General features: G+C 42.2%; 43 protein-coding genes, 2 pseudogenes and 1 riboswitch. Of the genes and pseudogenes, 11 read left to right on the top strand and 34 right to left on the bottom strand.

Annotation, left to right across the window (positions count from 1 at the left end; all coding sequences use genetic code 11):
• Window positions 1-210 precede the first annotated feature (210 nt).
• The 5 genes from AM228_RS20560 to AM228_RS20540 all read right to left on the bottom strand — a co-directional run bounded on the left by AM228_RS20560 (window position 211) and on the right by AM228_RS20540 (window position 7,110).
• Window positions 211-897, bottom strand: coding sequence for a bifunctional 2-polyprenyl-6-hydroxyphenol methylase/3-demethylubiquinol 3-O-methyltransferase UbiG (locus AM228_RS20560; RefSeq protein WP_054468746.1), 687 nt, complete (start codon window positions 895-897; stop codon window positions 211-213).
• A gap of 101 nt (window positions 898-998) precedes the next feature.
• On the bottom strand, window positions 999-2,564 hold the full coding sequence (purH, locus tag AM228_RS20555; RefSeq protein WP_054468744.1) for a bifunctional phosphoribosylaminoimidazolecarboxamide formyltransferase/IMP cyclohydrolase: 1,566 nt from the start codon (window positions 2,562-2,564) through the stop codon (window positions 999-1,001).
• A 232-nt stretch (window positions 2,565-2,796) separates the two neighbouring features.
• Entirely contained in the window at window positions 2,797-3,741 is a 945-nt protein-coding gene (gene era / locus AM228_RS20550; RefSeq protein ID WP_054468742.1) for a GTPase Era, read from the bottom strand.
• Between the two features lie 633 nt (window positions 3,742-4,374).
• Window positions 4,375-5,709, bottom strand: coding sequence for a J domain-containing protein (locus AM228_RS20545; protein ID WP_054468740.1), 1,335 nt, complete (start codon window positions 5,707-5,709; stop codon window positions 4,375-4,377).
• Window positions 5,710-5,952: 243 nt separating this feature from the next.
• Entirely contained in the window at window positions 5,953-7,110 is a 1,158-nt protein-coding gene (locus AM228_RS20540) for an alkaline phosphatase (protein WP_231636885.1), read from the bottom strand.
• A 118-nt stretch (window positions 7,111-7,228) separates the two neighbouring features.
• Between AM228_RS20540 and AM228_RS20535 the strand changes: the two genes are divergently transcribed.
• Window positions 7,229-7,633: a PPC domain-containing DNA-binding protein gene (locus tag AM228_RS20535; protein ID WP_054468738.1), complete on the top strand. Its 405-nt coding sequence runs from the start codon at window positions 7,229-7,231 to the stop codon at window positions 7,631-7,633.
• 295 nt (window positions 7,634-7,928) lie between these two features.
• On the opposite strand, the gene AM228_RS20530 is transcribed toward AM228_RS20535, so the two are convergent.
• From AM228_RS20530 to AM228_RS34395, 5 genes are all read right to left on the bottom strand, one after another.
• Window positions 7,929-8,351 (bottom strand): hypothetical protein, encoded by a 423-nt coding sequence (locus tag AM228_RS20530; RefSeq protein WP_054468755.1) that lies wholly within the window; start codon window positions 8,349-8,351, stop codon window positions 7,929-7,931.
• Between the two features lie 208 nt (window positions 8,352-8,559).
• Entirely contained in the window at window positions 8,560-9,600 is a 1,041-nt protein-coding gene (gene secF / locus AM228_RS20525) for a protein translocase subunit SecF (RefSeq protein WP_072160870.1), read from the bottom strand.
• Complete coding sequence (gene secD, locus AM228_RS20520) at window positions 9,600-11,030, bottom strand: protein translocase subunit SecD (RefSeq protein WP_054468736.1); 1,431 nt, start codon at window positions 11,028-11,030, stop codon at window positions 9,600-9,602. Before secD ends, secF begins: the two co-directional genes overlap by 1 nt.
• Before the next feature lie 27 nt (window positions 11,031-11,057).
• Complete coding sequence (locus AM228_RS20515; protein ID WP_054468734.1) at window positions 11,058-12,041, bottom strand: alpha-ketoacid dehydrogenase subunit beta; 984 nt, start codon at window positions 12,039-12,041, stop codon at window positions 11,058-11,060.
• 455 nt (window positions 12,042-12,496) lie between these two features.
• The gene (locus AM228_RS34395) at window positions 12,497-12,652 is read right to left on the bottom strand and encodes a hypothetical protein (protein WP_190879277.1); all 156 of its coding nucleotides are present in this window, start codon (window positions 12,650-12,652) and stop codon (window positions 12,497-12,499) included.
• A 149-nt stretch (window positions 12,653-12,801) separates the two neighbouring features.
• On the opposite strand from AM228_RS34395, the gene AM228_RS20510 reads away from it, so the two are divergent.
• On the top strand, window positions 12,802-13,596 hold the full coding sequence (locus tag AM228_RS20510; RefSeq protein WP_054468732.1) for an S-adenosyl-l-methionine hydroxide adenosyltransferase family protein: 795 nt from the start codon (window positions 12,802-12,804) through the stop codon (window positions 13,594-13,596).
• A gap of 130 nt (window positions 13,597-13,726) precedes the next feature.
• Here the strand turns inward: AM228_RS20510 and AM228_RS20505 are convergent, their stop codons facing one another.
• Window positions 13,727-14,377: a hypothetical protein gene (locus AM228_RS20505; RefSeq protein WP_054468730.1), complete on the bottom strand. Its 651-nt coding sequence runs from the start codon at window positions 14,375-14,377 to the stop codon at window positions 13,727-13,729.
• Window positions 14,378-14,463: 86 nt separating this feature from the next.
• On the opposite strand from AM228_RS20505, the gene AM228_RS20500 reads away from it, so the two are divergent.
• Window positions 14,464-15,129, top strand: coding sequence for a DUF2301 domain-containing membrane protein (locus tag AM228_RS20500; RefSeq protein ID WP_054468728.1), 666 nt, complete (start codon window positions 14,464-14,466; stop codon window positions 15,127-15,129).
• Between the two features lie 438 nt (window positions 15,130-15,567).
• Complete coding sequence (locus AM228_RS20495; RefSeq protein ID WP_054468726.1) at window positions 15,568-16,371, top strand: glycosyltransferase family 2 protein; 804 nt, start codon at window positions 15,568-15,570, stop codon at window positions 16,369-16,371.
• A gap of 142 nt (window positions 16,372-16,513) precedes the next feature.
• Here AM228_RS20495 and AM228_RS20490 read toward each other — a convergent pair whose 3' ends face one another.
• A complete protein-coding gene (locus tag AM228_RS20490) occupies window positions 16,514-17,023 on the bottom strand; it encodes a PEP-CTERM sorting domain-containing protein (RefSeq protein WP_054468724.1) in 510 nt (169 codons plus the stop codon).
• A gap of 437 nt (window positions 17,024-17,460) precedes the next feature.
• Here AM228_RS20490 and AM228_RS36910 point away from each other — a divergent pair, with 437 nt between their 5' ends.
• Entirely contained in the window at window positions 17,461-17,811 is a 351-nt protein-coding gene (locus AM228_RS36910) for a hypothetical protein (protein ID WP_156331941.1), read from the top strand.
• Window positions 17,812-17,848: 37 nt separating this feature from the next.
• Here the strand turns inward: AM228_RS36910 and AM228_RS33175 are convergent, their stop codons facing one another.
• Window positions 17,849-18,673: a PEP-CTERM sorting domain-containing protein gene (locus AM228_RS33175; protein WP_156331940.1), complete on the bottom strand. Its 825-nt coding sequence runs from the start codon at window positions 18,671-18,673 to the stop codon at window positions 17,849-17,851.
• 936 nt (window positions 18,674-19,609) lie between these two features.
• Between AM228_RS33175 and AM228_RS20465 the strand changes: the two genes are divergently transcribed.
• Together AM228_RS20465 and AM228_RS20460 are read left to right on the top strand one after the other, a co-directional pair.
• Window positions 19,610-21,238, top strand: coding sequence for an alpha/beta hydrolase (locus tag AM228_RS20465; RefSeq protein ID WP_072160873.1), 1,629 nt, complete (start codon window positions 19,610-19,612; stop codon window positions 21,236-21,238).
• Window positions 21,239-21,263: 25 nt separating this feature from the next.
• Complete coding sequence (locus tag AM228_RS20460; RefSeq protein WP_054468713.1) at window positions 21,264-22,295, top strand: DNA-processing protein DprA; 1,032 nt, start codon at window positions 21,264-21,266, stop codon at window positions 22,293-22,295.
• Between the two features lie 406 nt (window positions 22,296-22,701).
• On the opposite strand, the gene AM228_RS20455 is transcribed toward AM228_RS20460, so the two are convergent.
• Entirely contained in the window at window positions 22,702-23,280 is a 579-nt protein-coding gene (locus AM228_RS20455; RefSeq protein ID WP_054468753.1) for a Uma2 family endonuclease, read from the bottom strand.
• A gap of 491 nt (window positions 23,281-23,771) precedes the next feature.
• Between AM228_RS20455 and AM228_RS20450 the strand changes: the two genes are divergently transcribed.
• Window positions 23,772-24,020, top strand: a complete 249-nt coding sequence (locus AM228_RS20450) for a helix-turn-helix domain-containing protein (RefSeq protein WP_054468711.1) — start codon at window positions 23,772-23,774, stop codon at window positions 24,018-24,020.
• Entirely contained in the window at window positions 24,017-24,790 is a 774-nt protein-coding gene (locus AM228_RS20445) for a restriction endonuclease (RefSeq protein ID WP_054468709.1), read from the top strand. Before AM228_RS20450 ends, AM228_RS20445 begins: the two co-directional genes overlap by 4 nt.
• On the opposite strand, the gene AM228_RS20440 is transcribed toward AM228_RS20445, so the two are convergent.
• Window positions 24,738-25,976 carry a DNA cytosine methyltransferase gene (locus tag AM228_RS20440; protein WP_082348973.1) on the bottom strand — a complete coding sequence of 413 codons (1,239 nt, stop codon included), beginning with the start codon at window positions 25,974-25,976 and terminating at the stop codon, window positions 24,738-24,740. The two genes, AM228_RS20445 and AM228_RS20440, sit on opposite strands and share 53 nt — an antisense overlap.
• A gap of 25 nt (window positions 25,977-26,001) precedes the next feature.
• On the opposite strand from AM228_RS20440, the gene AM228_RS33170 reads away from it, so the two are divergent.
• Window positions 26,002-26,217, top strand: a complete 216-nt coding sequence (locus tag AM228_RS33170) for a hypothetical protein (RefSeq protein WP_156331939.1) — start codon at window positions 26,002-26,004, stop codon at window positions 26,215-26,217.
• On the opposite strand, the gene AM228_RS20435 is transcribed toward AM228_RS33170, so the two are convergent.
• The 5 genes and pseudogenes from AM228_RS20435 to AM228_RS20420 all read right to left on the bottom strand — a co-directional run bounded on the left by AM228_RS20435 (window position 26,180) and on the right by AM228_RS20420 (window position 34,562).
• A complete protein-coding gene (locus AM228_RS20435; protein WP_054468708.1) occupies window positions 26,180-26,599 on the bottom strand; it encodes a putative toxin-antitoxin system toxin component, PIN family in 420 nt (139 codons plus the stop codon). The genes AM228_RS33170 and AM228_RS20435 overlap by 38 nt on opposite strands.
• A gap of 2 nt (window positions 26,600-26,601) precedes the next feature.
• A complete protein-coding gene (locus AM228_RS20430) occupies window positions 26,602-26,910 on the bottom strand; it encodes a hypothetical protein (protein WP_054468705.1) in 309 nt (102 codons plus the stop codon).
• A gap of 156 nt (window positions 26,911-27,066) precedes the next feature.
• The gene (mfd, locus tag AM228_RS20425) at window positions 27,067-30,606 is read right to left on the bottom strand and encodes a transcription-repair coupling factor (protein WP_054468703.1); all 3,540 of its coding nucleotides are present in this window, start codon (window positions 30,604-30,606) and stop codon (window positions 27,067-27,069) included.
• Between the two features lie 652 nt (window positions 30,607-31,258).
• A pseudogene (locus AM228_RS34390) lies at window positions 31,259-32,279 on the bottom strand (IS4 family transposase).
• Between the two features lie 501 nt (window positions 32,280-32,780).
• Entirely contained in the window at window positions 32,781-34,562 is a 1,782-nt protein-coding gene (locus tag AM228_RS20420) for an ABC transporter ATP-binding protein (protein WP_054468701.1), read from the bottom strand.
• A 181-nt stretch (window positions 34,563-34,743) separates the two neighbouring features.
• Here AM228_RS20420 and AM228_RS36300 point away from each other — a divergent pair.
• A pseudogene (locus tag AM228_RS36300) lies at window positions 34,744-34,890 on the top strand (IS66 family transposase); the annotation flags it as partial.
• A gap of 229 nt (window positions 34,891-35,119) precedes the next feature.
• On the opposite strand, the gene AM228_RS20415 reads toward AM228_RS36300, so the two are convergent.
• From AM228_RS20415 to thiC, 14 genes are all read right to left on the bottom strand, one after another.
• Complete coding sequence (locus AM228_RS20415; RefSeq protein WP_054468699.1) at window positions 35,120-36,427, bottom strand: glycosyltransferase; 1,308 nt, start codon at window positions 36,425-36,427, stop codon at window positions 35,120-35,122.
• 23 nt (window positions 36,428-36,450) lie between these two features.
• Window positions 36,451-37,302: a hypothetical protein gene (locus tag AM228_RS20410; protein WP_054468696.1), complete on the bottom strand. Its 852-nt coding sequence runs from the start codon at window positions 37,300-37,302 to the stop codon at window positions 36,451-36,453.
• Window positions 37,303-37,356: 54 nt separating this feature from the next.
• Entirely contained in the window at window positions 37,357-38,847 is a 1,491-nt protein-coding gene (locus tag AM228_RS20405; protein WP_054468694.1) for a glycosyltransferase, read from the bottom strand.
• Between the two features lie 63 nt (window positions 38,848-38,910).
• Complete coding sequence (locus AM228_RS20400; protein WP_156331938.1) at window positions 38,911-39,819, bottom strand: sulfotransferase domain-containing protein; 909 nt, start codon at window positions 39,817-39,819, stop codon at window positions 38,911-38,913.
• 146 nt (window positions 39,820-39,965) lie between these two features.
• The gene (locus AM228_RS20395; RefSeq protein ID WP_054468690.1) at window positions 39,966-40,349 is read right to left on the bottom strand and encodes an ectoine synthase; all 384 of its coding nucleotides are present in this window, start codon (window positions 40,347-40,349) and stop codon (window positions 39,966-39,968) included.
• A gap of 69 nt (window positions 40,350-40,418) precedes the next feature.
• Entirely contained in the window at window positions 40,419-41,486 is a 1,068-nt protein-coding gene (locus tag AM228_RS20390; RefSeq protein ID WP_054468688.1) for an aromatic ring-hydroxylating dioxygenase subunit alpha, read from the bottom strand.
• A 33-nt stretch (window positions 41,487-41,519) separates the two neighbouring features.
• Window positions 41,520-42,548 carry a DMT family transporter gene (locus AM228_RS20385; protein ID WP_054468687.1) on the bottom strand — a complete coding sequence of 343 codons (1,029 nt, stop codon included), beginning with the start codon at window positions 42,546-42,548 and terminating at the stop codon, window positions 41,520-41,522.
• Window positions 42,549-42,576: 28 nt separating this feature from the next.
• A complete protein-coding gene (locus AM228_RS20380) occupies window positions 42,577-43,668 on the bottom strand; it encodes a radical SAM protein (protein WP_054468685.1) in 1,092 nt (363 codons plus the stop codon).
• A gap of 37 nt (window positions 43,669-43,705) precedes the next feature.
• Window positions 43,706-44,647, bottom strand: coding sequence for a phytanoyl-CoA dioxygenase family protein (locus AM228_RS20375; protein ID WP_054468681.1), 942 nt, complete (start codon window positions 44,645-44,647; stop codon window positions 43,706-43,708).
• 79 nt (window positions 44,648-44,726) lie between these two features.
• Window positions 44,727-52,022, bottom strand: a complete 7,296-nt coding sequence (locus tag AM228_RS20370; protein WP_072160869.1) for a type I polyketide synthase — start codon at window positions 52,020-52,022, stop codon at window positions 44,727-44,729.
• Window positions 52,023-52,073: 51 nt separating this feature from the next.
• The gene (locus AM228_RS20365) at window positions 52,074-52,778 is read right to left on the bottom strand and encodes a sterol desaturase family protein (RefSeq protein ID WP_190879300.1); all 705 of its coding nucleotides are present in this window, start codon (window positions 52,776-52,778) and stop codon (window positions 52,074-52,076) included.
• Between the two features lie 274 nt (window positions 52,779-53,052).
• On the bottom strand, window positions 53,053-55,086 hold the full coding sequence (locus tag AM228_RS20360; protein WP_082348970.1) for an amino acid adenylation domain-containing protein: 2,034 nt from the start codon (window positions 55,084-55,086) through the stop codon (window positions 53,053-53,055).
• A 395-nt stretch (window positions 55,087-55,481) separates the two neighbouring features.
• Complete coding sequence (locus AM228_RS20355) at window positions 55,482-55,943, bottom strand: formylglycine-generating enzyme family protein (RefSeq protein WP_054468676.1); 462 nt, start codon at window positions 55,941-55,943, stop codon at window positions 55,482-55,484.
• A gap of 119 nt (window positions 55,944-56,062) precedes the next feature.
• Window positions 56,063-57,436 carry a phosphomethylpyrimidine synthase gene (gene thiC, locus AM228_RS20350; protein ID WP_054468674.1) on the bottom strand — a complete coding sequence of 458 codons (1,374 nt, stop codon included), beginning with the start codon at window positions 57,434-57,436 and terminating at the stop codon, window positions 56,063-56,065.
• Window positions 57,437-57,443: 7 nt separating this feature from the next.
• Window positions 57,444-57,539, bottom strand: a riboswitch (TPP riboswitch).
• Between the last annotated feature and the right edge of the window lie 132 nt (window positions 57,540-57,671).

The raw sequence follows: 57,671 nt of genomic DNA, 5'->3' as shown, positions 1-57,671 counted from the left end.
CAATCAAAACAACTGATGATTAACTGTAAACCAGGAAAAGTAAAAAACAAGCGATACCCTAAATCAGAAATATGATAAATTTCTAAGCTTCCAGAGAACCGATCGCTTTTTGTACATCAAATATGAAAACCCTAGATATTGATATATTGAACCCAGGCAAAAAAAAGGACAAGGCAATGACTTGTCCTGCTTGAATGAGAAAATAAAAATTTAACTTTCAACATTTAACTTATATTCAATTCTGACCTGTTCCACCTGATGATGTTCGCTTTCAATGAATGTATGACGGCTAATTTCTGATAAGCCAAATTTCTGAAACTGGGCTAATTCTGTTTCTGATAATGGCCAAGGCGGGCCATCGGGTTGGGCATCAAAGTCACGAATTCTAGTAATCACTAATAAAGTGCCACCAGGAGCGACTAAAGGCGTGATCGCATTAATAACTTTTTCGCGAATATTCAAGGGCAATGCTTGGATATTGCGACATTCAAATACGAAATCAAATTTCCCCTGCCAATCGGGATTTAAAGCCAATAAATCCGCTACCACATAGTTAACTGGGGAATTAGGAAATCGTTCCTTTGCCCAGGCGATCGCTGTGGGGGAAATATCAAAAGCCGTCACCTGAAACCCCAGGTCTGCCAAAGTTTCTGCATCATCTCCTAAGCCACAACCAATCACTAATGCCGACTTTCCTTGACCCTGAATAATTTGGTCATTCAGCCAATCTTGTAAATAAGGATGAGCGGTTAACTTAGCCCAAGGAACTTGACTGGCATCCTTATTTGCTTGGGAATATAACACATCAAACCAAGCGGAATGCTCGGATTTCTGTAACGCTTCAGTGGCGAGTAACTTAACTTTTTGTTGCAGGGTTTTTGGTTGTTCTTCAAACATATTTTTACTCAAAAAATATCTGTGTCTTCTGTGTCTGAAGTGGGGAAAATGAACCACCTCAGACACAAATAGCACAGAAGACTAACAGGAGGATAGCTGATTTAATGTAAGAAGTGACGCATTCCGGTAAAGACCATGACGATGCCCAATTCATCAGCAGCATCAATAGAGTCTTGGTCGCGGAGACTGCCACCGGGTTGGACGATCGCCTCAATTCCCGCAGCCACTGCGGTCCGTACCGAATCATCAAAGGGGAAAAAGGCATCACTAGAGAGCACCGCACCTTTGGCTTTTTCTCCCGCTTGTTCCAGGGCAATTTTCGCCGCCCCGACCCGGTTCATTTGACCGGCGCCCACTCCCAAGGTAGTGCGATCGCGAGTCACGACAATAGCATTAGATTTAACGTGCTTCACCACCTTCCAAGCAAACAGCAACTCTTGCAACTGATCCTCGGTAGGTTGCTTTTTCGTCACCACTTTCCATTCACTGGGATTTTCCACCGCATCATCGGTATTTTGCACCAGAAAACCACCCGCGATCGCCTTAATCACTTGCTTTGGACCACTGATTAAATCCGGCAAAGTCAGCACTCGTAACTTAGATTTCTTCTGGAGCAATTCTTCCGCTTCCGGCTCACAACTTGGGGCAACAATACATTCTAAAAATAGCTTTTTCATCTCCGTTGCCGTCGCTGCATCCAGAGGCCGGTTCACCGCCACAATGCCACCAAAAGCGGAAATCGGATCCGCAGCTAAAGCTTTTTCGTAAGCTTCAACCAAGGTATTACCAAACGCCACGCCGCAGGGATTAGTATGCTTCAAAATGGCCGCAGCCGGAGGATATTCCGGATCGATAAACTCACAAATAATCCGTCGGGCGGCTTCCAAATCCACCAAATTGTTATAACTAAGTTCTTTCCCTTGCAGTTGTTTTGCTGCTGCCCATCCCGTAGGCGTTAATCCGACTTGATACCATGCCGCCGTTTGATGGGGGTTTTCCCCATAACGCAATGCCTGTTTTTGTTGACCGGCCATGCCAAACCGAGGGGGCAGAGGGTTATCTTCCAAAGAAGCAACCAATGGTTGATTAACCAGGTAAGTTGCGATCGCCTGGTCATAAGTTGCCGTATGCCAGAACGCTTTTTGGGCACAGACTTGGCGGAAAGCTAGAGAGACTTCTCCCTGATTTTTCCGCATTTCCTGTAAATACCCCTCATATTGGTCTGGTTCGCAAAGTACCGTCAAATGAGCGTGATTTTTGGCCGCAGCCCGCAACAGGGTTGGCCCCCCAATATCAATATTTTCAATGGCATCGGCATAAGATACATCCGGTTTGGCGATCGTTTGCTCAAACGGATAAAGATTTACCACCACCAAATCAATCGGGCGAATATCGCTATTCTGTAAATCGGCGATATCTTCTGGCAAATCGCGTCTCGCCAAAATTCCCCCGTGAATCCGGGGATGCAACGTTTTCACCCGACCCCCCAAAATTTCTGGAGACCCGGTATAGTCTGCCACTTTGGTCACGGGTAAACCGGCATCTTTTAAGGCTTTTGCGGTTCCGCCACTGCTGATCAAGTCAAATTCAAAGTCTTGAACTAATTGACGGGCAAACTCGATTAAGCCAGTTTTATCTGATGTACTCAGCAGTGCTAGACGCGCCATGACTTATCCTCGTAAAAATCTATCGGCTAGTTTACGTTACTTAGAATAAAACGAACTCTGATATTGTCTCGGAAATGTAAGATTTGCTTTGGTTTTTATGCTTTGGTTTTTATCTTTACTGTTATTGGTTATTGGTTACTCGTTATGGGATTGCCATCCTTCAAATAACTAATAACCAATAACTAACAACCAACACCCAACAACTAATAACCAATAACCAATAACATTTTAACTAATCCCGCTCAATTCGATAACCAAAATCTGTCAAAAAATGCCGAGATTGTCGCCACTTTGGTTGGACTTTGACAAACATCTCCAGATAAACTTTGCCATTAATTAATTTTTGCATTTGTTCCCGGGCAGCGATGCCCACTTCTTTGAGCATAGCTCCTTTTCTGCCAATCAGAATTCCTTTTTGGGAATCTCGCTCTACATAAATGGTGGCTAAAACACGAGTAATTTCGGGAGATTCTTCCACTTGGTCAATTCCCACCGCCACCGAATGAGGAATCTCTTCACGAGTGAGATGCAAAATTTGCTCGCGAATTAATTCACCCATAATAAATCGTTCCGGCTGATCTGTCACCAAATCAGGGGGGTAATAATAGGGACCATTGGGCAGCTTTTCTTTAAGCAAGGATAATAAATCATCAAGACCATTACCAGTCACCGCCGAAAACTTCACCATTGCCCATTTATTCAACTTAGCCATTTCTTGATAAGTCCGATCTAACAGGGCAATTTTCTGAGGGTCTTCTGGTTGCTGGTCTTGTTTATTTAATCCGAGGATGACTGGAGTTTTGGTTTGACTGAGAAACTCCGCAATAAAGCGATCGCCTCCTCCACATTCCACGGAAGAATCCACCACAAACAGCACAATATCCACCGACTTAATGGCATTTTGGGCATTTTTTACCAAAACTTTCCCCAACTCATGATGCGGCTTATGAATTCCCGGCGTATCCACAAAAATTATTTGGAATTCTGGGGTGGTTAAAATCCCCCGCAAACGGTTGCGGGTCGTCTGGGCGATCGGAGAAGTAATCGCAATTTTTTGCCCCACAAGATAGTTCATAATCGTTGACTTGCCCACATTAGGTCTGCCAATGATCGCGATAAAACCAGACTTAAAATCAACGGGAGCCGTAGGGATTAGGTTCATCTCATCAGAATACATATCACATATCTTTCCATTTTATTTTTATTTTAAGATAATATACTTATTTATCAAAAAAAATTTCCCACGGACAATCGCCACCCTACAGTAATTCTTGATTTCTGCAAGACTATCGAGGCTATATCGTTTTTCACTGTTTTCTATGATATCAGAAATTTATGAGATTTTATTCAAAAAAAACTTCCGTATTTTTACGTAAGTTTTAGCCCTAAAAATGGTTAATTATTCCTAAATATTCGGTATAATTACTTATTTTTCATTATACGAAACCAGGTTACTTGATGCAATTTTAAGTACGCCTAGCGGAGAACAGCGGGGTTCTAAATCCTGTTCGGTATCTGGAGTCCCTCTCCCCTATCAGCTTGAACATCAAGTCCGCTAATTCCCTGCCGATCCACAAATCGATTAGCTCCCAAATCCGGTTAACGAATCCCGGATAACGGGCTGGATAAATTTGTGATTTGTGTTCCTGTCATCTATTTCTGAACCGCCCATTACTACGGCCCATCGCTACCGCCCATCACTAATATTTAATCACCAATACTCAATAAACAATAACTGATACGTAATAATTAACGAGCCATAGGTTGATTTTTCTGTCAATAATCCAGGAAAATCATCGGCAAAATCCGCTTAGGCAATCAACATCAATGGCAGCAAACCGAGAAATAATAGAATCGGTGTAGTAAAAACGGATTTGCTGCTAGACATAAGAGAAATTTCATGGCAGCCAGTATAAAGGGTGAGGATTGTATAGTTGGTGGCAAAGATTCCCAGAATGGCGATCGCCATCCCATTTTGGATTAACCCCCCCCATAACACCCATAAACCCAAGGGCAATAAACTGGCAGTGGAGATAAATAAATCCCCAGAAAAACTGCCATTCCCTTGAAAAATTATCCGCATTAAACCACTAGCCCCGGTTAAACTCAAAACCGGGAAGAAGCCGATAATGATTAAAGTCGATATCGGTAAATTGGTGAACGGGAAAATCTTCTGCCAAACCGTAGCCATGCCCAATACCATGCCCAATACAAAGCATAGATTAAAGATGAGAGCAAAGCCAATCCCCACGGCGATCGCTTGTCGATTTCCCAACTTAATAAACGCCGGAAATAACCCCTCAATGGGATTGAAAGCAAAAGCCCGCCAAGTTTTGAGGATTTGCAAAAGTAACCTGAATGGGGGTGGGGTTTTGTCAATGATGGTTAAAGTTTTTTGCAGATTTTCTAAGGCATTTAAGGTCTGCCGATAGTGAAAGCGATCGCCTTGGGTCAAAAATTCTTTAGCCGCTTGCTTCAAGTTTACTTTTGCCGCTTTCTTTTCGGCAATTTCCTGGTAAACTAAGCCCCGATGATAATAAGCTGCTGCATAATGAGGATTCATCGCGATCGCTTGGTTTAAATCTTCCAACGCTCCGGTAATATTCGCCAATTTAAACCGAGTTAATCCGCGATAATAATAAATTTCGGGTATTTGATCATTGCGGTGTAACGCTTCCGTATAATCAGCGAATGCCTCACGGTGATTGCTCAGTTGGGATTGGGCAAACCCGCGTTGATAATAAGCCTCGACTAATTCTGGATTTAATTTTAAGGCTTCCGTATAATCCGCGATCGCCTCTTGATAATTTAATTTCTGGCTTTTTTTTAAGCCTTGTTGATAAAAATTTACAGCTTGCTTATCTTTTAAATTAACTTCAACGTCTGGTTCAGAGACTTTGCTGGTAAACTCTACTTCGTTTAAGGATGCTTGGGCTAACTCTTGGTCATACTTTTCCCGCTCCAAGGGATTCCTCAAAATATCATAAATTCGGGTAATTTCCTTAAAAAAATCTCCGGTTTCGTCAGAGGGATTTACATCAGGATGATATTGGACAGCCAGCCGCCGATAAGCTTTTTTAATTTCTTCGAGAGTGGCAGTCTTGCTAACTCCCAAAATTTGATAATAATTTTGTTTTTTAAACATATCATATGAGGTTCCGTGATTTCGAGCAACAATGAAAAATAGAGATTAAGTGATCCGTTTTTAAGTAATTAAAAACAGGATTTTAACCCTAATTTTTTTAAAAAAACTTGCTTTTTTTGGGTAAAAAAACCGGTTTTTCAACTCTACTATTGTGGGCGAATATTGTGGGCGACTATTGCGGGCGAATATTGCGGGCGAATATTGTGGGCGACTATTGCGGGCGACTATTGCGGGCGATCGCTTCTAATCCCCAGTAACATATTGCTGACCCAGCAATAGATAAAAGACATCTGTATTCTCCATAGTGCCAGAAACTTGATCGCTATTAGGACCCCAACCATAAATCCCCACATTCGCTCCTGTGTGATCGTGACTAGACCAAGAAACCTGGGGAAATTGACCTTGACCATTATTTTTTAACACTTTTAACCCGCCAGTTTCGTGGTCAGCGGTGACAATAATCAGCGTATCCGGGTTATTTTCTGCCCATTTGAACACTTCCGCCACCGTCTCGGCGAACTGCAAAGTTTCCATCACATTTCGTTGCAGGTGATTCTCATGCCCCGCATGATCGATCCGTCCCCCTTCGATCATCAGAAATAAACCATCCGGGTCATTATCCAAAATATTCAAGGCGGTTTTGGCCATCTCTCGCAAATGGGGTAAATCACCAACTCCGTCAGACTCATAAGGCAAATGACCTTGGCCAAATTGTCCAGAAACCCGCGTCACCGTTTCCGTGTCTAAAGCCTGCATCTGTTGCCGGTTTATCACCACCGTATAACCCGCAGACTTGGCGGCTTTCGGGGACATCCCCGCACCCCCGCCGCCAAAGAGTACCTCTGGACGGGTGGTATTGAGATATTGTTGGGCGATTTCCGCTTGTTGACTGCGACCTTGTTGATGAGCAGCAAAAGCCGCTGGAGTGGCATGAGTCATTTCCGTAGTCGTGACTAACCCAGCGCTTTTCCCCGCTGCTTGGTATTTTTCTAGCACTGTTTTCAGGGGTTGACCATCCCCAGGAATGGCCATGCTAATCACCCCATTGTTCACTTTTACCCCAGTAGCGATCGCTGTACCGCCCGCTGCCGAATCGGTAATTGAGTTATTTGCCGAGTAAGTCGTCACTTCTCCTTGATGGGGAAATTGCTCAAACGAAAGCTTCCCTGGGGTGCCATGAGCGTACATTCCCGCTGCTTTCACTTGTTCTGGCCCCATGCCATCACCGATCAACAGAATCACGTTTTTTGGTGCCTGCTTGCCTTCATGGGTTGTCCATACTCTGCTCTGTGCTATGGTTGAGCCAGTGGAAGAGGCTGCAACACAAGATGCACAAGCTACGCAGAAGGACGTAAAAAGGGCAACCCGATAACGTCGATCTCTTTGTAAGGATTTCATCATTATTTATTATGATAGGTTATATATGTTCTAGCAAATTTTGGAGACTAAAATCATCTTCTATCATAAACTTTTGTAGAATAGCGTTTAATATTTTCTTAGGGTTGTTGGATTACGTCGTATGAAAGTGTTTGCTTTGCGGTTAAAACCGAATGAAGATTTAAAAAAAAGTTTAACCGATTTTGTGAACAAAACTCATCTGAAATCCGGTTTTATTTTGACAGCAGTGGGAAGTTTTCAGCAGGTGACAATTCGGTTTGCCGGTCATCCTTATGGTCAAGCTTTTAAAAGTCTATTTGAGATTATATCTTTGGTGGGAACTTTGTCACCCAATGGGCTGCATCTTCATCTAGCTGTTGCTGATGCCAGTGGGAAAATTATTGGCGGTCATCTGATGAATGGTTGCATTATTTACACCACTGCTGAAATTATCATTGGCAGCAGTGAAGACTTGAAATTTATCAGAAGTTTCGATCAAGAAACAGGCTACAATGAATTAGAAGTAATTGATAGAAATGGCTTGTAATCTCAATTTTTATACTGTTGACACCGTTTCTCATTAAAACTGCCTAGGGGCGCAAGCATTGCGCCCCTAATAAATATAGCGGGTTTTATTGGATGAAATACTTTTTCTGGATTCCCGCCTGCGCGGGAATGATAGTTTTTTTTACTTCATAACTCTGAAAATTGCTATAATTGTATTAACTTTAATTGGAATAAATATAATTTTACCAATAATTTTAAAAATTGGTATAACGTAAAAAGGAGTTCAATATTTCAAGATTTAATTATTTTATGACTTCAGAAACAATCCCAAATAACTATTTACAAATCCATTTCCACAGGGGATGAGATTCCCCTTGTTGCCGAATGCGTAAAACCTGTTTTTCCAGACGATTTCTTTCAGCGGGAGGCATACCAAACAGGATATTGCGACTTTGCCAAACTAATACCGATGTGGTCATGCCAATGCACAAAAATAATCCCATCGTCGGTAAAGGAGAATAGTACAAACTGAGGGTATAGCGTAAACTTGCCCAGGTAAATTTTGCCAACATTAGCCCAATATCCGATCGCAAAGCCCATAAACTAGGCAGCCCCACAAACAACCAAATCACGCTCACTAAAGCCCAACGTCCATAAACTGTCAGACGATGCAACTTTTCTACCTGGGTGGCAAAGGTTGAGTCTTGGGCGGCTTGTAGATTGGTTGTTTCTAATTCATTTGGATCGGCGGGTGGCATGAGCTTTTTTTGAGAACAAAAGAAGTAGGGGCGGTGGGTTACGGCCTGAGAATACGATTCACTCGCAGTAGCGCGGCGCGATCCGCTTGCGGAGGGTGAGGGAATCGCCACCTTGAGCATCTCTAGGCACCTGGGTTCTGGATTCCCCTTTCTCTCGCTAGGAAGAAAGGGGAGTCAATTCCTCCGAAAATATCGAGTTTTTTTAGACTTAAAAATCAGACTCATTGGAGTCAAGGGACGAGTCGGAGGTTGATAAGCCTTCGGCAGATGCGGTCATGGGTTGATGCGAACGCGCATCCGCGCCGCTTCGCGAACGCGCATCCGCGCCGCTTCGCGAACGCGTCTCGCGCCACCAAGCCAGCATGGTACTGGCAACAAAAATACTAGAATAAGCACCAGCAATAAACCCAATAATCAGTGCCAGGGCAAAATATTTCAGGGTTTCACCCCCAAACCAGAAAATCGCCAACAATGGCAAAGTTGTGGTTAAGCTAGTGTTAATCGATCGCGTCAAAGTTTGATTCACCGCATCGTTGACACTTTTATTGATATCTTGCTGCGGTTTTTCTTTTAAAATTTCCCGGATGCGATCGTAAATCACCACCGTATCATTCACCGAAAAACCGATAATCGTCAACAGCGCCACAATAAATAGACTATCGACTTCGACACCAGCGACTAAGCCCAAAAGCGAGAACCCCCCGACCGTGACCAAAACATCATGGATCAGAGCAACGATCGCAAAAAAGGCATAATCGAACTGAAAGCGAATACTTAGATAGACAATAATCCCAAACAAGGACAATAGGAGGGCCAAAATTCCAGAGGCAAACAGTTGTTTTCCAATGGTCGGGCCAACGGTATCAATCTGAGTTTTCTGGGGATCAAATTTTCCCAAAGCTTGGCTTAAGGCCGCTTCTAACTCGGTGCGTTGATCCACATTCAAATCAGATGTTCTAATCGATATGGCGCGTTTTTGTTCGCCGAGAATTTGAATGCTGCTATTGGCTAATCCTTGAGCATCCATGACTTGTCGCACTGTGCCGAGTTCAATGGGGCGATCGCAAGAACCCGGTTGACGACAGTCGAGTTCTAGCTGCAACCGCGTCCCACCGACAAAATCCAAACTAGGGCGCAAAGGGGCCCCAATTTGTTGCCACGAAATCAGCATTGAAAGCAAACCAATAATGATGGCGGTTCCGGAAATGAACCACCACAAGGTTCGCCGTTTAATCACATTTAATTTCATCACTGCATCTCGGCTTCATATTTTGTTACAGAGGACAAGTTCGGGCAGAACAATTCTGGTTTGCGTAATTCATTAAAGGTAATGGCCGTAAACATCAGGGTACGACTGCAAGTAATGGCCGTAAACATACTCACCGCCACCCCGATCGCGAGAGTCAACGCAAAACCTTTCACCAAACCTGCCCCTAACCAAAATAGTGCCCCGCAGGCAATCAGGGTGGTCACATTGCTATCCAAAATACTAGAAAAAGCGCGGTAGAATCCAGACTCTACCGAACGATACAAGCTTTTACCGGCTCGCAATTCTTCTCTAGTCCGCTCAAAAATCAGCACATTCGCATCCACCGCCATGCCAATACTGAGGATAAATCCCGCAATTCCCGGTAAGGTCAGGGTGACTTCGAGTAAAGCAAAACTGGCCAAAGTCAGCAGGGCATAAATCATCAAAGCGATATCGGCAATTAACCCAGGCAGGCGATAATAAACCACCATAAAAACCAAGACCAACAACAAGCCAACCACACCAGCATAAATACTGCTTTGGATACTATCTCGACCCAGGGTTGCGCCCACGGTCCGGTTTTCGACAATTTCCACCGGCACGGGTAAAGCCCCACCGCGCAACTGCACCGCTAGGTCATTGGCCGTTTCCACGGTAAAATTACCGCTAATTTCCGCTGCCCCCCCGGAAATCCCGGTTTCTGCGTATTGGGCATCAACCACGGGGGCACTCAGGAGGCGATCGTCTAGGAAAATGCCCAGGCGCCTACCTGTTCCCGCGATATTTTTGGTCAGTTCCGCAAACAGCTTGCCACCTTCCGCATCAAACCGAATGCCAACACCCCAACTACCCGACTGATTCGTTGGTTGTGGATCGGCATTTTTCAGGTTTTTCCCGGTTAGACCTGTGCGTTGAAACAGTTGATCGATTAACTCATCAACCTGTGCTTGCTTTTCTTTAACTTTTGCTTCTAAGAGTTGCTTTTCCTCCTCCGAAGCACTCTGACTCGCTACAACCTGGTCTAGCAATAATTGCTGTAACTCTTGCTGTCTGACCTCAAGTTGAGCGTTGACTTCAGGATTGCGAGTTTCCTCACGAAAGTCTAGCTGGGCAGTACCACCGAGTACCCGTTCCGCTTGGGCGGGATCGCTGACTCCAGGCAACTGCACCAAGATTTGATCCGTGCCGATAGTTTGCACGAGGGGTTCGGAAACACCCAAAGCATCTACCCGGTTTCTCACGACACTGAGAACCGCTTCGGTTTCTCTGACGGTAATTTCGGGGATATCTTCGGAAGGTCGCAACTGGATAGTTAGCTGGGCACCCCCTTGGAGATCCAATCCCAACCGGATGGGATCTTGTACCAGCACCGTCACAGCAGCGATGACCAGAACCAAAATTAACAGTAATAAAGAACGCTGCTTTTGCATAGTTTTACCTGCATTGTTTTACCTGGATTAAACCTGCAAACCAACCATTTTTCTAACAGCTTCAACAATTTGCGGGGGTTGCACGATGGTCAGTCTTTCCAGAGTGCCATTATAAGGAGTCGGGACGTCCACAGAGGACAACCGCACCACTGGGGCATCTAACTCATCAAAAAAGTGATCGTTAATGGATGCAATTAATTCGGCGGCAATGCCTCCAGTTTTCATGCACTCTTCCACAATAATCACCCGATGGGTTTTGCGGATCGAGTTGCCAATGGTTTCCATGTCCAAAGGCTTCAAAGAAATTAGATCGATAACTTCTGGTTGTATTCCTTCTTTAATCAGCGTTGGCACCGCTTGCATGACATGATGACGCATCCGAGAGTAGGTCAAAATTGTCACATCAGCCCCTTTATGAACCATTTCTGCTTTATCCAGAGGTAGCAGATATTCTTCCGTTGGCAGCTTTTCTTTTAGGTTGTAAAGCAGCACGTGCTCAAAGAATAGGACGGGGTTATCATCACGGATGGCACTTTTCAGTAACCCTTTGCCATTGTAAGGGGTCGAACAAGCCACAATTTTTAGACCGGGCACCGCTTGGAAATACGCCTCAAGACGCTGGGAATGTTCTGCCCCCAACTGTCTGCCGACTCCACCTGGGCCACGAATCACCATCGGAATTTTATAGTTTCCACCGGAAGTGTAGCGTAACATCCCCGCGTTGTTGGCAATTTGGTTAAATGCCAGCAGTAAAAAGCCCATGTTCATGCCTTCTACTATGGGACGCAACCCTGTGAGGGCGGATCCTACTGCCATCCCTGTAAAACTATTTTCCGCGATCGGCGTGTCCAGCACTCGCAGATCGCCATATTTTTTGTAGAGGTCTTTCGTCACTTTGTAGGAGCCACCGTAGTGACCCACATCTTCACCGAGAACATACACTGAGGGGTCACGAGCCATTTCTTCATCAATAGCTTCCCGAAGTGCGTTAAAAAAGAGCGTTTCTGCCATTGTCAAAGCTTATATGGGTCAAACAACAATATTACCCTGAGATAATTCAGATTTGGGAAGGAAGTAGAAATTATTTTTGTTTTATTTGTTATTTGTTATTTGTTGTTTGTTATTTGTTGGGTAGGGATTCTTTGGTTGTTGGTTGTTGGGTAGGGATTCTTTGGTTGTTGATTGTTGGTTGTTGGTTGTTTGTTGTTCTCCTCTGCTCCTCTGCTCCCCCGCTCCCCGGTCGGTGAGCGAAGCCTGTCCTGATCGCAGCCGAAGGGCCGAACCGCCGCTCCCTACACCCCACACCCTACACTCCAAATAACTAGGGGATTGACTTGACGCCAATCCCCTTGTAAAGCGATTATGTGAAAATTCTGATTAGTCAAATTTCACTTATGTGAAAGGAACTTCAACTATTTTTAATAAGATACTAAATAGCTGTTATCTTTTAGCTGTTAGATTACAGCTTAGTTGAAGTAGCTGGCCTCGGCTTCCAGTAGACGAATTAATTGTTGATCGCCTTTGCTCCGGGCAATTTCTAGCCGGTGCTGTAAGTTTTTTTGGATGTTCTCACGATGCACGGCGGCGGTTTGTTTGACAATTTTGTGACGTTCTTTGTTCATGGTGGACTTTTTTTTTACTAAATTTCAAGTATGGCTTACATTTCTCTAACATAGCATGATTCTGCGGAAAGTGTAGCAAAATTTACTAAAATTTAAATAAATCTGAAAATGGGCAATGCCAAATCTCTTTTGAGCAACCAATTGCTAATATGCAATATTTATCTTTAATCACCCTTTTAACGGATTTTGGTCAGAGTGATGTTTATGTTGGGGTGATGAAGGGGGCGATCGCCAACATTAATCCCCACATTCAGGTGATTGACCTAACTCACGATATCCCTCCGCAAGATGTGGCAGCGGGTCGGTTTTGTCTGATGAGTGCTTATCCTTATTTTCCCAAAGGGACTGTCCATGTGGCGGTGGTGGATCCAGGGGTGGGCAGTCGGCGACGAGCGATCGCCCTTCAATTAGATCGCGGCTTTCTGGTTGGGCCAGATAACGGGTTATTCAGTGGGCTGAGTATTTCGACGGTTTTAGCGGCGGTGGAATTGACTAACCCAGAATATTGGCGCACCCCTGAACCGAGTGCAACGTTTCACGGTCGAGATATTTTTGCCCCAGTGGGCGCTCATTTAGCCTCTGGGGTGCCGATCGCCCACCTGGGAAAAACTATCGATCCAGCCACTCTCGTGCAATTAGCGATCGCCCCTTATACTCACACCCCCGAAGAAATTATCGGCTGTATTCAATATTGCGATCGCTTTGGCAACCTAGTCACAAATATTCCCGGTGAGTTAATCCCAGGAAAAAATTGGACTGTTTCTATCAATGATGTCACCATGAAATCCGGTAATACCTATAGTGATGTTCCCCCTGGAAGTGCGATCGCCTTAGTGGGCAGTCATGGCTGGGTGGAAATTGCCGTAAATGGTGGCAGTGCGGCCATCAAACTTAACTTAAAAGTCGGCGCAACCGTGAAAATAATTTATAGTTATTTAAATTAAGATTAATACAATAGACAAGAATGCTTTCCCAAGCTAAAAAGCCGATGGCGGATCCACCGCCATCGGTTGGTGGGATCGATCCTTATGAAAGCCAGAATTGTCTAATAATCAAATAATCAAAAACAAATAACTAATCCTGGTAATTTTCAAACCAAGTCACATAAGTATCAATTAACTCATAATTAGCGGTGATAGGTTCAGCCTCTTCTAGCTGGCATAAAGGCAGAGTAAAAACTTTTTTATCGCTTAATCGTTCCACTTCTGCCATAATTCCTTGAGATTCAGAAACTTCTTTAACTAGATCGATGAGTTGAAAACGATCCATATAGGAAGCATTAATTTTGCGCTGTTTTTCATGTTGTTTGGGGGTTCCAGGGCCAAAAATATAATATTCTTCCCACTCAAATTCTTGATTTCCGGTCAGAATACAAGGGGTTTGAATTGATTTATTTAAATAAGCTAAATATTTTTGTAGATTTAACCAATTTACTTTAATTTTTTGAGAAGATAAAATAGAAATTATCTTCGGTTCTAATTCGGCAAAATCTACATCTTCATATTCATAGTCGTCGTAGTCTTCTCCATCCCAAGTTTCGTCTTCCTCTATAACCATTCTAAAATCTTCAAGTTTCTGGAGAAAATTCTGTAGTTGATGTTCGATCATCTCAGGCGAAATTCTCTCGGAAATTCGACTGCCAAAGAGTCCCTCATCAAGTTTAATTAAACAAGGAAGGTCTGGTTGAGAGAGACTTTTTTTATCCGGTTGATTAGATTTGGACATCGATCATTCCTCGGTGCTGACTGTGATAAGACATAAGTGGGATCTGCTTTTCAGGATCCTCGTAGTTCTAGAGATGAGATAAAACGATGACGAACCATAACAAGTTCCTGGCTGAACCTGAAATTTACCAAGGACAGTTTGGTGAATTTACGATTACACCAGGCGATCGCCTGGGGGTGAAAATCTACCGCAGTGGCTTGATGGTGGCAGCAGTTTGTTTTGCCATTAGTACCACATTGGTGGTATGGCCTTACACCACAGAGGGCTTTACGAATCTACTGACCCCTCTTTATGCTTGCTTTTGCCTAGGTTTAGGGGTGAGTTTGGTGATGATCCATATCTACCTTGCCATCCTACACCGTCTGTTGCAAGTATTTTGGTTGATCGGTGCCGGGACAGCGGTGTGGATCTGTTTAACCAGTAGTGACCCCTTGGCGATCGCAGTTTACAACGATCCGATCGCATTATTCGGCATTGGACCGACCTTTGCCGCGTTGACCGGGATCTATTTTAAAGAAGCCTTTTGTTTTAATCGCCTAGAAACCAAAATACTAACCCCTTTAGTCCCAGTGTTAATCTTAGGACATTTGCTTGGTTGGCTATCACCCTACTCAGAAAAACTCATGGTGGTAATTTGGGCGATCCTCTTTCTGGTTTTTGCCATCCGCAAATTGTTTCAAAACATTCCTGATGATATTGGGGATAAAAGTGTGTTTGCTTATTTGAAAAATAAGCCTTCGGTGCAAGCTTAAGGGTTGCCAGAGTCCCATCAAAAATCGAAATCGTTTCCACATCACCCGGACGGGACGGACTCATAACCTGTACATCCACTAGGGGCAACGGATGAATTGCCCCTAGATTTATGGTTAAATTTGACTCGGAAGAGAAACCCGGTTTCTGAGGCCATGAAGATCACCAAAGAAACCGGGTTTTTGCCCTTGCGATCGCGCTAATGAGAGGCTATTTTATTTTCGGATAACTGGAGAAACCGGGTTTCTGGTGAGTATCCCACCGTTAACCTTGATATTAGACAATTCTGGCAAAATTATAAAAAGCTGATGGCGGTGGATCCTCATATATCCGCAACGCGTTGCGCGAAGGGTTGGGGAGATCGACTTCGGCATGAAAGCCAGAATTGTCTAATAAACAAATATAAAATAAAAATTGTTATTGACTAAATCGAGAATTTCATGTCACTTTTGCCGCAAAAAATATCCTTGCTATGTCCCACCAGGCAAAGACCCAGCCAAGCCCTACGCTTAATTTTAACGGTATTAGAAACAGCCCAAATTCCCCAAAGAGTCGAAGTTTTGTTTTACCTAGATGCGGATGACCCCACCAGAGAAGACTATGTAAAACAATTTCAGAATCAAGCTTTGGCTTTAAAAACATTAAGCCGTTGTTTATTTGTAGTTGGCGATCCGATTGGGATTTCTAAGGGTTGGAATGAATTAGCCCAACAGTCTCAAGGAGATTTATTAATTATGGCGGCGGACGATCAAATTTATAATACCCCTGGCTGGGATACTCGCTTGGACCAAGAAGTACAAAAATATCGCGATCGCATTTTTTGTATGTGGTTTAACGAGGGACATTGGGGGGTCAAACTTTGTACATTTCCCATTGTCAGCCGTCAATGGTATTCAACCCTCGGCTACTTTACCACGGGAATGTTTGAATGTTTATATGATGACTTATGGATTACAGATTTAGCCAAACGAGTCAATCGCCTGCATTACATCCCCGATATTTTAACGGAACATTTCCACTGGAGTTATGGCAAATCCGCAATAGATCCCACCTATCAACGCAAACAAGTAGACCCCCAAGGACAATTAAAACCGGCGGTTAAACGGGACATGGACTTATTTTTAAGAACCGGACATTATCGGGAAGCGGATGCCCGAAAATTAGCCGCCGTCATGGAAGGGAAAGTGGAACTTAATGATGGTTTAGCGTTAATACAAAAACCCAGTATTTTGCCGGGGATTTAGTCACTGGATCAACCGGAATAAACCAACACAAAAAGAAACGACACCTGAAAAATCAGATGTCGTTTCTGTTAATTCTGTTGATTTATTGTAGGGGCGTAATGTTTACGCCCTAGCCTTATCTTAAAGGATTCATCCATTAGAATTACTGGGCAGATTTCTTGGCGTTACGCTTCTTCTGGAAGTAACCACCAAATCCCAGGGCTAAACCAGAACCCAACAAGGTCAGAGGTTCAGGAACTTCTTTTTGGTACACACTCAGGTGAGACAGTCCGGGTTGCTGTCCGCCTTTGTTCAGCAGACCCAGGGTAGACCAATTAATTGTGGAAATGTCATCGGTTTCAAACAGGAGATAACCATCGGCAGCCTTGACAGAGAAAGCACCTGCACCACTCAACCCAGTTAACCATGTACCAGTTAGGCTACCCTCACCACCTGAAGAGAAGGTGCCAAGCCCTTCATCGGATTTGCCCGCGAGAGTCCAAGCGGGACCAAGGATAGAATCCAGGTTCGTGATACCTGTACCTTGAGCACCTGTATCGTTGCCGTCGTAAGTACCAATCAAAGTAGCAGCAGAAGCACCGAGAGCGGACATGGACAGGATACCAGCGGTTAATACAGAGGTGCCGATCGCCGTTGCAAATAAGTTTTTCATAGTTCTTGCTCTCCAATTTAACTTGTTTTTCTTTGCGTTTCTGAGGAAACGTTTCTACTAATCCGTTCCCCGGTGAAATAAGTCCTGGTTTTTATACTTAGAAGCTCAATATCTATCTCAGGCTTCTACAGAATTTGAAGAGAGAATGGAACTATGATGTGTAGTCAATTGCATTCGGCTCATCAAGGAATAGATTCTCTCTTCCTATCGCTCCTCTATAATACCGTAGTTTTGCGGATATAGTATAAAGTTTTGATGAAGAATTCCTAGAATTTACTTAAAGATTCTGTAAAGCTACTCCCTAACCAGGGGGAGCGGGGATGCGGAGGAAGAGAGGGTGTAGGGTGTAGGGTGTAGGGTGTAGGGGCAAGAGAGGGTGTAGGGTTTAGGGTGTAGGGTTTAGGGTGTAGGGAATAGTGAGTAGTGAATAGTGAATAGTGAATAGTGGTATTTCATTTGTACGGGCGTCCTTGCGAAGCATAATCCGTCAGGCCTTATGGCCATTCGCCCGTACGACTTTTACTTGTACGGGCGAATGGCCATTCGCCCGTACGACTTTCCCCAACCAACAACAACCAACCAACAATCAACAACCAACAATCAACAATCAACAACCAACCAACAACAACCAACCAACCAACAATCAACAATCAACAATCAACAACCAACAACAAACAACAAACAACAACCAACCAACAATCAACAACCAACAATCAACAATCAACAATCAACAACCAAATAAAAAGCCACACCTGAATCATCAGATGTGGCTTTATGAATTTGTTTAAGAACGTAGTGTTATCTTAAAGGATTCATCCATGAGAATTACTTAGCAGATTTCTTGGCGTTACGCTTTTTCTGGAACATTCCACCGAATCCGAGGGCTAAACCAGAACCCAACAAAGTCAGAGGTTCGGGAACTTCTTGCTGAGGACCACCACCAGGACCACCAGTGTAAACACTCACGTGAGACATCCCAGGGGTGTTTCCATTACCGACGATCAGACCTAATGTAGACCAATTAATTGTAGAAATGTCATTGGTTTGGAACAAGAGATAGCCACCTTGATCTCCACCACCAGCTTTGACAGCGAAAGCACCGGCACCTGTCAATCCAGTATTCCATGTACCAGTTTGGTTGCCAGAACCGAGCTCAGTTCGATCTGCTTGTGTCCAGGTTCCACCCAGGATTGTTTCAAGATTGCTGACACCTGTATGTTGGTCATTACCATCAAATGCACCCAAACACAAGGGGGTTCCACCCACAGATGGACAAGCAGAGGGATTTGTTGTGCTTTCTTCTTGAGCGGGTTTGCCACCACCGGCGTTTTCAGTGCTACCGCCGCCGCCGTTACCGCCGCCGTTACCGCCACCGGCGTTTTCAGTGCTACCGCCGCCGCCGCCGTTACCGCCACCGGCGTTTGCCGAGCTACCGCCGCCGTTACCGCCACCGGCGTTTGCCGAGCTACCGCCGCCGCCGCCGTTACCGCCACCGGCGTTTGCCGAGCTACCGCCGCCGTTACCGCCACCGGCGTTTGCCGAGCTACCGCCGCCGTTACCGCCACGTTGAGCAAAGGCTGGTGTAGCGACTGCGCTAAGAACGATACCAGTGGAAACGAGAGTAGCGGTGAGTAAAGTGCTAAATTTCATAGTTTTAGATGTCTCCTTTGTGAGTGAGTTTCGTTTTATTGTTGAGTTCCCTGACGGATAAATCCAGATGGTAAGAATTCTGGTTTTTTCTAGTAATTTGTTAAGAAGTTGAGAGTTAACTCAGACTTCTTAGAAGAGAGGTGAAATAATTATCTTCGTCAGTTGCTTTCGGCTCACTCAGGAACCTGTCCTCTCTTCATGTTTTTAATATAACCTGTTTTTTTGGGATTGTCTGTAAAGTTACCATAAAGATTTTTGGTGGGTTTTTTGGTGTTTTTTAAAGAACGGCTAAAATTTTTTTGATAGTGAATAAAAAATGTTGACAATCTGCAAAACTTTTGATATAAATAGAAGTTTTTGATAATTTTTTCCGTATTTATACCCACATTCCGCACATCTTCATATATCGTTACATATCTTAACTCTATTCAGGATGTTTTTACGAAAAACTGCCATTACAGGAATACTTAATAATAAAACTTCTTAATAGCTAATTTTTATGAGAAAATTTATTACAATTATTCATATTATGGGCAATGAATCCTGATAACTAGAATGCTTACAGGATAAAGATTACAAGCGATATATTAGTAAAAATAATTCATTAAATGTTAAGAAGTGCGGAATGTGGATTTATACGGATATGCTGGCCGATGGATCCCGTTTTTGGTGCTCCCGCGATCGCCTTAAAAATGTAGGTAGGGGTAGGTAGGGGTAGGGTGGGCAAGATTTGCCCACCCTACATGAATAACTAAGGAACTAAGATGACGGGGATAGCTTCGATCACTGTAGGCGCTGAAGGGATAGCCGAATATGAAATTTAGCATAAAATCTGATGGGACTGGGATGAAGAGATGGCAGTCCCGACTATTTATGAAATCTATTTTATTTAAATCTGTATTGTGGGCGGGGGTTATACTCTCCTCTCATTTGAGTATGGCCCCAGTTTGGGCAGCAGAACGTTTGACCGTGCGGATCGGGCCAATTGAACGGTCGATCCAGGTGTCACATTTGGAAAAATTTGTGGAAACCGGCAAACTTTCCGACGATCTAGAACTGTTTGAACCCTTGCTGGGTGAGACTTTGCGAGAAGCTTTGGGGAGTCGCTTGGACATTGACCCGAATATTGCGGATACGATTTTTGATGACCTGTTGGCTACTCCCGCAGGCGATCGCCTGTTGAAAGCTTTGATGTTAGCTTTGCCGGAAAATACCGTTGAGGAAATTAAAGCAGCGTTGAAACTAGCAATTGAAAGTGTCAATGGCTTAAGTCTGATCGGCATTTTCAAAGCATTTCCCGCTGAAAATCTCACGGTAGATTTAACTGGGGCGATCGCTGTAGCCACTCGCTTAAATACTCCTTATTGGGAAACCCAAATTTTGAGTTCTTTGCTGAAAAAAGAACTCACCGTAGAAACCTCGGATATTTTGCCTAATTTCGATCCAGCGGCGGTGGGTAGCTTTAGCCCACAACAGCAAACTCTGAGTTTTGTCGATCGCGATCGCCAACGTGCGATCGCCGTGGATATTTACTGGGGAACCCAAACCTTATTATTAGAGAGAAACCGCCCACCAGCCAACGACTACCCCTTAGTAGTCATGTCTCACGGCTTTGGCAGCGATCGCACCTTCTTAACTTACTTAGCCCGTCACTTAGCCAGTCATGGCATCACCGTAGTCAGCTTAGAACACCCAGGCAGTAACCGGGAATGGTTAACGAATTTACCGACCACCATTAACCCCAGTCAACTTTTGCCTGCCAATGAACTAATCGATCGCCCCTTAGACGTAACTTTTCTCTTAAACGAATTAGAAAAATTAAACCAAAATCAACGGGGAGCAAATTCTGCCCAACCGTTGCCAGCTTTTAATACTAATAAAGTAGTCGCGATCGGACATTCTTTGGGCGGCTATACCGTATTAGCCCTAGCTGGGGCAGAAATCAACTTTGAAGACTTACAGAAATATTGCCAACGTCGGCAGGTGGTCGGTAGAGCCCCAGCGGACTGGCTACAATGTGCGCCCGTGGCCGAGAAGTTGCCCAAAGGCCCGAAAAAAAGAAACTTAGGCGATCGGCGGGTTGTCGGTGCGATCGGGCTTAACCCGGTAATTGGGCAGATTTTTGGGGAAAAAGGACTGAAAGAAGTCAACACCCCCACCTTACTCTTAGCAGGCACCAACGATCCTTGGACACCGGCAGTCACCCATCAATTGCGACCCTTTTTAGACTTGCCCCAACCCAAATATCTGGTGACGGCGATCGATGGAACCCACTACAGCGCCACGGATCCAGACAGCCCCAACCCGATCAAAAACGACAGTATCTTTGAAAACGAAATCAGCGAAACTGAAAGCGCATCCGAACGGCAGCTAGTCCGGGGAATTACCCTTGCCTTTATCCAGCAGCAGACCTCCGAAGCCAAAACCTACAAACCCTTTCTCAGCGCCACTTATGCCCAATCACTCTCTACCGACGGCTTGCCCTTGCGCTTAAACACGGAAATACCCTCTCGGTTAGCACTTTGGCTGAAAAATCGGGAAGAAGTGATTGGGAATATTCCTTAGTACACAGAAACCGGGTAATTCAAGGTTGAAACAACATTTAAAGCATTCAGCCCCACCGATTTTATACGGAGTCGGCAATCAAGCATTGTTGAACAGCGGCGGGTTAGCGATCGTTAGTTCTCGTGAGGTGGATCCAACTGGGCTGGATTACACCCAGAAAGTAGCGCAAATTTCCGCTCATCAAGGCATTCAGTTGGTTTCCGGGGGAGCCAAAGGGGTCGATCGCGCGGCGATGTTGGCAGCGGTGGAAACTGGGGGCACGACGGTGGGAATGTTGGCTCATCCCTTGAGCAAAGAAGCGGTCTCTTCGGCTTATCGTTCAGCAATTCAAGACGGACGATTGACTCTGGTTTCTGCTTACGACCCAAATGCGGGCTTCAATGTTGGCAATGCTATGGGACGGAATAAGTATATTTATGCTTTAGCCGATTATGCTTTAGTAGTGAGTTCCGCGTTGGGTTCAGGGGGGACTTGGGCGGGGGCGATCGAAGCGTTGCAAAAGATTCAGACGGTTCCTCTGTTTGTGCGGATGCAAGAAAATGTGCCGGAAGGAAATCACGAGTTGCTAAAAAAAGGGGCTATACCATTTCCAGATTTAACCGGCAATGAATCGTTATGGCAATTCTTAGAAAAGTCTGCTTTAGAAGCTAAAACACAGTCGGTTTCTGAGGTGACAAAGGTTGCGCCCGAACAACTTCCGTTATTTTCTCAGGAAACTCAGGTGCCGGAGTTGAAAGTGGATGAAGCGGCGATCGCGAAGCGAGTTGCGAAGCACATCGCATCAGAACCCAAACAAGCCACCATCAAAACCATCTCAGACTCGCCAATATTTGATCCAAAAAATATTTATGAGGCGGTTCTTCCGTTTATCCTCAAACAGTTAGAGCAGCCTAAAGAGATCGGAGAACTTGTGACAGTCCTCGATGTCAAAAAAGGCCAAATGCAAGATTGGTTAAAAAAAGCCGTTAAACAAGGTTTAATTACTAAGAAGACAAAGCCCGAACGCTATGAAATTAACCGTGAAGCCGTTGGACAACTTTCTTTACTAGGTGAATGAGCGAATTCACTCGGTAGCAGAAACTGGGTTTCTGTTTCGGTGTTCTGAGATAATTGTTGCATCCCGAAAAGAAACCCGTTTTCTAAGAAAGAAAACCGCTGTCAGAACTAACGCGATCGCAATCAGGTAATCAGGCTAAACCTACTCCGCATTAATCCTAACTTTCCCCCTTGTTCTGACTGAAGCCGCCGACATTATAGTCATTTCAATTGTGATTGATACAATGCTGATGTTTTATGTCAATCAAAATTGAAATGACTATAAATTAAAATTTGGCTTTTGTTTTAGGTCTTTCATAGATCATTCCAAGTATTGCGTAAATTATCAATTCGCTTGCTCTTAGCATGATACTTAACCCTCAAAAATTAACTTAATTATTGCAATAAATTATCTATTTAAGATATACTTAAGATTGTGCCTCAAATATTACTTCTTCATAGAAAACCTCGATCGCCACACTAAAATCAATACTTTTCAACTCCACGCGATCGCCTTCTCGATAGCTAAGAATAACCCATTCACCCGCATCATTTTTATGATATATATCCACCGCCATCTCATCAGAACTCACCAACACATAATCAACCAGATTAGGATTTTGCCGATATTTTTCAAACTTCTTGCCGCGATCGTAAGCCTCGGTACTATCTGATAAAACCTCCACAATCAAACAGGGATAAGTAATATATTGGGGGCTAGAATTATCTCGCGGATCGCAAGTAACGCTTAAATCAGGATAGGTATAGTTGCGAGTATTGAAAATGTTAACCTTTAAATCTGAGTTAAACACCCTGCATTTACTGCCTCGTAAGTGGGCTTTGATTAAACTACCAATATTTAATTTAATCGCACTGTGATTTTGCGTGCCACCACTCATCGCATAAACCCGACCATCGATCAGTTCGTGTTTTTCTAGCTGCGTCTCTTCCCAAATAAAATACTCTTCAGGTGTAAAGTACCGCTCCTCATCTCGTGCTGCTATCATAACCATAAACTCCTTAATCGAAAAGTAATAAGTAAGTGAACCTAATTAACTCAGGCAGATAGCGGTCTAAGTAGGTGAACATAATTAATTGCACTTTTCGTTCCCCGCCGATAGGCTTTGGATTCCCGCCTTCGCGGGAATGACAGTTTTTCTTCTGATATGGTCTTTGGTGCATTTATTTCTGCCCAGCTACTTAAAACACCGATTTTTCATTCCGGAATAGATCGTTATCCGGGGGACAAATTAAGAACTTTGTCCCGCACGGCGAGCCAGAGATAAAACCCGAGGACGCGCCCCACCTTTATTGGATATGTCTAATAGCCTAGCACTGTAAGATGCGATGACGCTCCGCTTCGTTGCGCGAACACACCCTACCGTCTACCGTCTGGTCGGGAATTATCTTTCTATCAAATAATCTTATGGTTGAAATATCGCTGGGTGTGACACATAGTCCGTAGACAGATAGTCATCACCGGATCGAAGATGGTTCTATGGACAAATCAAGAAGACGAATACTTCGTGCATTAGGCCTCTTAGTCAAAAAACAGCGAATGCTTTTGAAGCTTTCCCAGGAACAACTTGGTTTCCGAGCAAATTTAGACCGTACTTATATATCTGGAGTAGAGCGTGGTGTCAGAAACCCTTCTCTTACTGCTCTTGTCAGTATTGCTTCTGGACTAGGAATCACTGTTTCTGAACTTCTTGAACATTTGGAAGTTGAATCTCAAAGTAACCCATGAACAATTCTGATTTAGTAAATGAAATTAAGTCTAAATTTAGAAAACCTGATCCAACTCAGCTAAAAGTCTTTACTTTGCTGTCCGATCAACGTTGGCATTGTCGAACTTGCGAGGGAAAAAAAATTGCTTCTGATCAATATGCTGGTGGAGGTGGAATTCAAGGGCTAGAGAGAGGAACAAAAAGTCGTCCTGGTTTAGTTATTGAATCAAAAAACGAACGATGTAATATCTGTGACCAGATCACTAGATGGGATAGATGGACTGGGGAAATAAAAACATCAAATGCTGCGGCTGCTATCCCAAAAGCTTTGGTGAGAAAAATCTTAGAATTTTACAAATACGTCGATGTAATTGAGCAGAGAGAAAGGGCTGAACATGAGTTAGTCATTGACCATAGATTTCCTATGGAACGATGGGGAACAGCAGAAGAAAGTCTAAATTCTCAAATGACTAATGCTGAAATTCAAGAAAAATTTCAACTTCTAAAAAAAGATGATGCTGGAAATCATAATCTGCTCAAGTCAAGAAGCTGTGAGCGCTGCATTCAGTTGGGCAAAAGAGGATCGCCTTTCGGGATTAAATTTTGGTATAAAGGAGACGAAAATTGGTCGTCTCCTCATATAAAAGGATCGGAAGCTGAAGCAGGCTGTGTTGGTTGTGGATGGTACGATTTTGATACTTGGCGTACCGCCCTTAATGAAAAGATTAAGACAAATATTAACGGGATGAGTGAGCGTCAGTCTTCTCAACCTTTTGACCCAAATTGCTAACGCGATCGCAATCAGGTAATAACGCCAAACCTATACATTCAGCCAGTCGTGGGGGCACTGCATTGCCAATTTGCCACATCGCTTTTTTCATGGTTCCTTCAAAAATAAATGAATCGGGAAATGTCTGAAGTCTGGCCATTTCTCTGGCGGAAATCACGCGATTTAAGTAGGGGTGAATGTGCGTTCCTCCATGATTTTCCTTGACGGTCATGCTGGGTTTTCCCGGATATTGCCGCTTAAAAGCATCCGCATAAGATTTATAGAGAGAACCTCCTGGGGGAACTTGGGCGATTCTTTCCATATATTTGGCTGAGTGACTTGTCCATTCATGGTTAATTTTTGGGATGCGTTCCCACTCTGGTAAATCCGCGATCGCTGACTCAATCGGTTTATATTGATCCGGTGTTAATTGGGGTTTGGGAAATGGATTGGGTAAATTAAATCGATTGGCGATAAAAATAGCGCGAGGGCGAATTTGAGGAATGCCATAAGCAGCGGATTCTAAAATAGCCACGGAAACTGATTCATAGCCGATTTCTTCAAATGCTGCAAATATTGACTCTTTCACTTCCCCTTTTTTCATGGTGAGAATCCCAGGAACATTTTCCATTACTACATACCAAGGTTGCAGTTCGCCAACCACTCGAATAAACTGCTGAAATAGTAAATTTCTCGGATCGTCAGGATCGCGTTTTCCGGCAACGGAAAAACCTTGACAAGGTGGCCCACCGGCAACGAGATGAATTTCTGGCGAACCAATTTCCGCTAACCACTCTTGAGGAAAAAATTGGTGAATGTCTCCATTAAAATGGTGGCAATTAGGAAAGTTACGCTGATGAGTTGCTGAGGCAATTTCACTGATTTCTACACTGGCAACGGGGGTATAACCCGCTTGCCATAATCCTTGGGTCATCCCACCGGCGCCACAAAATAAATCGACAAAATTGTAACCACCAGCTTTTTTCTGAATTTGATTAATATCGACAAAGATTTTATCGGCATTTAAATCACTCTGTTCTAACTCTCGTTTGAGGCGATCGTAACGACCGAGTTTGGGTTGCTTGGGTTTTTTGGTTGCTGGTTTTGGCTGAGTGGTAGCTGGTGCAATGTGATCCGCAACTCGTTTCGCGATCGCGCCCTGGTTAGTTGTGTTTTCGGGAAATAAAGAAAGCTGAAAATGTTTCATCGCTAATTAAATTATCATTAAATTAATGTCAGCAAAATTGGTTCGGATTCTAATTTGTTATTCTACCAGAAAACGGGTTTCTTTTGGGGTCTTCCGGGATAACTTTGGCATCCCGGAAAGAAACCCGGTTTCTTTTCTCAATATTCAGAGGCGATCGCGAAGCGGCGCGGATGCGCTATCGCCGCTGATTTGCCTCGGTTTAGCTAACTTTTTACCCGTGCTAAAAATTGATCTGCTCTGAGAATTGAAATGTCACCATAAGTGCTTAAATCAAGTAGGTCTTTATCCCCTGAAACAATATAACGGGCTTTCGCCACCAATGCACAAGCGATCACTTGATCATCGTCTGGGTCATCAGGAACAATCCGATCGACCGTTTTCACAGTTACAAATTCTGCTAATGCAGCATAATCTGCAACCAATTCTTCTGGGGTTAAATGAACAATTGTGGTCAGTCTAGCCGAAAACTTAGGACGACTCAAAACATCCATCAATTCATCTAGCAAAGCTTGAGATGTGCAGATTGAGATCGCACCTGAACGCGCCATTTGTAAAATAGTACGAGGATGTCCCCCCCAAAAAATGCCAGAAATGACCGTATTGGTATCGAGAACGACCCGCATGATTAGACTCCATCTTTATTTTTGGCGCGTTTTTCAGAACGATATGCCTCAACTTCCGCCTGAATTTCCTCTTCTGAAATGGGAGCCACTTCGTTGAACTTCGACAGTTTATCTGCGGTAGCAAAAAAACGTTTAATTCGCTCGTCTTGTGAGATGAATTCTTGAGATTTATCGGGGGATTTCCGGTTGATGACGATGATATCGTCATTCCACGCCATCCATAACTCTGGGGTATTTTTCAGGCTTTCTCTAAGTTCATCCGGTAATAATAATCTCCCATCCTCTAAAATATCGATCTTTTGTAATTGCATGATATTCTTTCCTCCTAATTGAAACGTCAGACGGTCTGCTGTCGGGAGCGATCGCGATCGAAAAAAGCAACTTAACAAATATGATAGTTTTAGCCTAGCACTGTAAGGTGCGTTACGCTCCACTTCGTTGCGCTAACACACCCTACCGTCTATCCCCTAACTGGCATTTTCTGGTAAAGCCTCTTGCATTTTGCTGAACCAATCAATCAAATAGTCTAATTGTTGATCGATCGCGAAAATGCCCAAGCCGCGCACCGTCACTTTCCCCGGACTATAAACAAATCGAGCATGGACTGTTTTTGGTAAATTCTCTTTTAACAAGTTCCAAGCGGGTTCTAGCATAGGCGTTTCTAACACGACGTGCTGTTTGCCTTCGGGAATAATCCGAGAAAAGCCAATTCTTTTGGCTAATTGTTTCAACTCAACCACGCGGAAAAGTTGCTGGGCGCTGGGAGGAATAGGGCCATAGCGATCGCTCCATTCAGCGGCAATTAAACTCAGTTGTTTTTTAGATTCGGCGGAAGTTAATGCCCGATAAGCGCTAATTTTTTGCTCCAAATCTTGAATATAATCTGCCGGAATAAACGCCATCACGGGTAATTTAATTTCCGTATCTTCCACTTGGGGAATTTCTTGACCGCGAATTTCCCGAATCGCTTCTTCCAACATTTCCATATATAAGTCAAAGCCAATCACATTCACTTGCCCTGACTGTTCTGCCCCTAATAAATTGCCGACGCCGCGAATTTCCATATCGCGCATGGCCAATTGATAACCTGACCCTAACTGGGTAAATTCTTGAATCGCCCGCAAGCGTTTTGTCGCTGCTTCTGTGAGGGAACCAATGCCAGATTCTGGATAAAACATCCAGGCATGGGCTTGAATTCCAGAGCGTCCCACCCGACCCCGAAGTTGATATAATTGAGCCAGCCCAAAGCGGTGGGCATCTTCAATTAAGATGGTATTCACGCGGGTTATATCTAATCCCGATTCGATGATAGTCGTACAGACTAAAATATCCGCTTCACCGGCACTGAAACTGAGCATAATTGATTCTAATTCTTCCGCTTCCATTTGCCCATGAGCGATCGCAATTTTGGCACTGGGAACCATCTGCTTTAACCTTGCCCCAACTTCTTCAATTCCTTCAATTCTGGGGACTACATAAAATATCTGTCCCCCTCGGTCTAATTCTTGACGAATCGCCGATCGCACACTTTCTGCATTATAAGGAGATAAATGAGTTTGAATTGGTCTGCGCGACGGGGGTGGCGTCATAATTAAGCTCATTTCTCGAATTCCTGATAAAGACATATATAATGTCCGGGGAATGGGAGTAGCGCTTAAAGTCAACACATCCACTTCAGTTTTTAGGGACTTTATTTTTTCTTTTTGGTTCACCCCAAAGCGCTGTTCTTCATCAATCACTAACAGTCCTAAATCCCGAAACTTCACGGATTTACTTAAAAGTTGCTGGGTGCCGACGATCACATCTAATTGACCCGTTTTTAAGCGTTCGAGAATATCCCTTTTTTCGGCATCGCTGCGAAACCGATTGAGTAATCCTACATAAATCGGATAGGGGGCAAATCGTTCTTTTAAGGTATGATAATGTTGTTGAGTTAAAATCGTCGTAGGGGCTAACATTACCACTTGTTTACCCGCAGTCACCGCTTTAAAAATAGCGCGAATTGCTACCTCGGTTTTGCCAAAGCCCACATCGCCACAAACTAGCCGATCCATTGGGCGATCGCTTTCTAAATCGCGCTTCACATCTTGAATTGCTTTTAACTGATCGGGGGTAGGTTGATAGGCAAAAGAATCCTCTAACTCTCCTTGCCACGGCATATCGGGGGGATAAGCAAAACCTTTTTGCTCGGATCTTTTCGCATAAAGCTGTAATAAATCAACCGCCAGTTTTTTAATAGACTTACGGACTTTATTTCTGGTATTTTCCCAAGCTTTACCCGTGAGTTTATTTAACTGCGGTTCCTTATTTTCGGTGGTTCTAAACCGAGACAGGGATCCCATTTGATCCACCGGAACTCGCAACAAACCATCGGCATATTTTACCACTAAATATTCCCGGTTTTCCAGGGTTTCTAATTTGAGAAATTTACCGATGCCATGATTGCGGTGAACCACATAATCTCCCGGACGAAGTTTATTCGGATCTACTTGCTTAGAAGTGGCTTGTCTGCGTTTGCGAACATAAGTCGAAGTAGCCAGAGTATGTTGCCCATAAAATTCTCGGTCAGTGATGACCACTAAGCGAAAAGTGGGCAAGATAAATCCGGCCATTTCCGCTAATCCGCTATATTTTAGGCCAACCGGAATCCGCTGAGTGTCGATTAGTTTTTCAATTGCTCGATAATCACAAGGATTAGGAATAAATTGTCCCGGACAATCATGTTCTTGGAGTAAAGAAACGGAACGAGACGGCTGGGCAGAAACCAGAAAAACGGCAAATTGTCGGCTAATTTCATCCCGTACCATTCCCGCTAGTTTAGCAAATTGGTGGGGTAACACCGGCACCGGACGACTGGCTAAGTTGATGGCAGGAATTTCCGCATTTTTTAGGTCTTTTTCTAGTTCTGAAAGGTAGAGGATATTCCGCCGTTGCGTATCCGCTAGGGATTCGCTAAAATATCGATGAATTTTGGGTATTTTGCTGGTTATTTGGCTGGCTAATTCGCTGGGTAATTGGCCGATATTTTTTAAGGCTTGATTTTGAATTTGCCAATGTTCTTCTACATGATCTAACCAGCGATCGCTGTGGGCGGCACATTGTTCCGGTTCATCCAAGGCAACCAGGGTATTTTCTGGCAGATAATCTAGTAAAGAAGCGGGTTGGGGAAAGGCTAATCCTAAAAGCGAACGCCCCCTAGGAAGTTGATTTAAAGTTTTGAGGGTTTTGACATTTTCTAGGTCTGGTTCCCAGGTGGTGACAGGAAAATCTGGGGGTAAATTTCCGAGGATAATGGTACTAAAAGAAGTGGGGGTCAAAATTAGTTGGTCAATTTTATCTAAAGACCGTTGACTAGAGGGGTCAAATTCCCGCATTTTTTCTAATTCATCCCCAAACCACTCTAGTCTCACTGGCAACTCCGCTGCCACGGGAAAAATATCCACAATATCTCCCCGTCTACTCCATTGTCCTTCGGTTTCTACTAAAGTCACCCGGTCATATCCGAGTTTGACCAAAGTTTCATCCACGGTTTTTGATGACCAACTCATGCCTATCTGAAATGTTAGGCAATATTCAGCAAACTTTTCCACTGGGGGCAAGTGAGTTTGCAGCGATCGCTCAGTGCTGACAATGGCGATTTTTTTTGTCTGATTAGCATCCAGAGAATGCTTAAATTTCAACAAATCCGACAACACTTGCATTTGTCCCCAAGTCAACTCCTCGGACTCAAAAGACTCATAAGGAGAAGCTTCAGAAGTGGGATAAAAATGCACCGCATCCCAACCCATTGCTTCCAGTTGGGTTGCCCAGCGCCCCGCTTCTTCCAAAGTAGCGGTAATTAAGAATAAATGTTGTTGCTGCTGTTGGGCTAAGGCTGAGGCTACCAAACCCTTGGGCAACCGACCGACTCCATTTAACTGAAGTTGGTGATGCCGTTGCAGTTTCGCCAGCAGTTCACTGGTGAGAGGCGATCGGGCGATCGCCCGAATAATCGAAGAAAATTGCATAATTCTCGGAAATCTGAAATTTGACTAAAGGTCTTTGTTTATTCTGCATCTCTGCGGTCAAAATTTACACCCAAAATTTAAACCACAGAGACACAGAGAACACCGAGAGAGTTTAAATGACCTGAGTTCGATGTTAAAAGGCTCAAAGTGATTAATACTAAGATATTTCTCAATAAATAGTGCTTATTGAGAATAATGATTCATGCTAAATAGTTCTCAAAACATTAATTTTTTGAAATGTATTTACTATTAAGTAATATTGATGTTTAATTGACAATTAAGCTAAAAAAAACGGTTTTCAATTTCATTGTCATCGAATACATTTAGTAAATTTTAGATCATCAACGGTGATCGAGTTTGTTTTTAGACCATTTTCAAGTTCATATTAGGCTGCAAACAGCATAAATTTTGAACATTTTCACAAAAATATATTCAGTTATCCCGATCGTAGGAGGAGGGTAAATGTCAATAATCGGATTTTCTATCTAGTGAACATAATTTGTCAACACATACAAGCATAGCGTAATGTATTTAATAACTTATTTCCCCATTTTTCCGGAATAGAAAATAGTTGTAAAATTAGTTTACGGGGCGACAAAATAAGCTACAAGACAGACTCCATAAGCCTCATAGCTCTTAGACATTGTTGATACTACTTAGCTTTATTGCGATTTAATTTCATTAATTAGGTGATTAAATCCATACAAACATCCTTGAAATTGACCCAAGACCATATAATCCGATATACAAACTACTATGTCTCCGTTCCGTTCTACCATTTTCTTTAGTCCGATCGATATATTTATGTATTACCTTTGATTTGTTGACCCTGAATTGTCGCCAAAAAGTAAGCAGTAACTATGAGTAAAAATAAATAAATCGTTAATTAGATTATTTTTCTATAAATCATATAATTTTTTTTGAATTTTTAAACATTTATTCAAAATAAAATTTTTGTTTATAGGCAGAAATAGCCAATTATAACCCCTCAAAATTTGTTAAGATAAACCATCCTTCTTTCGGTGCTACCCCGTTGATTTTACGTTTCCATTTACATACAAGCAAGGTTAAAGCTTATAAAAACGCGATTTTTTCTGGCATTAACACCTTTAATAAAAATAATAATATTGGGGCTAATTACAGATTATTTAATTACTAAAAAAAAATATATAGATTTTAAAATTATACAAATTCGTTATTTTTTTATCAAAAGTACACGACCAAGGATTCAAGGTAATTAGCGAGTTTGACAGAACAAAATTCTCTATCACCTAATACACATATTTTTTTCAATTTTCAAAAAGTGGCATTACTTGAGACTTTTTGTTGCTCATCTATGTTACTTCTACCTAATTTAGGCAATAATTTAAAATGGATTGGAAATGCTATTTTATCCCAAATGATACTCAGCATAAATAAATTTATCCGACTCCAATTAGTTCTAGCAATGGCTAGATAGATGATTTTTTATTTTGTAAATTATCTTGCTTAATATATATTGATAAGCATTTTGTAATGATAAAAAATTTTTTTTAATTTGGTAATGAGAAAAATATTTGTATTCTTTTTATTGTAATCTCAAATTTAATTGGTAACGGTATCCCATTAGCTAACCTTTCTAAATTCACATTTTTAATTGACTGTAAGATGTTCACCAAAATTTGGAAAAACAGGTATTATGCTAGACTCAATTGACTTTTTAAGTGCTTTTGATAGAATAAAGGTATCATTTTGATTAAATAGGTCTTATTAAAAATACTTGACCGACTTTTTTTTACCATAAATCGTTGTTGACACTGTCTTGCTTTCAGCCTTATTTGTCGCACCGTCAGTAAAATTAGATAATCGATGAGACTGGCATAAGAGGATGTTTTAAAAGTCAAAGTTAGTAAATTAGGACTTACGGCACAAATAGGTAGCGGGCGTAGCCCATGCCCAGCCACGCGACAATTCAAATCAAACCAAGCACATAGGAAAGGAATACTTGGCTTGGTCGTTTGAGTTGCTGAATTAAATAATTAGACAACAAATTATGCTTGATTTGATAATTTGTCCAGTTTGATAGGCTAAATTCTTTAATCTAATCCAAACCAATATTGCACAAGCAATATGATTTTTTTGAAGCCTAGCTTTACGACATTGACAAGAGTCAATGCCAGTTATTTGTTTAATCATTAACATTCAACAGTTGTGAAACTTGCATATCGACCACCGGCAAGAATGAGATCGTTATGAGTGCCAGTTTCTACGACTTTACCTTTCTCTAAAACAACGATTAAATCAGCATTCTGGATTGTAGACAGTCGATGGGCAATAATTAAGCTAGTACGCTTCTCTAACATGGTCGCTACAGATTGTTGAATCATGCGCTCTGACTCGGTATCAAGAGCCGAAGTTGCTTCATCAAGAATTACAAACTCAGGGTTTTTGAGTAGAACTCTAGCAATAGCAATACGCTGTTTTTGTCCCCCAGATAGTTTGACTCCTCGCTCACCAATAATTGAATTGTATCCATTGGGTAATTCCATAATAAAGTCATGAGCATAGGCTGCTTTGGCAGCAGCTTCAATTTCCTCATCGCTTGCGTCTAGTTTACCGTAAGCAATGTTATCTCGCACCGTACCATAAAGAAGTAAATTTTCTTGGGAAACAATTCCAATATGCTCTCGTAGAGACTTCAAAGAGATATCTCGTAAATCATAATCATCAATTAAAACTCGACCTTTTTGAGGATCGTAAAAACGAGCTGCAAGTTTAGCGATCGTACTTTTTCCTGCGCCTGAAGATCCCACTAAAGCCACTTTCATCCCAGGTTGAATATCTAAGTTTAGGCTATGGATAATCGTTTGATTGGCTTCATAGCCAAATTCAATTCCTTCAAATTTCAGGCGTCCTCGTACTAATTTGAGATTAATGGCATCCTCTTTTTCCTTAATCTCTGGTTCTAAAGCTAACACTTCAAAAATTCGTTCTGCTCCCACCATTGCTTTTTGGATGATATCGATCAATCCATTAAAACGTTCAAAAGGCTTGGTTATTATATTAACATACATTAAAAATGTTGTTAATTCTCCTATTGTTAACCTTCCCAGCATGACTTCCCAAGATCCGAAAACTAACACCAGGATACTAGAAAGATTATTCAAGATGTTCAAAATTGGTGAGACTAATGACCAGCGACGAATAGCTCGGAGATTACTATCCATATAGTTATGGCTACACTCAGCAAAACGGTCTATTTCATACTTCTCATTTCCAAAGGATTTGATCGCTTGAATAGTAGAAATAGTATCTTGCAGAATATTACTAACTTCCGCCGCTTGAGTTTCGAGTTCTCGGTAAGCAACTTCTAGCTTGTTTTTACTTAGCCGCATGATATAGACAATTAATGGCCATGTAACAATCACTAAAATTGCTAGTTGCCAATCCATAGTTAGCATATAAACTATTAATACTAAAATGGAAGCAATGTCTATGACCAGTTCAGCCAGATGTGAGGAGAATAAATTTCCAACCGCATCAACATCTCGCACTAAGTAACTCATCAAATTCCCAGTTCGATTGTGGACAAAAAAGCCCGTGGATAAATTTTGAATATGATTGTATAAGTCTGTGCGAATGCTATTGATTACTTTTTGGGCAAAAAAATTAATCAAATACACGCGCAATGAATTAAAAAGTCCAAACAAGACGTAAAAACATAGAATACCTACGGCTAGTAAAGGTAATAATTGAAATTGTTTCTGCGGAATGAGAACATCAATGGCATAGCGACTTACTTGGGGAATCAAAAACTTGAGAAATGCAAAAATAAATGCACTCATAATAGCCATCATAAACGGGGTTTTATGCCTAATACCATATTCAAATAGCTGCTGATATGAAGTTTTGCGTTCCACTAAATTTAGACTGTCTGTCTGACGATTATTCATCAAAGTAATAGGGGTAACTTGCATACAAAACCTTGAGAAACTGGATGAACTTACACTTGACCAATATTATATGGTATGAAGTAGTGTTTCAGGCGAGATTGCCTCTCCTATTAATCAACTTGAGTAGAAGGGCGCTACTGTTAGCATTACTACAGCATATGTCAATAATATATCACAATCAAACCCACATTCCGCACTTCAACTTGACGAAAACCCTTGGGCAGTTAAAGGTATCAAAAAATGGTTGTGGGTGATGACCAATCCTCAATTCTGTTTGTTCCATGCTGGTGATACTCGCTCTCGTGCCGATTTAGAAAGCATTTTAGGCAATAAGTATCGTGGTGTTATCAGCAGGGCGTGCAATAACTTTTAACCGCAAGAACAATGGAAAAAATTCTTGCCCACGCCCAACAACTAATCTATACCCTTTGGTAGGTTTAAAGTTTCCAGTTTCTGTCTCCTGGTATTACCTCAAGCGAGATAATGGCAGGCTCTAAAAACGGTTTATTCTTTCTACCAAGCCTCTCAAAGCCAGCACTATCAATTACCCTATTCCCTTTTGCCTTTTATAACAACAATTTTCAAGGCCTATCTACTGAATTATATGAATTTTTGTCTTGACTGATGACTTCTTGAAAAAAAGGATCTAAATCAGAAGTTAAGATCGAGTATAAATTTTTTAAATTTAAAAACCTCGTCATTTGGTGGTGAGAAGGATAGGTAGTATTTTTAAATTCTTGGAATCTGGCTAGTGCAAATTGCCAAATCCTATTAGCACGAATATCCCAAGTAAAATTCTGTACATCTTGAAAAGCTCGTTCAGCAATAGTAGTTGCTAAATGTGAATTTTCAAACAAATCAACTATCGCTTTTTGGAAAGAAATAGGATTGTCTGGATCTGCCAAGACTGCATTTTCTCTATCTCGCAATACGGTCATAATATTTGGTAAAGCGGAAGCAACGATGGGTTTACCAACCGCCATATACTCAAAAAGTTTGAGCGGACTTGTAACTTCAGCTAAATTCCAAGATTGGCTAGTGGGCAAAATCAGAATATCTGCTGCATATAGGTATGGGACTAATTCAGATTGAGGTAAGTGACCGATAAGGGACACATTTAATAAGCCTTCTTTTTGAAGATTCTTTTTAACTCGATTAACATCAGTTGACCATCCTCCAAGTAATAAAAATTGGCAGTCTGGCATGAGACGAGCTAGGTTTAAAATTGTGGGAATTCCTTTAGAGTCATACAAATGACCGGAGTAAAGGATGATTTTTGCTTCTGTTGCCAGAGAGAGATTCTGCCGAGCCAAATTTTTGTCTAGAACAGGCAGAAAACTGTTTAAGTCTACACCACTGTGAGCCATCAATAACTTGTCAGTATCTAAACCAAGCTGAATATAGTTTTCTGCTAATTGGGATGAGATAGTCACAACACCAATTAAGTTTCGATCTTTCAATAATTTGGCTCGCAAAGAATCTTTTTCGATCGGTTCGTGGCATTCCCAAATAACGGGTTTACCGATTTTAAGCAGTAATTCCACAATTTCAGATGTGCGAGTATAAACTAACGAATCTTCTTTAAAAAGACTATAGATAACAGCCAGCTTATAATACAGTACATTTCTATAGTTTTGAGGAAGCAGCAACTGGGATTGGATGTGTACTGGTAAGCGGACTAACTTATAGCATTCTTTGAGTCCGTACCAGTCCTGGAACTCAGCATCCATTCCTTGACCCATTGACAAAAGATCGCCGCTGGTGACTAATTCAAAATCTTTGATTTTTCGTGAAAAAGCTTGCGCCATTTTCGCAATTTGTACTGTGTGAGCCCATTGTGAAGGTAAGTTTCCTGGAGATAAATAGATGAGTGATTTTGAAAAAGCCATTCGTTAAGTATTTTGGATTTTTGTTAATTTAGGATTGTTTTGCTGGGAGGAAGGTATGAGCGCAGATATCCAAGAGCTTGGTGAGTAGCATCGGGCATAAACTTCTCTGCGGCTTGACGGAAAATATTCCACTTGGAGGTGACAGAATGATAAGAGTGAACGATCCTAATGTCTTTTTCCTCTAACATTGTAGCATCGATTTGGTTTAACTCAAGAGGCCAAGAATCGGTGAGCAAATCAAGTGGATAATTATATTGACGTGGAAGATGAACAATCTCTGTTTTCGTTTTTTGGATAGCTCTGCACAAAGCCAGTTGGTCTTGCTGCTGAAAAACTCTCCATTCTTGTTTCCATGTGTCAAAGAGAGTTTGAGTCTGGAGACCTTTTTTCCAAAGGATCACGCCTCCATTATATTGAATAGAATCAGGAAAGCAGATTTTTAGGGTATAGTCAATCTCTTGTTGTGCAATATGTTTGCATTGAGAAACTTGAGGGAATCTATCTGGTGAAATGAGGATATCTCCCAACTCTAACAAACTCCAAATTTTGTCAATCGGTTTGACTGGAAGAACATCTGCATCTAAATACAAGGTTTCATCAAACAAGCTTAAATCATTTAAACTAATTTTCAGCCATCTTGAAACTATGGCATTCTCAAGTCTCTCTTCTTCAGAAACAGCAATGGATTTGATAAAAATATTAATTTTGGCTAACTGCGCTTGCAGTTGAGGACAGTCTAGATTGGATAAGATGACTATCTCTACGTCAGGGGATACCTGATGCAGCGCACAAGCACTAATAACCGCTAATTCTAAATAAGACCAAGCGTCAATCGCGCAATAGATGACACCTCGTCTGGGTTTGGTGATGTTCATAAATTAGTTTTAGTGATAGTTGAATTGATTCAACAATAATTACCTGTAATATTTTTAGCTTTGAAGATAACGGGGTTGATACAATGCTAAACCAAGGACATCTAGGATTCTGATCGACCAGTAAATCGCAGCAGCAAATAAAATGCTATGTTCTGGAATTGTTCCGGAGATGGAAACTCGAAGAATACCGATGAATAATAGAATTAAAAGGACAATATGCCATCGACAATAGCGAAGATAGGATTGATGTTGAGCAGTCTTTCGAGTGACTATATATTTAGGTTTTTTATCTTTCCCATTCACAATGGCAACCCAAATCATTTTCAGATTAGCAAACAGCAAAGCAAATTCCAAAGTTTTGTGCTTCCAAGCAAAAACCACGTTTCCTTTGAGGACAGATAACTCAAAAAGAGCGATAAATGCGATCGCCATAAAGGTAATTGGCGGTACACTCAAAAACATTGGTTCTCCAACTATTAAAGAAATGGCAATGGTCACATTGAAGAGAAATACTGATGTGGGATAGAGTAGTTCTTTGATTCCTTTTGTACAAAAAGCTAGGCGTTGCTTCAGACTTAGCCCTGACAAATCGGCAAAAAACACTAATCGCAAGGCATCTAAAGACCAAACAGAACGTTGCTTCAAGAAGTTTTCCAGATCATTCACAGGTGCTTGAGTCGAGACACCCACTACATCAAGTGCTTGGGAAGTCCAACCTTTTTGGAGAATATGAACGGTTGTCGTTACATCTTCGACTATATTCCAAGCATCAAATCCGCCTGCATCTACCAGTGCTTGCTGACGATAAACAACTCCCGATCCTAACGAAAATACACCACCTAGAGTAATCTTTCCTGGTAAAACATAAGATTGTAAAAAGACTTCCTGGGTATCAAATGGATCGGATTCATCTATCAGTTTTGTTTCTTTATAAGTTTGCACTAAACCTACAGTAGGTTCATCGATTAAATAGGTCATACATTTTCTAAGAAACTGACTATCTCCGACACAATCATCACAATCTCGCGTTTCTATATATTCTATCTGGGGGAAACGATGGTAAACCTCCTGCCAAGCTGCATTGAGGGCGCCAGCTTTTCCTTCTCCTTGACGAGCAGGAGAGCTTTTAGGGGGTGGTAAAATGTGATAACAGGAGAGTTGTGGATAGGCAGACTGCACGACAGTTATCAATGTGGCAATATCTTCTCGGTGAGCATCATTAGCAATGAACAGATTGATCTTATCAAGAGGATAATCCTGTTGGATTACGCTGTCTAGGGTCACTTTCAACAAATTAATATCTTCGTTATAAATAGGAATAATAATGGCGACTTCTGGAGTGTCAGGACTTAATTGATCTACTCTTATGGGATTGCTGCTATGAAGATTGACGATGATAAAATAAGTAAAAAATATCGCGCCAATAACCACTGCAAATGCACAAAGATAGGCGAATATGGCATAGTGAAAGTTGAGATGAGACAGGAGTGAACAGGAGGCTGAAACCAGCAATACGATCGCCGATGTTCCCGCAATTTTGAGCATTATATTATAGGATGAATTGTTCATTTGATGGCGATAAGGGTGATGAAATTTACCAAATATTCATTATGTTAATTGTTTTGAGTTTTTATACCCATATAAATCGGCAAGAGATTGATTTATTTTACAATTAATAGCTTGAATTTCTTCGGAACTCAAATACTCAACAAAACCCCCAACTGTTCCTTTTCGCGTCTTATAAGATTCTGGATCATTCTTATCAGTTGCTTTTAAACTGTATGAATTTGCCATTTCTGCTGTTTCCATCTGACGCATATTATCAAAGGAAGCATAGTTAACTGCTTCATCCAAAACTTCATACTTGATATTGGCGATGCCTAAAAACTCAATAATGCGACGAAGTTCTCCGTGAGGATTTTGGTGAATATCTTCATACCGAGTCAAAAGAAACTCTCGAGGCACATCTTTATTTTTTGCCCAAATATTGTAGAAGTTAATAATGGTATCTATACTGCCCACTTCTTCATTCAAATAAGAGGATAAATCCCCCTCATAAGGGTTGAGTCTTTCCTGATAGTCTTGGAGGTGTGGAGTTTCTGTTAAAGAATTGAGCCAAAACTGAACTCTTTTCTTTTGTTCAAAATAAGTTGAAACAACTAAATCTCTAGGGTCTCTTACCAAAAAGATGACTTTTGTATTTTGGTAGTGTGTTTTAGTTTTCATTAACTCATTAGGCTTTTTCCAGTGGGGATCGTCGTCATGGGTAAACTGAATCTTTGGCAGTGAGGGATGTAATTTTGCTAAGGGAAATTTACTGTCTAGTAGAGTATCTAAAAGATTCGTGTTGGATATACCTAAATGACCCACGATTGCCTGCCCTATCATTAACTTGAGCCAAGTACGCCCGCATTTAGGAAATGAAATGATATAAGTGTCTACAGTCGGATCTACAGTGAACATATCAAATGAACGCTTTTGGGAGTGTTTTATCCAATTTTTCTGGCTATTTTCCACTGTCGAAATGAAATCTGATAGCGGTAACCAGGAAGAAATCTGGTTTCTGTGAAGGGAGTCTCAAAAACGATTGTACCGATTCAATCAGAAACCCGATTTCTTGGGTCTTCCGGTTAATTAAATTAATAACCTATGACCTACCTAATTTACATGGCATAACTGGAACTGAACTCAGTTGATAATTTGTGAGATTCATGACCTTGAAGGGGTGGATTAAAAACACAAATCAGACGCATCTGAGTTTTGGCCCGCAAATAATGCGCTTCCCGTCGATCCAGAGCATACATCGTCCCTGGTTCAATGGGGTAAACAATTCCATCAGATTGTACTTCGCCTTCTCCCTCAATGCAGTAACAAGCTTCTAAATGATTAGTGTATTCTAACAGAGATTCTGTTCCGGCATCAATTATGGTATCCGTCAGGGAATAGCCCATGCCATCTCTAGCTAACAAAAATCTCCGACTTTGGCCATTACCCCAAGCAATATCTCGCTCAGAGTTAATAATTTCGCTTAATTTTCTGATAATCATATGATTTATCTCCTAAAAAACGGCACTGAAAATTAGCCTGTACTAGCAAGCTATGGTGTAGCTAATGGTTCAGATATATTCTGACAAAACATTCTGGAAGTGAGCAACGCCTAACTCATGATCCTGGGCTAATTGCACCACTTGATAGGCGCGTGAGTTGATACCAGCCTGAATTTGCCGACAGATTGAAAAATCCTCTTCCATCAGCACGTCAAACCCCTTACGAAACTCGTTCTTTCGATAGGGAATATCTGCAAATTGAGTAGGAGATTGATAAATAATAATCTCCACTCGGGTATGTTTTGCATCTATAGGGATGAGATGAAAAACAGAGAGAAACTTTTTGTGCGGGTTCAACATCATGTTGGGAAATATGTAACCCTGATGAGAACTTTTACCGGATTCGGAAAAGCTAGTAAAAAATTCTCCTCCCTGATTATTGGTATAGGGAACCTTAATGCGGAGGTGACGACCAGTGGGTAAGCTGCGGATATTGTCGCTGTCGTAAACTGTGCCAAAACCCTGACTGTGGACTGCCTCAAAATGGTAATCTTCGACGTAATTTTCCACAATCAATTTCCAGTTAATAGGTTGGTCATAGAACCAACGATCAACCTCTCTTAAATTGTTCCAATCCTGATCGTAATTTTCCAAAAAAGCGGGCATTTCGGCTAAGTAGTCTTCCAGAGATTCTGCCTCAGCATTGGGATTTACAAAAATAAATCCTCCCCAGGTTCCTACTTGTGCTGGAACTAGGCGAATTTTAGATTTGTCAAAATTAGGAAAAAGCTTAGGCTTAGTAATTCCTAGTAGATGACCGTCTAAATTATAAGTCCAAGCATGATAGGGACAGGTAATTTTGTGATGAGCGCAACTCCCCTCCCCCTCTAATAACTTTGCTCCACGATGGGGACATAAATTGTGCATAGCTTTTAAAGACCCATCGGTTGCCCGCACGACAAAAATTGGCTCTTCTCCTAAAGTATAGGTGAGATAATCTCCAGGTTCAGGAATAGTTTCTTGCCGACCTACTAATTGCCAGGTGTTACGCCAAAGGGTTTTCATTTCCTTGGCAAAAATCTCTGCATCAGTATAATATTGGGAAGGAAGCCCCAAGTGCTTAGTTTGTAACAGCATCTTTTGTTATCTCCTGACAAATATTTCAATTGACTAAGCATCTTCTGAAGAATTAATATAAGATGGTAGATTATTGTCTTTTTCCTTAAAAGTAGAAGAGCTAGTAATAGTTAAAAAAAGTCCTATAATTACTACGAAAAATGCGAATGAATTAGACCAGCTTACTGTTTCTAAAAACATGATTCTAGCCAGGATTGCGGTGGTAAATGGTGTTAGTAAAAAAACCAGCGCTACGAAGGCCGAGGAAAGTTTTTTCAGGCTATACAAAAGCATTCCTTGCCCAAGCAAACCGGCAACCGACATACTGAAAATTGGTAGCCAACTTTGCCCCGAGGTGGGAAACAAACTTTCGTGATTTATTGCCAGCACCACTAAGGTCAATGGTATGCCACAGCTAAAGCATCCCAGCAATACGGTGTCTGTGTTCCAATGATTGCGGAGTTTTTCTGCTCCCAATAAATAGGCTGATAAAAAAAGTGCTGAAACAAGGGCTAATAAGTCACCTTGTAATTTATCAATGCCGATCTGAAAGTCATTAAATCCGACGATCAATAATCCTGAAACCGCGATCGCACATCCGATCAGAAAACGTCTGTCAAAGCGATGCTTAAATAATAGCCATCCCCCAAAAACTGTAAAAACAGGAGTCAGATTATTAATCAATTCGCAATTAGCTACAGTCGTTTGAATTAAAGACCAAGCTAAACTCAGCAGCATTGCCGCTAAAAAAGTTCCTGTCAGCAGTAACAACCCCAGCAATTGCATCAGGGAAAGGGCAGGTTTTGGTAGGAGTTGAGATGGCTCTAACTTCGGCTTGAATTGCCGATATAAAGCCTGGATTCCACTTGCCAAACCAAGAATAATCGTGGTCAGAAAAAACCGATCAAAGATAGTGGTTTCTGCACTAATCTCCAAAGCCCCCCATTTCGTAAAAACAGGAACAAAAGAAAACGATATCAATCCTCCTAACAAAGAGAGAAAAGACCACAATTTTTCTGATTTTAACAGCAACTTTTGGGGTATCTCATCGGATACAGCAGAGATATGAGGGAAAGAATTCACGGTTTCACGCTAGGGAGGAAATAAGGATTTAAAGAGTGCAAATTTGCTTCTGAGCTTCCGGTAAAAAGAAATGCTCGAAATCAATATAACGATTTTTGTAGCACCAACTACACTCTTTGAAATATGGTGCATCAGGGCAACGGTGGGAAAGATGTTCCTGACGTAAAGTTTGCCATTTCTCCCCATTCCAAACTTGCTCGAAAGAAGATTCATTAATATGACCGAGATGGTAAATTTCTGAACCCGTTCCAATCAAGTGATCGCAGAAACTAATAAACCCGTCATATTTAAACGATACATAACTCCAAGGATGTAAACAAGCAGAAGTATCGTCGGTTTTTTGGGGGAGAGTACCAACCTGCGTAGAGGCAGCAACTTTCACCCCGTGTAGGCGACTGCGTTCTTGCATTTTCTTAAGAGTGTCATCCACCTCCCGATCGTGATTGTGCAAACTTAAAGGTGAATTAGGGGAGGCATGAACGGAGGACAGGCGAATTTCTTGAATGCCAATCTCCGCCGCAAAATCAATCAAATCGGGTAAGGATTTTAGGGCTGGATACTGTACAGTGGTGTTCAGATTAATCCGCTCGGTTGAACCCCAACGTTCGCGATAACCCGTCGCCAACTTTCGCAAATTTCTTTCTACTTTGGTAAGATTACCGCCACGACGCAAGTGAGCAAAAATTTCTGGATCGGCACTATCCACCGAAATCGACAGATAACAACCTTTTTCGATCAGCAAATCAAGTACATCATCCCGTTGGAAAGACATATTGCTGACAAAACGAATTGCCACCCCATAGTTAGCCGTTGTTTCGATGTATTTGCAAATATCCGGTATGATTAGGCTTTCGCCATCTCCCCGCAAATCCACCATTTGGGCTGTGGGAAAAAGTTCAGCCGCAATTTTTTCATAAATTTCTGCCGACATCATCCGCGAGGAAATGGTGATGACTTCGGGACGACACATGGTGCAATGCAAATTGCAACCCTGGGTCAATTCCACCATTACATACAAGGGAAGACTTTTCAGATAGGTTTTGCCCTGGCGATATTCTTCCAGATTCAGAACCCGATTTTCTTCACGACGAGTTAAGGTTCGGTTATCTTCACACAACATATTTCAAGCAATCCTGGGTTAAATTAATCCTATAATCCTATACTTCTAGGTTAGCAAAAGGGCTTTCTTTGCCGCTATAGTCGTCTTCTAGGCTAATATACCAATCTTGCTTTTTGAATATTCCCAGTCCTCCATCACCTGTTTCTCCTTCTTCGTTGGGATGAAAATGGTGTTGTTCAAATACGGATGAGTAGTTACCATCCTTAATCGTAGAATCAGGTAATTTTTCAATTGGTTTGTATTGGTGATGTTCCTGTCCTTCCACCCAGAAAGGTACATTAGAAACGGCATTGTAATGGCAATGAATTACGGTACGGGGGGAACCGGTACGATTGGGGCCGGAACAGTGCAGGGTATTACCGTGAAAAAACATCACATCCCCCGGTTCCATCTCACAATCAACAACCTCTAAACGCTTAAGAATTTCCTTGACACGTTTCGGATCGGCGAATACGGCTTGATCTCCCCGAGCCATATCAAATCGGCTAGCCAGATGAGAACCCTTCACCATTTGAATACAGCCATTTTCTTTAGTGTTGGCAGTAATGGCAATTGTACAAGTGGCAAAGTGAGGAAATAGACAACCATTGTGATACCAAAAAGCGCAATCCTGATGCCAATCCACAGTCCCTTCACAGTAGGGATCTTTTTTGAGAATTTTAGAATGCCAGTGGTAACACTCTTCTCCTAAAAGAGCTTCGGCTCCATCTACCACCCGAGCAAGTCTCGGCACAACTCCTAAATAGCTTTGTTGTAAATCCGTCCAAGTAGTTACTTTATAAACCTTGCCAAAGGTATCAACAATGCTGGTTTGATAGCCCATAACATTTGGGTCTTCTTCGCAAGCTTTCCGCATTGGTTCAATTTCATCCAAATCGAAAAAGCCTCGGATAATTAGAAACCCATCTTTGTGATATTGAGCAATCTGCTCTGGCGTAAGAGATCGAGTTGTACGAATTTCGGCCTTAGATGTCAACATGGATCCCTAAAATTTGTTTATTGGTCATCCCAATTTTCGGTTAAAACGATACATTTGTCAACTAGATTGTTACTTTTCTTTACTTGAGTTGCCGAGCCAGAAATTGAACATGGGGTTCCTTAATCATTGTGAAATGATTACCAGGGATAACATGAAGTTGAATCGGTTTCGTAGAAACCTGTTGCCAACCCCAGGAAGGGTCTTTCTCAGTGGTGATGGCATCGGGGAGAAAATCAAGCTGCCCTATTTCCTTGGCTCTCAACAAAGTAATAGAAACCTCGCACTTGGGTGGAATATAGGCTGTATCCGCAATCATATTTGCGCGATACACCGAGAAAATTTGTTGTAATTCTACTTCAGTCAGCTTTTGACCAATTTGTTGTAATTGATCTAGTAATACCCTCAATTGCTCCTCTAGCTTTAACGTGCGTAAACTTTCTGGTGAAATTACTAAACGCTCACCACTGCCACCCCCATAAATTTCTGCCAGCTTGGTGATGTATTCAGCATTATCCCAAGTTCCAATCTGGCGATCGCTCCCTATCAATGCCGCTGGAATATCCATGATTGCCAGGAAAGATACTGCTTGCCCCTGATCCTGAAGTTGTCGAGCCATCTCAAAAGCCACTTTTCCACCAAAGGAATGTCCAGCCAATTTATAGGGACCTTGGGGTTGAATTTTTTGGATGGCTTGGATATGGTGATCCGCAATTTCAGTCATTACAGTTAAAGGTTGCTCCCCTGTTACCAATCCCAAAGAACGCAATCCATAAAAAGGTTGATCTGCACCCAGGTAACGTGCCAAACCATAGAAATCAAACACGCTTCCCAAAATACCAGATACACAGAATAAAGGTGTTTTTGTGCCTTGGGTTTGAATGGCAATAATCGTAGAGTGATGCTGAGAACTATTCCCCTGATTTGCCCCCGGTAAAACTGCTTGACTATCCTTACCTTGAGTCAGAGAAACGCTATTAACCTCTTCAGAAGTCACAAAATCCTTAGACAAATAATCAACCAGTGCCTCAACAGTAGGATACTCAAACAGCAACGCTGAACTTAAGGAAACTCCTAAACTAGATTGCAACAAACTCAAAAATTCGATCGCCATCAAAGAGTCTAGTCCCAAATCTACCAGCCGTTCCCCTGTAGATAACTGCTGAGGATTTTTTATCCCAAGAATTTTTGCTGCTTGGCTACATAAATGGCTTGTTAAAGCGGCTTTCCGTTCCGCAAAAGGCAGAGTTTCTAAATGTTTATGAAACTCGATAACAGATTGCTGGCCAACTTTTAATTCTAAGCTCTGCTGCAATTGGGAAAATATTGGAGTAATTGCCGTTTGTCTTTCCCAGAATCGCGTCCAATTCATCGGCATAACTCCCACCTGCACAGGTGATTCCATCAGCAGCATTTCTAGTATTTCTAACCCCTGTTGAGGGTAAATGCTATCTTCACCTTTTTGGCTCAGGCGATCGCCTAGTTGCAGTTTGGCTGTCATCCCCACTTCTGCCCAAGGTCCCCAATTAATGCTTAAACCGGCTAATCCTTGGCTGCGTCGATAGGATGCTAAAGCATCGAGAAAAGCATTTGCCGCCGCATAATTTCCTTGCCCTGGGGCTCCTAATAAAGATGCACTGGAAGAAAACATGACAAAGAAATCTAACGACTCGTGCTGACTAAGATTATGAAGATTCCAAGCACCCTGAACTTTAGGAGCCATTACCTTTGTAAATCGTTGCCAAGTTTGTTGTTGAATTAATCCATCATCCAACACACCAGCGGCATGAATAATTCCCCGCAAAGGCGGAAGGTTTTCGTTTATGTAGGAGAATACCTTTGTCATTTCGACCCAATTGGATACATCCGCTGGCATGATGGTGACAGAGGTTCCTGCTTGTTCAATCTCAGCAATTTGAGCAGCGTTTTCTTGTTGTACCCCACTTCGTCCGAGCAAAATTAAATGACGTGCCCCCTGCTCTACTAACCAACGAGCAACTAACAATCCTAATCCGCTACAACCACCTGTAATTAGATAGCTGCCATTAGCTTGTACAATACCTGTTTGCCAGTTCAAAATTATCTTACCAATGTGTTTCGCCTGCTGCATATAACGAAACGCATTGACCGCGGATTGAATAGGAAAAACTGTGTTGGTTAGAGGTTTGAGCTTGTGATTTTCAAACTGTTGCACAAGATGACGCAACATTAACTGAATTGTGGCTGATTCTTCTTGGCAAGCTTTAGCAGTATCCACTTTAAAATAGGACACATCTGGTCGGAACTGCGCCATTTGCTCATAACTCCAGATATCCCGCTTGGCAAGTTCCAGAAAACATCCGTTTTCAGCTAATACACTTAAACTCTTGGCAATAAAACCCTCGCCGGTAAGAGAATTGAGAATAATATCAACCCCTTTTCCTTGGGTAACTGCCATAATTTCCTCGGCAAAATCCAGCGTCCGAGAATTCATTACTGCTTTCACGCCCAATGCTTTTAGACTGTCCCATTTACTAGGACTAGCGGTGACAAAAACCTCTGCACCAGCTTGTAAGGCTAACTGCACCGCAGCCTGACCAACTCCTCCAGCACCGGCATGAATTAATACCCGTTTTCCTGAAGTAATTTTAGCTAAATGATGCAAACTCCAGTATGCCGTGAGAAAAGATTCTGGAATTGTTGCTGCTTCTTCAAAAGATAGAACTTTAGGGACTGGTACAACTAAGTTGGCATTTACTGTTACATATTGACTGAAGCTACCAGTGGCGATCGCCATGACTGAATCGCCAATTTCTAAGTTAGTAACACCGGCACCTTGAGCAACAATTTTTCCCGCACATTCAATTCCTAAAGGAGGTTCACCAGGATACATCTCCAAGACATTCAAAACATCAATAAAATTGAGTCCTGCGGCATGAACTAAAATTTCTACTTCTGTATCTGCCGGTAATTGACGGTTGATAGTTTCTAGCTTGAGATTATCTGGGGTTCCCCGATCAGCAATAGTCAGGCGGAAGGGCTGTTTTGGTATTTCCAATATGGCGCTATCTGATGCCTTAGCGGTTTGATAGCGAACCAACCGGGCAACATAGCGTTCATGGTTGCGATAGGCAATTTGGTCTTCAATAATATCTGTCGATAACAGGGGGAATACTTCCGCAAATAAAGCTTGAGCAGACTCGTTAGTTGTTGCTTGGGGATCTAAATCGATCCGCATCACTTTTAAGTCTGGATGCTCTAAGGGAATTGTTTTACCCATACCCCACAGCAAAGAAGGAACTAGCGCCTGTATTGACTGTTCTTGAATCGACTGGGCACCTTGAGTAACTATCCACAACGGGGGACGGGTATTATTTTTTACTAGAGCTTGTACCAGGTGTAATGCACTGCCACAACTGAATAAAGCCGTTTGTTCTAAGGTTTCTGAGGTTAGGTTTATTGATTGTTCTAATCCCCAAGTATGAACGATTCCATCAATCAAGGGCAAGGATGATAAGAGTTGCTGAAAATGTTCTGGACAAGCGGGATTAATTCGGTATTCTTGTGCAGAGATGTTTTGGTATTCCTCACCGGCCAAAACCAGAATACAAATTTCGCCTTGAGCACGCAATAAAGTAGCTAATTCTTGACTTTGGGGAGAATCAGCAAAGATTAACCAATGGCGAGGTTGATTTGTTTTGCTGATAGCAGACTGCCGTTTTTGTTGCTGCCATTCGATTTGATATAGGCAATCTTGCTCTGGATTTTCAGTTTTGCCTAGCATGGTTTGCCGGCGCACCCGTTTTAGTTGTAGTCCCTGAACTTCTACAATTACTTGCCCATGAGAATCTAACAATTTAATATCAGCTTTCAGGATGTCTGTCTCTTCAGATTCTTGTGGATGTAATTGAGCATAACACCACATTTTAGCGCTGGGTTTTTGCCAAAATTCTAACTTTTCAAAAACCACTGGCACATAGGTTTCTTCTCGCTCTTCTAACAAAGTTGCATCTAACACTTGCAGACAGGTATCTAATAACACTGGGTGGACTTGATAGCTGTCTAAGTCTAAGGTTAGAGATTCTGGTAAAACGATGTAACCAAGTGCTGTATTTTGATTGCGCCATACCTGGTCAACGGCGCGGAAACTAGCACCATAGTCTATTTGCTGATCTTGAAATTTTTGGTAAAGATCGCGCACAGCAATTTCTTCTGTTATTTGCTGTTTTAACTCAATTAAATTCAACAATTCTGGCGTTTTTGGTGCTTCTAAGTAGAGTTTACCTGTGGCATGAATCAGCCAAGAAGGTTGTTTTTGGCTATCTTCCCCAGACTCTAAACTAAAAACTTGGAATTTGTAAGCTTTATTTGCTTCTGGTTGCAACACCATCTGTAGGGTTTTGGCTTCATTTTCTGATAGAACCAGCGCCTTTTGGATGGTAACACCTTCTAAGCGAATACTTTGAGGAGATTGGGTGATATTTTTCGCTGCTGCTAAAGCCATTTCTAAATAAGCAGTTCCCGGCAAAATTATGCTATCAAACACGCGATGATCGCCTAACCAAGCTGGGAAATACTTACTAATTTGTCCTTGAAAACGTAACTCCTGAGTTCCCGCCAAGGATAGGGCAACACCTAATAAAGGATGCTGGGAATTATCAGAGTTAAAGCTGGGTATTTGAGAGATAGCTGGTGCATCTATCCAATAGCGACGTCGTTGGAAGGGATAGGTGGGTAAAACAACCCGTTTTCTGACAAAATCCCGGTCAAAACCCTGCCAATCAATTTTTACACCATGCAGATAAAGTTCGGCTAAACTGGTGAGTAACGCTTGCCAATCTTCTTTTTCTGGACGCAAACTTGGCAACCACAAACCAGAATCATCTGTCGGTAAACACTGACGACCCATACCTAATAAAATGGGTTTGGGTCCAATTTCTATAAATATTTCCACTCCCTGCTGTGCCAAAGATTGCATACCGGCAGCAAATTTCACAGGTTGAAGGATATGTTGACACCAATAGTCAATGTTTGTGATAGCATCTGTAATTACTTCTCCTGTAACATTGCTAATTACAGGAATCTGGGGGTATGAAAAAGTTACTTGTTGCGCTATTTGCTTAAACTCACCTATAATTGGCTCCATTAAAGGCGAGTGAAAAGCATGAAAAACTCGTAAATTTTTGGTTTTTATACCTTGGGTTTCTAGGGTTTGACAAATTGTTTGAATGGCTTCTCTTTCCCCAGAAATCACTACACTTTGAGGAGCATTACTGGCTGCTAAAGAAACTTTTTCTGTTGCAGAAATAACTGATAATACTTCTTGTTCAGAAGCTAAAACCGCCACCATTTCTCCGTTTTGAGGTAAGGCTTGCATCAGCCTACCCCTATGAGCAATTAGCTTTAATCCATCTTCTAAGCTAAAGACTCCAGCGATAGTTGCAGCTACATATTCACCAACACTATGCCCCATGAGGATATCGGGTTTAATGCCCCAGGATTGCCACAACTGAGCTAAGGCATATTCCACCGCAAATAAGGCCGGTTGTGTGTAGGCTGTGTTATCTAATTTTGACTGGTTATCAGAGAATAATACCTCCAATAAAGAAACGTCTAAGTATTCTTTTAAAATATCGTTGCAGCGGTCTAAATTTTGCCGAAAAGTTGGCTGTGTTTCGTAGAGTTGGCGACCCATATTCAGATATTGGGAACCTTGTCCTGTGAATAAAAAACCAAGTTTTTTGGCAGTTCCGTTTTTGACCGAATCAGCTTGGGAGAAATGCAAATCTTGATGTTGCAATTGTGATTGCAAATTCTCTATTGAGTCGGCAACGATTGCTAATCGGTGCTGAAAATGTTTGCGTCCTGTATTGGCAGTAAAGCAAATATCTCCTAGTTCTACATGAGAATTGCTGCCTAAATAATCTACATACTTTTCCACTAAATCCTTTAGAGCAGCTTCGGTTTTAGCGGAGAGGGTTAATAAATGAGTCGGTCTTTCGGTAAAATACGGTTGGCTAGTTGGGGGAGCTTCTTCTAAAACGACATGACAATTAGTGCCACCCATACCAAAGGAACTAACTCCGGCACGACGTGGGAAGTCGTTTTTATTCCATTCTACTAACTCGGTATTGACGTAGAAAGGGCTATTAGCAAAATCAATATTAGGATTGGGTTGGTTAAAGTTTAAGCTGGGAGGAATGGCACCATTTTTTAGGGCTAATATTGTCTTAATTAGACCAGCAATTCCCGCAGCATCATCTAAATGTCCGATATTAGTTTTCACTGAACCAATGGCACAGAATCCATTTTTAGCTATCGGTTCATCTGTACTTTGGTGAAAAGCTTGGGTGAGGGCAGTAATTTCAATCGGATCGCCGAGAGCAGTGCCGGTGCCGTGAGTTTCTACATAACTTATTGTATTAGCATCAATTTGCGCTACGGCTAAGGCTTCAGAAATTACAGCTACCTGTCCTTGAATACTGGGGGCAGTATAACTCATTTTATGAGTTCCATCGTTATTGACTGCCGTTCCTTTAATCACTGCATAAATGCGATCGCCATCTGCAATGGCTTTACTCAGTAATTTCAGGACAACCACACCAGCACCATTACCAAAAACGGTTCCTTTAGCATCAGCATCAAAGGCTCGACAATGCCCATCTGGTGATAAAATCATTCCTTCCCGATAGAGATAGCCTACCCGATGGGGAACAAAGATAGAAACACCGCCAGCTAAGGCTACATCACATTCACCGCAATGTAAACTTTGACAAGCTAAATGTACAGCCACTAATGAGGTAGCACAGGTTGTTTGTACACTGACACTTGGACCTGTTAAACCTAATTTGTAGGAAACGCGCATCGGTAAATGATCGCCGCCATTTCCCTGTTCTAAATGTAAATCGTTAGCGGCTCTAAATAGTCTATGGCTAAGATAGGGTTTTGCGGGGGAAAATCCTTGGCTAGGACAAACATTATTAATTAAATAGGTACTCAGACTTGAACCGGCATAAACACCAAATAATTCTTGTTGGTGATTTTCGGAATTATAACCAGCGTTTTCTAATGCTTCCCAAGCACATTCTAGGAAAATTCGCTGTTGGGGATCTATAATCGCAGCTTCTTTAGCACTGTACCCAAAAAAGTCAGCATCAAACTTGTCAATTTGGGAGAGTACCCCCCCAGCTTTGATGTAATTGGGATGCTTCAACAAGTTAGGATCGATAAAGTCTAATTCTGAGTCGGAGAAAAAGGAAATGGATTCGACTCCATTGCACAAATTTTTCCAAAAATCATCAATATTCTCTGCCCCAGGAAAGCGACAGGACATACCAAGGATCGCGATCGCAGGTTGATGCAACGGCTCCCTATCCTGATTATTTAGAATAAAATTCATTGCTGCTTAATTTTTAGTAGTGTTGGCAAATTGAAATTAAAGTCAAGAATTTTAATTGATTTGTGTGTTTGAGGAAATTCGGTTAATAGTGGTTAAGGGGGATACAAGTTGCCCAACAACTGATTGGGAAAGCTGTTCTGAATCTGACAAACCAAACTGCCAATCACGAGAACTACCAAGCGGTTTCTCAAAAGTGCCAAACAGGATATCCCAGAAGGGAAACATATCTGCCAGGTTAGCATCATAACGGCAATGTACTGTATGATGCCAAGCATGAAAGTTAGGAGTGGCAATTAAATAAGCCCACCAAGGAAACGTTTCTTTCATATTGGGAAAGTCTACGTTGAAATGGGGCAGGATGCCACCAAATACCATCCGAATACTTAGACCAATTACTAATGCTTCATTACTAACTCCTAGAAGATAGGCTAGACCAATATCTGAAGCTAGATGCCCTAGATTAAACACGGGATGGTCGCGGCTTCCAGTAATGCAATTGAGTTCGGTAACTCCATGATGCACTTTATGAAACCGCCAAAAAAATAGCAAGGAATGATCTAATCTGTGAAAAGCATACCTTTTCAAGTCTTCTATGAGTAAATAAGTAACAATTTGTAACAATAGGGGTGCAGCGAGAGCAGTCAATCCCCACTGTCCTGTCCCTGACGGAAACTGTTGGAGAAAGGCACTCAAGAAACTGATTTGAAGGGCGATCGCTATCATCCCTGAAAAGGCATTAATTCCTAAAGTTAGCAATGCCTCTTTGGATATCCAATTATTGTTTTGTCTGCTCCAGAACGATTCCAAAAACAAACCAATTGTCAAAATACCTAGGCGTACCCAATCATGTAGGAATAGGGCTGTAGTTAATAGCAATAGTATTCCAGTTATAGCTAGCCAGGGGCTTGCTTTAGGCCATTTTTTGGCTGTCAATTCTGAACACAAACAGATGCCAAAAAGACTAAACAGTAATGCCAGATTAATTAATGTTTCTCCAGTGAAGCTTAAGAGCATATCCTTTGTTTTATTCTCATCTGTGACGCTGGCGATGTGCTTGTCGGACTTGCCGTTGGTGAGAGGCCATTGAGTAACAATTCCTCTGGTTTAAAGCCCATTTTGTTACTTGTTGCTGTGCTTTTTCTTCACTTAATTCTGCGGCTAATTTTTGAATGGTGGGATATTGGAATAAAGTGGTAATTGTTGTGAGCCGATTATGAAAAATTTCTACAAGTTTTTCATAAACTTGCATGAGTAACAAAGAAGTACCACCCAAATCAAAAAAATTCTGAGTGATGGATACTGCTTCCAATTGTAAAATATCTTGCCAGACCTGAGCAATCTGTTTTTCTGTCTCAGTTTGTGGCAAAACTATTTCACTTGTCAACAAGGGCAGCGATCGCTTAGGAACAGGAAAATTACGCCGATCTAGTTTGCCGGTGGGAGTAAGGGGCATCTCCTCCAAAAACACTATAGCCGTCGGCACCATATAATCAGGCAAATTGGATCGTAAATGACGATGTAGGATTAATTCTAGGTCATTAGTAACTGCCTCGTTTAAGGGGACAACATAAGCTACTAAACGCTTATTACCGGGTACATCTTCTCGCAGAATTACTGCACACTCCCGCACCATCGGATGTTGAGATAACAACCCTTCAATTTCCCCTAATTCAATGCGAAATCCTCGCAACTTCACTTGACGATCGGCACGTCCCAAGTGCTGAATATTACCATCTGGCAAATAGCGAGCTAAATCTCCGGTTTTGTAAAGACGACCAGGGCCAAAGGGATTAGCAATAAACCGCTCCTGGGTGAGGTCAGGACGGTTAAAATAACCTCTAGCAATTCCTTCGCCACCAATGTACAATTCCCCTTCAGCGCCGATGGGTACTAATTGATAAGAGCGGTCTAATATATAAATTTGAGTATTGTGGATGGGACGACCAATTGGGGGTAGAGTCTGCCAATCTTGGACGTTATTTGATAGGGTAAAAGCTGTCACATCTTGGCATTCTGTGGCTCCATAATGGTTGTGCAAAATGCAGCCGCTTTTCTGGAAGAATTCAGCGATCGCCGGCACAATCAGCAATTGTTCCCCCGCTGTCATTACTTCCCGCAGCGGTAGGGATCTACCTTTAGCAATTTTTGCTAATTGCTGAAGTGCGGCAAAAGGCAAATAAATTTTTTCAACACCTTGGGTCAATATAACATTGAATAAAGCTTCGGGGTTGCGTCGCTGCTCTTCGGAAATCAACACTAATGTTCCGCCAGAACACCAGGTAGAAAAAATTTCATGGAAGGAGATATCAAAACTTAGGGGAGCAAATTGTAGCGTTTTGGCGGGAGTGACCCGATTATGCATATGCCAGTCAATTAGATTAACCAGTGGTAGATGTTCCATCATCACCCCTTTGGGTTTGCCGGTGGAACCAGAGGTGTAAAGAACGTAGGCTAAGTTATGTGGCTGAACTGAACTAACTGGATTGTCCTTACTTATTTGTGATATTTTATCCCATTCGCGATCTAAATCAACGACAGTATATCCCTGAGCCACAGGGGCAATTTCTGAGTAAGTTTCTAACAATTTTCCGGTAGTTAATAGCAGATACACCTGGGCATCTGCCAACATATAGGCAAGGCGATCTGGGGGATAGGAGGGATCGAGGGGAACATAAGCGGCACCTGCTTTGAGAACCGCTAATAGTGCTACAACCATTTCTAGGGAGCGCTCAATACAAATCCCTACTAAAGTTTCTGGTTTAACTCCTAATCTCTGTAGGTGATGAGCAAGTTGATTAGCTCGTTGATTCAGTTGTTGATAAGTTAGTTTTTCATGGCCGAATACTACTGCCGTTGTATCTGGCGTTTGTTGCGCTTGTTCCTCGAACCAATGATGAATACACCAGTCTCGCCTGTAATCAGTTTCGGTATGATTCCAGGCTTCTAATAATTTTTGTCCCTCAGTGTTAATCAAGACAGGTAAAACAGGAATTTCTTCCTTGTAGTTAACTATGCCTTGTTCACCAAAGTTGGGCGGCAATAAATTCGCCATTACTACTACCATACAGTGAACAATCTTTAGACTAAGTTTTGTTTTTTTATTGTTGTCTTTTTGTGAGTAAAGCACAATGTAACGTTTTTGTCAACACCAATTCTAAACTTTTGCATAGTCTCTTTTGAGTTTTTCATGGTTTTTTCTTTTATCTGGAGCCAGAAAGGTAGCCCAGAAACCACCTGAGTTCGATACCCCTACCCGATCTATATTGTCAATAATCAACAATTATTGACAGTATTTTCTCTTGGATTGCAAGTCTCTAACTCTCTTACAACCTGCTTTATAGCTGATTTTCTTACGTCGAACTCAGGTTAAATGAATCAGGACTTACGCAAAGCTTCTGTAGGGTGCCGTTCCGTGCGGCAACGCACCAATATATTGGTGCGAATCAGACAATAGCGCGGTTACACCGTTTCCGGCAGCAAGCAGACCACCCGGAACCCGAAGAATTCATACTTACGGGCGGGGTTGCCTTGGCAGCGATAGGCGGAACGACAGTTTACCGGATAGTCGAACCACGAACCACCCCGTAGTACATTCCTGATTTTTTCCTGACGTTTTTCCGTAGTTTCATCAGTCGGTACAGCAAGATAATTATGATAACTATCTTGCCAAATATCTTGGCACCATTCCCAAATATTTCCATGCATATCGTAGAGTCCAAAAGCATTCGGTGGAAAAGTGCCAACCTCGGTAGTTTTGCCTCGATAAAGTCCTTTTGACCCGTCACCATAAGTGTAGTTGCCATTGTAATTGGCTAGATCGGTGGTAATAGTTTCGCCAAAATAAAATGGGGTTTTTTTGCCATCAAAGCTGGAGAAATTCCTGGTAAATTCAAAAAATCTGGGGAAAGCTCGTAGCCGCAATTAGAACAAAACTGGGCTGATTTCTTAATATTGGTGGTTTCGCAAGCCACCAATCCAATTCATTACTTCATTAAGAAACCCGGTTTCTTCAAGAAACCGGGTTTCGGCGGTGTAGCTAATTAACTCACCGGCACCGATTCTTTGGCCAAAAACTTCTCTAATTCCGTTAAAGCATCGGCGTCAACTTTAGTCTGCATGGGGCAGAATTTCGGGCCGCACATGGAACAGAATTCGGCGGTTTTGTAGATATCAGCGGGCAAGGTTTCGTCGTGATATTCCCGGGCGCGATCGGGGTCGAGGGCTAACTCAAACTGACGGTTCCAATCAAAGTTATACCGGGCAACAGAAAGCTCATCGTCGCGATCGCGGGCTCCCGGACGATGCCGTGCAATATCTGCCGCATGAGCCGCAATTTTATAAGCAATTAAACCATTGCGTACATCTTCCGCATTCGGTAAACCCAAATGTTCTTTCGGGGTCACATAGCACAACATAGCTGTCCCGTACCAACCAGCCATTGCCGCACCGATCGCCGAAGTAATATGGTCATAACCGGGGGCAATATCTGTCACCAATGGACCGAGCACATAGAAAGGCGCTTCCGAGCATTCTTCCATCTGCTTCTTGACATTAAATTCTATTTGATCCATAGGCACATGACCCGGCCCTTCCACCATCACCTGCACATCATGTTCCCAAGCCTTACGGGTCAACTCACCGAGGGTTTTCAATTCTGCTAACTGAGCATCATCAGAAGCATCATGGGTACAACCCGGACGCAGGGAATCACCTAAACTAAAAGAAACATCATATTTCTTAAAAATTTCGATGATATCGTTGTAGTGAGTATAGAGGGGATTTTGCTTATGGTGATGCAACATCCACTTGGCCAAAATGCCGCCGCCGCGAGAAACAATTCCCGTAATTCGACTTTTTACCAAAGGCAAATGTTGAATTAAAATCCCTGCGTGAATGGTCATGTAATCCACCCCTTGCTGGGCGTGTTTTTCAATTACATGGAGGAAATCATCAGCGGTCAGATTTTCCATTTTGCCATAGACACTTTCCAAAGCTTGATAAACTGGAACCGTGCCAATGGGAACCGGGGAAGCATTAATAATTGCCGTGCGAATTTCGTCTAAGTTACCGCCACCAGTGGACAGATCCATCACGGTATCTGCACCATATTTAATCGATAACTTTAGCTTGTCCAATTCTTCTTGAATATTAGAAGAGTTGGGAGACGCGCCAATATTTGCATTCACCTTACATTTAGAAGCAATGCCAATACACATTGGCTCTAAATTCGTGTGATTAATATTAGCGGGAATAATCATTCTGCCCCGGGCAACTTCTTCTCTAATTAGTTCTGGGGGCAAATTTTCTCGTTTGGCGACATAAGCCATTTCTTCGGTAATGAAACCCTGACGGGCGTAATGCATTTGAGAAACATTACTTTGTCCGCGTCGTTTAGCAACCCATTCTGCTCTCATATTTGCATTCCTCGATAAATAGCTTCCCTACGCTGGTATTACCCAGTCTCAGGTTCTAAGGGACTATCTCAGCCTCAACGACGAGGCACCCCTAGCTTAATTTCGGATTGTAGCATCGACTGTGGACTGGGTGAGAATCGTCCCCAATATTTTCATATTTCGTTACGGTCTGGTGGGGAGCGGGGGAGCGGGGTGTGGGAGGTGTGGGGCCGCCATCGGTGTGGGGTGTGGGGTG

The organism is Planktothricoides sp. SR001, from assembly GCF_001276715.1.
Classification (GTDB): domain Bacteria; phylum Cyanobacteriota; class Cyanobacteriia; order Cyanobacteriales; family Laspinemataceae; genus Planktothricoides; species Planktothricoides raciborskii.
The sequence above is the reverse complement of the archived record's forward strand: the minus strand, read 5'-3'. Positions and strand labels throughout refer to the sequence as shown.

Bases quoted from the DNA above. Each gene is read 5' to 3' on its own strand.
- secD (WP_054468736.1), bottom strand. From the start codon at position 11,030: ATGCAAAAGCAGCGTTCTTTATTACTGTTAATTTTGGTTCTGGTCATC.
- AM228_RS20510 (WP_054468732.1), top strand. From the start codon at position 12,802: ATGCAATATTTATCTTTAATCACCCTTTTAACGGATTTTGGTCAGAGT.
- AM228_RS20540 (WP_231636885.1), bottom strand. From the start codon at position 7,110: ATGATGAAATCCTTACAAAGAGATCGACGTTATCGGGTTGCCCTTTTT.
- AM228_RS20390 (WP_054468688.1), bottom strand. From the start codon at position 41,486: ATGCTGTTACAAACTAAGCACTTGGGGCTTCCTTCCCAATATTATACT.
- AM228_RS20370 (WP_072160869.1), bottom strand. From the start codon at position 52,022: ATGAATTTTATTCTAAATAATCAGGATAGGGAGCCGTTGCATCAACCT.
- AM228_RS20375 (WP_054468681.1), bottom strand. From the start codon at position 44,647: ATGTTGACATCTAAGGCCGAAATTCGTACAACTCGATCTCTTACGCCA.
- secF (WP_072160870.1), bottom strand. From the start codon at position 9,600: ATGAAATTAAATGTGATTAAACGGCGAACCTTGTGGTGGTTCATTTCC.
- AM228_RS20450 (WP_054468711.1), top strand. From the start codon at position 23,772: ATGGACAAATCAAGAAGACGAATACTTCGTGCATTAGGCCTCTTAGTC.
- AM228_RS20545 (WP_054468740.1), bottom strand. From the start codon at position 5,709: ATGTTTAAAAAACAAAATTATTATCAAATTTTGGGAGTTAGCAAGACT.
- AM228_RS20360 (WP_082348970.1), bottom strand. From the start codon at position 55,086: ATGGTAGTAGTAATGGCGAATTTATTGCCGCCCAACTTTGGTGAACAA.
- thiC (WP_054468674.1), bottom strand. From the start codon at position 57,436: ATGAGAGCAGAATGGGTTGCTAAACGACGCGGACAAAGTAATGTTTCT.
- AM228_RS20410 (WP_054468696.1), bottom strand. From the start codon at position 37,302: ATGAACATCACCAAACCCAGACGAGGTGTCATCTATTGCGCGATTGAC.
- mfd (WP_054468703.1), bottom strand. From the start codon at position 30,606: ATGCAATTTTCTTCGATTATTCGGGCGATCGCCCGATCGCCTCTCACC.
- AM228_RS20490 (WP_054468724.1), bottom strand. From the start codon at position 17,023: ATGAAAAACTTATTTGCAACGGCGATCGGCACCTCTGTATTAACCGCT.
- AM228_RS20430 (WP_054468705.1), bottom strand. From the start codon at position 26,910: ATGCAATTACAAAAGATCGATATTTTAGAGGATGGGAGATTATTATTA.
- AM228_RS33175 (WP_156331940.1), bottom strand. From the start codon at position 18,673: ATGAAATTTAGCACTTTACTCACCGCTACTCTCGTTTCCACTGGTATC.
- AM228_RS20465 (WP_072160873.1), top strand. From the start codon at position 19,610: ATGGCCCCAGTTTGGGCAGCAGAACGTTTGACCGTGCGGATCGGGCCA.
- AM228_RS20560 (WP_054468746.1), bottom strand. From the start codon at position 897: ATGTTTGAAGAACAACCAAAAACCCTGCAACAAAAAGTTAAGTTACTC.
- AM228_RS20530 (WP_054468755.1), bottom strand. From the start codon at position 8,351: ATGCCACCCGCCGATCCAAATGAATTAGAAACAACCAATCTACAAGCC.
- AM228_RS20445 (WP_054468709.1), top strand. From the start codon at position 24,017: ATGAACAATTCTGATTTAGTAAATGAAATTAAGTCTAAATTTAGAAAA.
- AM228_RS20455 (WP_054468753.1), bottom strand. From the start codon at position 23,280: ATGATAGCAGCACGAGATGAGGAGCGGTACTTTACACCTGAAGAGTAT.
- AM228_RS20535 (WP_054468738.1), top strand. From the start codon at position 7,229: ATGAAAGTGTTTGCTTTGCGGTTAAAACCGAATGAAGATTTAAAAAAA.
- AM228_RS33170 (WP_156331939.1), top strand. From the start codon at position 26,002: ATGTCAGCAAAATTGGTTCGGATTCTAATTTGTTATTCTACCAGAAAA.
- AM228_RS20435 (WP_054468708.1), bottom strand. From the start codon at position 26,599: ATGCGGGTCGTTCTCGATACCAATACGGTCATTTCTGGCATTTTTTGG.
- AM228_RS20495 (WP_054468726.1), top strand. From the start codon at position 15,568: ATGTCACTTTTGCCGCAAAAAATATCCTTGCTATGTCCCACCAGGCAA.
- AM228_RS34395 (WP_190879277.1), bottom strand. From the start codon at position 12,652: ATGAACAAAGAACGTCACAAAATTGTCAAACAAACCGCCGCCGTGCAT.
- AM228_RS20420 (WP_054468701.1), bottom strand. From the start codon at position 34,562: ATGCAAGTTACCCCTATTACTTTGATGAATAATCGTCAGACAGACAGT.
- AM228_RS20380 (WP_054468685.1), bottom strand. From the start codon at position 43,668: ATGTTGTGTGAAGATAACCGAACCTTAACTCGTCGTGAAGAAAATCGG.
- AM228_RS20515 (WP_054468734.1), bottom strand. From the start codon at position 12,041: ATGGCAGAAACGCTCTTTTTTAACGCACTTCGGGAAGCTATTGATGAA.
- era (WP_054468742.1), bottom strand. From the start codon at position 3,741: ATGTATTCTGATGAGATGAACCTAATCCCTACGGCTCCCGTTGATTTT.
- purH (WP_054468744.1), bottom strand. From the start codon at position 2,564: ATGGCGCGTCTAGCACTGCTGAGTACATCAGATAAAACTGGCTTAATC.
- AM228_RS20395 (WP_054468690.1), bottom strand. From the start codon at position 40,349: ATGATTATCAGAAAATTAAGCGAAATTATTAACTCTGAGCGAGATATT.
- AM228_RS20500 (WP_054468728.1), top strand. From the start codon at position 14,464: ATGACGAACCATAACAAGTTCCTGGCTGAACCTGAAATTTACCAAGGA.
- AM228_RS20405 (WP_054468694.1), bottom strand. From the start codon at position 38,847: ATGCTCAAAATTGCGGGAACATCGGCGATCGTATTGCTGGTTTCAGCC.
- AM228_RS20440 (WP_082348973.1), bottom strand. From the start codon at position 25,976: ATGAAACATTTTCAGCTTTCTTTATTTCCCGAAAACACAACTAACCAG.
- AM228_RS20505 (WP_054468730.1), bottom strand. From the start codon at position 14,377: ATGTCCAAATCTAATCAACCGGATAAAAAAAGTCTCTCTCAACCAGAC.
- AM228_RS20415 (WP_054468699.1), bottom strand. From the start codon at position 36,427: ATGGCTTTTTCAAAATCACTCATCTATTTATCTCCAGGAAACTTACCT.